The following is a 54204-nucleotide window of genomic DNA, read 5'->3' as shown; positions in this document are numbered from 1 at the left end:
GCCTGGCCGCGCGGGCCGGCCGGACCTGCCGGACCTGCCGGGCCACGGGGCCCGACCTTGCCGGGTGGCCCCTCCTCGCCGGGCGGGCCGGGGCGGCCCGCGGCGCCGGGCGGTCCCGGAGGACCGGGGGGGCCGATGGGTCCAGGCGGGCCGGCGGGACCGGTCTCGCCCCGTGGGCCGGGCTCGCCCTTGGCCGCCACGTCGCCCGAGGATCCGGGCTCGCCGCGCGGACCGGCTTCGCCCGCGGGACCGCGCTCACCCACAGGCCCCGCCACTCCGGCGGGGCCCGGCTCGCCGCGCTGGCCGGCCGGCCCCGGAGGACCGGGCGGTCCCGCGGGACCCTGCGGCCCGGCGGCACCGTCGCGACCGGCTGCAGCCGCCTCGCCGGGCTCCCCACGGGGACCGGGCGCGCCGGCAGGTCCGGCCGGCCCCGCCTCGCCGCGCGGACCCGCTTCTCCGCGCGGTCCCGGAGGCCCCGGCGGGCCGGGTACGGCCGCCATCGCCGCGGGCGCCGAGCCGGCCGGACCGGGGGGCCCCTGCGGCCCGGGAGGGCCGGGCGGTCCCTGCTGGCCACACTCGCCCACCACCGCCCGCCGCTCCTGGGAGGCGATGCGCAGCGTCACGATGCAGGAGGCCGGATGGTGGATCACGTTGAACTGGAAGCTGCCGCTCCGGTCGGTCTTTTGCCGGAACTGGTCGTCGAGGCTGATCTCGGCATCGATCTGGTCGGTGGAGCCGAGCACCCACAGCTCGCCGCCGGTGATCTTGGCAGCCAGGACCGTGATCTCGGCGCGGGCCGGGCTCGCGCACCCTAGGCAGGCGAGCGCCGCCAGGATCGATCGACGGACCGGCCGAGCCTCCACGCACATGCCACTCGCTCCTCCGACGTGGCACAGCTTGGCCCCTTTTCACGAGGCGGGGAAGGCGCCGGCCGCGCACGGGGACGCGTGGGCGGGGGACGGCCGCCCTTTTGCACAGGGTTAATCAATCATCACCACGCGGGCCACCATGGCCGCGACTTAGCAGCAGCGCCGGCAAACGAGTGCTAACAATTTGAAAAACAATAGTTTTTTCGGAGCCTCCCTTGATCGATTCGCCGCTTCGGGTCAAGCTTGGCCGTCGCGCTCACCGAACGAGGTTCGAGAATGCCCGTCTCGCCGGATTTCCGTCACCAGCTCGAAGGCTACAGCCTCACGACGGCCGAGATCCTCTACCGCCTGCCGGACCATCCGCACCTGCTCCAGACCTTCCTCTGGCAGCATCACGACCTGTTCCCGGACTTCCCCGAGCTGCGGCGCTTCCTGGCCTTCTGGGAGAGTTCGATCGAGGGGCCGCTGCACTCGGTGAAGGTCGCCCATTCCCGCCTGATCCGGCCGGCGGAGCTGCGCGCGGTGAACGGCGAGTTCCGGCTGCATTGACCGCTCAGCGCGCGAGCAGCCGCCCCACCACCAAGCCGAGCGCCAGGATCACGGCGGCGCAGGCGGCGAGCGCGCCGAACTGGCCGAGGAGCTGAAGTGCGGCGCCCAGCACCGCCACGCCGAGCGCCTGCCCGCAGAAGAACGAGAAGGCGTGCAGCGCCACCGCCGAGGCGCGGGCCTGCGGCGCCACCTCGGTCACCTGCGTCTGGAAGGTGTTGTGCAGCATGTAGAAGCCGAGGCCCATGGCGGTCAGCGCGGCGCAATCGGCCTGCCAGTTCCCTGCGAACCCGATCACCAGCATCGCGCCCGCGCAGATCGCCCCGCCCCAGGCCAGCATCCGCGACAGGCCGAGCAGGCGCACGAGATGGCCGACGAGGGCGGAGTAGATCAGCCCGCCCGCCGCGAAGCCCGCCAGCGCGAGCCCGGCCTCGCGGGCGCCTCCCTCGCCGCGCGCCTCGATCAGCGGCGCGAGGTGCGGGAAGATGCCGAATACCGCGATCGCCTCGATGAAGACGGCCGAGAACAGGATCCGCGCCCGCGGATTGGCGAGGATCGCGCGATAGCGGACCAGCGCCTCACCGAAGCGCGGGCGCCGGGCCGGGGCGCGGCCGCTGCGGTCGAAGCCGAAAACCGTCGCGAAGCAGGCGAGCGCCGCCATGCCCGCCGTGATGGCGAAGACGCCGCGCCAGCCGACCTCGGCCTCGATCAGCCCGGCGAAGGTCGAGCCGGTGAGCTGGCCGAGGATGACGGCGACGAGGAAGCGCCCGATCGCCACCTGCCGCCCCGCAAGCGCCACCCGGTCGCCGAGGACCGCGAGGGCGAGCGGGATGACGCCGCCCGCCGCCGCGCCCGCCAGCATCCGCAGGCCGAAGAGCTGGTCGATCCCGGAGGCCGCCGCGCAGAAGCACAGGGCCACGGCGAGCACCGCGAGGCAGGCGCCCATCACCCGCTCCTTGCCGAGCGCGTCGCCGACCGGCCCGAGCACCGGCTGGATCAACGCGTAGGGCAGCGCGAAGGCGGTGGAGAGCAGGGCGACGCGATGCGGGTCGCTCGCCAGCTCCCGGGCGAGCACGCCCACCAGCGGCTCGACCGAGCGCAGCGCGAAGGTGCTGGCGAAACCCGCCACCATCAGGACGCCGATCAGGCGCGCGGTCGAGCCGGTCTGGGTCGGGGCGGTCATCTGGGGTCGCTGCGGCTCGCGGGGGGCGCCGGATCGGGGTGGAGGCCCCGACGGCCCCGCTTACGCCGCGCGCCGCCCCCTGGCCAGGGCGGAGGGGTCCGACTTGCGCCGTATCGCGAAGGCATCCCGCCGCGCCTCGGCTAGCATCTGGAATACCAAATACTTCATTCTCCCAAGATCAGACCGCGGCCGTGAGGGAAATTGAACCCGGCCACAAATAAACTTCGATTGCGCCGAGGCTTGCGCGAACCTTAGTCTCTGGCGACCGGGCCGGCCTGGAACGCGCGCCCTGCGGCGTTCCGGCCACAGAAGACCCGGGCCACGACGAGGCCGGATGCCGGGGCGCCCTCCGGCGGCGCCAGGTTCGACCCGGAAAAGGTCGCCGCGGCCCCGGTCCCGGCCGGTCCCGACAGCCCCCGCCAGAGGGGTGCGGGCACGGCGCGCGCAGGGACGGAGAGGGACGGAACAAGCCCATGAAGAAGAACAAGGTCATCAGCGCCGCCGAAGCGATCGCCCTGATCCGGGACGGCGACGTCGTGACGACGACGGGCTTCGTGCAGAGCTGCATTCCCGAGGCGCTGCACGCGGCGCTGGAGGCGCGCTTCGTGGAGACGGGCGCCCCGCGCGACCTCACCCTGATCATGACCGCGGGCGCGGGCGACAGCAAAGGGCTCGGCACCGGGCGCCTGCACCATGACGGCCTGCTGCGCCGGGTGATCGCCGCCAATTTCGGGCGCATGCCGAAGGTGGCCCAGGCCGCCCAGGAGAACCGCATCCTCGGCTACAACCTGCCCCAGGGCGTGATCTCGCAGCTCTACCGGGCCTGCGCGGCGGGCCAGCCCGGCCTGTTCACCAAGGTCGGCCTCAAGACCTATGTCGATCCGCGCCACGGCGGCGGGCGCGTCAACACGGTGACGAAGGACGACATCGTCAAGCTCGTGGACGTCGATGGCGAGGAGTGGCTGTTCTACTCGGCGACCAAGATCGACGTGGCCTTCATCCGCGGCACCTCGGCCGACCCGTCGGGCAACATCTGCATGGCCAAGGAGGCGTTGACCCTCGACAACCTCGCTCAGGCCATGGCGGCGCGCAACAATGGCGGGCTCGTCGTCGCGCAGGTGGAGCGCATCGTCGAGCAGGGCTCGATCAAGCCGAAGGACGTGCGCGTACCCGGCATGCTGGTCGATTGCGTGGTGGTCGCCGAGCCCGAGATGCACCGCATGAACTACGGCGTCATGCACGACGCGGCGCTCGCGGGCGAGATCCGGATCCCGGTGGCCGGCATCCGCAAGATGGCGCTCACCGAGCGCAAGATCATCGCTCGCCGCGCCGCCTTCGAGCTGCCGCCGAACGGCGTGGTCAATCTCGGCGTCGGCGCGCCGGAGGGCATCTCGGCGGTGGCCGCCGAGGAGCAGGTCACCCCCTACATCACGCTGACCACGGAAGCCGGGGCGGTCGGCGGGGTGCTGGCCTCGGGGTCGAGCTTCGGCGCGGCGACGAATGCCGACTGCATCATCGACCAGAACCAGATGTTCGACTTCTACGACGGCGGCGGCCTCGACATGACCTGCCTCGGCATGGCCGAGTGCGACGGCGACGGCAGCGTCAACACCAGCCGCTTCGGCGGGCGCCTCAACGGCTGCGGCGGCTTCATCAACATCTCGCAGAACGCGCGCAAGGTGGTGTTCGCGGGCACCTTCACGAGCGGCGGCCTCGTCACCAAGGTCGAGGAGGGGCGCCTGCGCATCGTGCAGGAAGGCCGCTCGCGCAAGTTCGTGAAGCAGGTGGAGCAGAACACCTTCAGCGGCCCCTTCGCCAAGGAGCGGATGCAGCCGGTGCTCTACGTGACCGAGCGCTGCGTCTTCCACCTCACCCAGGCGGGGCTGGAGCTGATCGAGGTGGCGCCGGGCATCGATATCGGCCGCGACATCCTCGCCCATATGGACTTCATGCCGGTGATCGAGAACCCGATCCCGATGGACCCGCGCATCTTCCGCGACGAGCCGATGGAATTGCTCGCCGACCTCCTGAACCTCAACCTCGCCGAGCGGGTGAGCTACGACAAGGAGCGCAACCTGCTCTTCGTCAACCTGGAGGGCTGGCAGGTGCGCGCGAAGGGCGACATCGACGCCCTGCGCCAGGTGCTGGAGACCGCCTGTCTGAAGGCGGGCCAGCGGGTGAACTCGGTGGTGAACCACGACGGGTTCCGCATCCCCGAGAGCCTCTACGACGACTATGCGGAGATGATCGAGTATCTCTGCAAGTACCACTACCTGACGACCACCCGCTATGCGACGAGCGCCTTCCTGCGCCTGAAGATGCAGGAGGCCCTGCGCAAGCGCGGCCTCGCGCCTCACGTCTTCGAGCGCCGCGAGGAGGCCCACGCCTATCTCGAGCGCGAGGGCGTGGATGTGGGCTCGGGCGGCGTCACCGCGACGGCCGCGTAGGCCACTGTCCCACCGACCGTCCGGCCCCGGCACAGGGCCGGGCGCCCGCCCCCCTAAAACTCCGGATTCCGTCCCGGAACGGCACGGAATTCCCGGAACGCCGGTTGCTCGAACCGGGCTCACAATCCTCGTCGGACGTGAGCCCGCCCCATGCCGAGCCGCAAAGAGTTCATCAATCTCGGCTTCGACCCGCTGAGCCGGCCGGCCATCGTCGAGGCGATCCTGGGCGCCTGCACGCATCCGCGCTTCCGCTACGTGGTCACCCCGAACGTCGACCACATGATCCGCATCGATTCGGATCCGGAGGTGGCCGCGCTCTACCGGAACGCCTGGCTCTGCCTCAACGACAGCCGGATCCTCAGCGCGCTCGCCCGCCTCGCGCGGATCGACCTGCCCGCGACGCCGGGCGCCGACCTCGTGGTCGACCTCCTCAACGATCCGCGGCTTGCCCGCGACACCCCGATCCTGGTGGTGGGCGGCGATCCGGGCCTGCCCCGCCAGATGCGCATGCTGCTCGGGCTCACCGCGGTCGACCAGTACCGGCCGCCGATGAACCTGCTGCGCGACGCCGAGGCCATGCGCGCCACCGTGGAAGCCGTCGAGGCGAGCGGCGCGTCCCTCGTCTTCCTCGCCGTGGGCTCGCCGCAGCAGGAGCACGTGGCCGCGCGCCTCGCCGCCCGCGGCAAGACCGGCGGCGTCGGCCTGTGCATCGGCGCAGGCCTCGAATTCCTGGTGGGCGCACGCCAGCGCGCGCCGCGCTGGATGCAGCGGGCCGGCCTCGAATGGGCCTTCCGGCTGGCGACCGAGCCGCGCCGCCTCGGCCGCCGCTACCTCGTGGCGGGACCGCGGATCTTCGCGATCTTCCTGTCCTATCTCGCCGCCCGCCGGGCCGACCCGCAGCGGGGTTGAGAGACTCTCACCCCGCCATCTGGACGCGGCCGCGCCGCGTCGACCAGACCGCGTCGATCACCTCGAAACGCTCGGAGCGGTTGAAGGTGTGGCAGCCGACCGCGCCCCAGGCCGGGGCCAAGCGGGCCGCCACACTCTGCCCGAACCCCTCCCCGTCGAGCCGGTCGATCCGGCACAGGGCGAGGCCGGCGCCGTAGCGAGCCCGGCAATCCTGCGCGACGCGCCAGAGCCCGCCATCGTGCCTCAGGAGCGCGCCGGCCGGCCGTGCCGCCGAGGCGTCGATGAGGACGGGGTTGCCGGGATGCGGGCGCCAGGGCCCGCGCAGGTCCGGCGCCGAGAACAGGCTGAGCGCGTCCCAGCTCGATCCGTGCGGGCCCGTGGTCGTGCAGAACAGCCACCACGTGCCGTCGATCAGCTCCACCGTCGCGTCGCCCGCGCAGAGGTCCCGGATCAGCACCGCCTCCAACTCCCAGGAATCGGGGAAGCGCGCGGCGCGGTAGAGCTCCACCGTGCGGTTGGCCGAGCTCTCGGGGATCATCCAGATCTCGCCGCCGTGCCGGAACACGAACGGGTAGGACAGGTGATAGGGCCGCTCCAGCACCACGCGCGGCGGCCCCGGCCGGCCCTCCGCGTCGAGGGTGACCGCCGAGATGACGCCGCGGCCCGTGGCGAAGGGCAGTTCCTCGCAGAGGATCACGGTCCGCCCCTCGTGCTCCACGACGAAGGGGTCGGCGACGTAGCGACCGGGATCCCAGGGCAGCCAGGCGAAGGGGCTCTGCGTCCAGCCGGCCGGGTCGGCGGGGATCCCGGCGGTGCGCGGGCGCCAGCCGATGTTCCAGGTCTCGCCCCGGCGCAGCAGCCGGCCGAGGACCTTGTCCGCGAGCGACCCGACGAGGAAGCGCACCGCCGAAGCGGCGGCGAGCCGCGGCGGCAGCGCGGGGGCGAAGTTCCCGCCCGCCGGCGCCGCCACGGCGCCCGCCAGCAGGTCGACGGCCCGCTCCAGCACCTGATCCAGAGAGGGCGTGATCATAGCCCGGTTCTCCAGGGCCGGCTGGGCCTCTGCGAGGACGCGCCCATTCCGCACGGCGGCGAGATGGGGCCCGCGCCCGTCGAGGATGGCGCAGGCCATCGCCTCGGGCTCGGGCGAGCCGTCGGCGACGAGGCGGAGCGCGTCCGCCCCGGCCACATCGCCGGCGAGGTCGATGGTGAGGTCGGCCGGTCCGGCCGCGTCCGCTCCTGCCGCGTCCGCTCCTGGCGCGGGGTCGATCCGCTCCGCGAGGCAAGGGCCGCGGCGGCGGTAGAGCAGCGCTTCGAGTTGCAGCAGCAGGGCGAAGGCGGTCGGATCCGGCCGGGCCGGCGCAATCCGCGACCACGCCACGGCATGGCCGAGCCCCGCGAGCCGCTCGCCCAGCAGCACCTGCCAGCGCGGCACAGGCCCGCTTCTCGCGACGATCCTGATCTGCAAGGGGCGCCCCCGGCTCCCGGGGCTCGGGAGAACGGGCCGGATTCCACCGGCAAAGCCTTAAGGCGGCGTTGCCGTGGACCATCCCCGCGAACGGCGTTCATGGAACGGGTGCGGCCGGCCTCCGGTTAGGCCCCCCGAGCGATCCGGCATCGGATCGGATTTCAGATCGGGAGATACCGAATGACGGCGAAGACCCTGCGCGCACCGCTTCTCGCCCTCGCCCTGGTGGCGGGCGCCCTCTCCGCGGCCCAGGCCCAGCAAGGCAACAACGTGACCCCGGGCGCCCCGGCAGGCGACAGCGGCGGCAACGCCACCACCGGCAGCTCGGCCGCGCCCAGCGGCAAGTAAGGCGGTACGCAAGGCGTCTCCGAGGGGTCGACCCCCCCGGCGGCCTGCCGGGTCCGAGCCCCGGCGACCTCAGATGCGCGCGTCCGGCCGCGCCAGGATCGCGCGCTCCACGAGGCCGATCACCCCCGCCACGTAGCGCTCGATCGACAGGCCGCGCTTGGCGTATTTCGCGCGCTTCACGTACCAGTCCTGCAGCAGCGGCTTGATCAGGGCGGCGGTGAGGGTCACGTCCTCCACCGTGAAGACGCCCTCGGCCACGCCGTCTTCCAGCACCCGGGCGAAGATCTGCTCGACGGCGAGCTCGCTCTCGGTGGCGAGGCGCCGGGCCGGCGGCGGGAAGCCCTTCGCCTCCATGAAGGCGAAGACGAACCACGGCCCCATCGCCTCGGTCAGGCGGATATGGGTCTCGATGAGCCAGCGCAGATGCGCCCGCGGACGGGCCGCCACCTCCGGAGGCGCCGCGGCGAGCGCAGCCTGCACGCTCTCCACCACCTCCGTCAGGATCATCAGGAGCAGCGTCTCCTTGGTGTCGAAATAGGTGTAGAGGCCGCCCATGCTGAGGCCGGTCTCGCGGGCGAGGTCGCGCAGGCTGGTCTCGTGGAAGCCCTGCCGGCTCGACAGCGCCAGCACCGCCTCGATGATCCGGGCGAGGTTCTGCGTGGCGAGGCGCTCCTTGCGCACGCTCACCCGGTCGCGGTGCCGTTCCAGGATGCGGGCGCACAGCGCCTCCGTCGCGTAGGCGTCGCCCGACCCGTTCCTCGGCAGGGCCTTCATCTCGGTCGTCATGTCCTCGAACCTGCTCGCGAGAGCGATTGCCTCGCCGCGTCGACGGCGATAAAAAGCGAGCGCTCGCTCGTTTTCAAGGCAGAGGCGCATCGCTGCGATGGAATTCCGCATCCCCGCCCGGGTCGAGGATTATCGCCGCCGGATCGCCGCCTTCGTCGAGGCGGAGCTGATCCCGCGGGAGAGCGACCCCGCGTCCTACGATTCGCACGGCAACATCGCCCTGCCGCTGCTCGACGCCATGCGCGCGAAGGCGAAGGCGGAGGGTCTCTGGTGCCTCCAGCTGCAGCCGGAGACCGGCGGCGCCGGGCTCTCCAAGGTCGGCATGGCCGTCTGCTACGAGGCGATGAACCGCTCGATCTTCGGGCCCGTCGTGTTCAACTCGGCCGCGCCCGACGACGGCAACATGATGGTTCTGGAGCGCGTCGCCACGCCGGAGCAGAAGGCGCGCTGGCTCGCGCCGATCGTCTCGGGCGCGGTGCGCTCGGCCTTCGCCATGACGGAGCCGCATCCGGGCGGCGGCTCGGATCCCGGCATGATCGCCACCCGGGCCGAGCGGCGCGGGGACGGCTATATGGTCACCGGTCGGAAATGGTTCATCACCGGCGCCGGGGAGGCCGCTCATTTCATCCTGATGGCGCGCACCTCGGACGACGCGCGCAAGGGGCTGAGCGCCTTCCTGTTCCACAGGGACCAGCCCGGCTGGCGGATCCTGCGCCGCATCGGGATCATGGGGCCGGAGGAGCATGGCGGCCATTGCGAGCTCGCCTTCGAGGGCCTGGAGATCCCAGCCGAGAACGTCCTGATGAACGAGGGCGACGGGCTGAAGCTGACGCAGATCCGGCTCGGGCCGGCGCGGCTCACCCACTGCATGCGCTGGCTCGGCCTGTCGAAGCGCTGCGTCGAGATCGCCCGCGCCTACGCCGCCGAGCGCCAGGGCTTCGGCCAGCGCCTCGCCGACCGCGAGAGCATCCAGCTCATGCTCGGCGACCTCGCCATGCGGATCGAGATCGGCCGCCTCCTCGTGATGAAGGCGGCCGATGCCCTCGACCGCGGCGCGTTCGCCCGCAAGGAGATCTCGATGGCGAAGGTCCACGTCGCCAACCTCCTGCACGCGGCGGCCGACACGGCGATCCAGATCAACGGCGCCCGCGGCTACTCCACCGACACGGTGCTGGAGTGGATCTACCGCTACGCCCGCCAGGCCCGCCTCGTGGACGGGGCGGACGAGGTCCACAAGATGGTGCTGAACCGGTTCCTCGACGCGGAGGGCGACGCCTTCTGGTCCTGGGACGTGGCGGCCTGAACCGCAGCGGGCCCCGCGCCCCCCAGCCGCGCCCGCACGACACGAGATGGAGGACAGAGCCATGGCCGAGAGCGTCGTCATCGTCAGCGGCGTGCGCACCGCGGTGGGCACCTTCGGCGGCAGCCTCGCCGCGGAGCCGCCGAGCCGGCTCGGGGCGCTCTGCATCGCCGAGGCGCTCCGCCGGGCCGAGATCGCGGGCGACCGCGTCGGGCATGTGGTGGTCGGCAGCGTGATCCCGACCGAGCCGTGGGACGCCTACATCGCCCGCGTCGCAGCGATGGAGGGCGGCGTGCCGAAGGAGGTGCCGGCCTTCACGGTGAACCGCCTCTGCGGCAGCGGCGCCCAGGCCATCGTCTCGGCCGCACAGGCGATCATGCTGGGCGATGCCGAGGTCGCCGTGGCGGCGGGCGCCGAGAGCATGAGCCGCTCGCCGCACCTCCTCACCACCACCCGCTTCGGCCAGAAGATGGGGGACGTGAAGGCCCTCGACTACATGCTCGGCGCCCTCAACGACCCCTTCGGCAACGGCCATATGGGCGTGACCGCCGAGAACGTGGCGAGCCGCTATGGCATCTCGCGCGACGACCAGGACGCCTTCGCGGCGGAGAGCCAGGCGCGGGCGCAAGAAGCGATCCGGGAGGGCCGCTTCAGGGACCAGATCCTGCCCGTCGCGGCCACGCTGAACCGCAAGCCCGCGACCTTCGACACGGACGAGCACCCGAAGGCCACGAGCCCGGCCGACCTCGCCAAGCTCAAGCCCGCCTTCGCCCGGGAGGGCACGGTGACGGCGGGCAACGCCTCGGGCCTCAACGACGGCGCCGCCGCCCTGGTGCTGATGAGCGAGCGCGCGGCCGAACGGGCCGGCCTGCGGCCTCTGGCGCGGCTCGTCGGCTACGCCCATGCCGGCGTCGACCCCTCCGAGATGGGCATGGGCCCGGTGCCGGCGGTGCGCCGCCTCTGCGAGCGCACCGGCCTGAAGGCGGGCGATTTCGACGTCATCGAATCGAACGAGGCCTTCGCGGCCCAGGCTTGCGCGGTCTCGCGGGAACTCGACCTCGACCCGGCCAGGGTGAACCCGAACGGCGGCGCCATCGCGCTCGGCCACCCGATCGGCGCCACGGGCGCGATCATCACCGTGAAGCTCATCGCCGAGCTCGCCCGCATCCAGGGCCGGCACGGCCTCGTCACCATGTGCATCGGCGGCGGCCAGGGCATCGCGCTGGCGGTCGAGCGGCTGAACTGAGGCTCCACGATGACGGATCTGTTCAATCTCGATGGCCGGCACGCCCTCGTCACCGGGGCATCCAGCGGCCTCGGCCGGCACTTCGCCGTCCCCCTCGCCCGGGCCGGCGCGCGGGTGAGCCTCGCCGCCCGCCGCGCCGACGCGCTGGCCGACACCGTCACCGCGGTGGAGGCAGCGGGCGGGCAGGCGCAGGCCGTGGTGATGGACGTGACGGAGCGCGCGAGCGTCGCCGCGGCCATTGCGGCAGCCGAGGAGCGGTTCGGGCGCCTCGACATCCTCGTCAACAATGCCGGCATCGCGGCGCCCGCCACCGCCCTCGACCTCACCGAGGCCGATTGGGACGCCGTGATCGACACCAACCTCAAGGGCGTGTTCCTCACCGCCCAGGAGGCCGGCCGCCGCATGGCGGCGACCGGGGGCGGCAGCATCGTCAACGTCGCCTCGATCCTCGGCCTGCGCGTCACCGGCGGCGTCTCCGCCTATGCGGCCTCGAAGGCGGGGGTGGTGCAGCTCACCAAGAGCCTCGCCCTCGAATGGGCCCGCCACGGCATCCGCGTGAACGCCATCGCGCCGGGCTATGTCGAGACCGAGATGAACGCCGAGTTCTTCAGCTCCGATGCCGGCAAGGCGATGATCAGGCGCGTGCCGCAGCGCCGCCTCGGCCGGGCGCGCGAGCTCGACGGCGCCCTGCTGCTGCTCGCCTCCGACGCCGGCAGCTACATGACCGGCAGCATCGTCGCGGTCGATGGCGGCCATCTCGTCTCGGGGCTCTGACGCCATGCGCGACGCGGAGATGCTCGACGCGGATGCCCGCGCGGCCCTGCGCGACTGGATCGCCGCGCGGCTCGGCGCGCCCGATCTCGCCCTCACCGAGATCAGCCCGCTCAGCGGCGGCGCCATCCAGGAGAACTGGCGCCTGCGCTGCACGATCGCGGGCGCCGCCCGGGACTTCGTGCTGCGCAAGGACGCGGCGGCCACCATCGCATCGAGCCGCACGCGGGAGCAGGAATTCCGCCTGATCGAGGCGGCGCACCGCGCGGGCGTGCGCGTGCCGGAGCCCGTGGGCTTCTGCGCCGACGCCGCCGTGATCGGCGCGCCCTTCGCCCTGATGGGCCTCGTGCCGGGCATCGGGCTCGGGCCGCGCATCGTGAAGGAGGCGGGCCTCGGCGGCGACCGCGCCCGGCTCGCGGAGGAGCTCGGGCGCCAGCTCGCGCGGATCCATGCGATCCTCCCGGCGGGCGATACGCCGCCGCGGCTCGCCTTCCTCGGGGCGCCCGATCCCGATCCGGCCCTGGCCGAGATCCGGGCCCTGCGCGCGAGCCTCGACGGGATCGGCGCGAGGCGGCCCGCCATCGAATGGGGCCTGCGCTGGGCCGAGCGCCGCGCGCCGCCCTGCCCCGCCTCTACCCTGGTGCACCGCGATTTCCGCACCGGCAACTACATGGTGGACGAGGCCGGCCTCACCGCGATCCTCGACTGGGAATTCGCCGGCTGGGGCGACCCGGCCCAGGATCTCGGCTGGTTCTGCGCCGCCTGCTGGCGCTTCGGCCGGCCCGATCTCGAGGCCGGCGGCATCGCCCCGCGCGCCGATTTCTACCGCGGCTACGCCGACGAAGGCGGCCGGGTCGATCGGGAGCGTGTCGCCTATTGGGAGGTGATGGCCCATCTGCGCTGGGCGGTGATCGCGCTGGAGCAGGGATACCGCCACGTCTCCGGCCGCGAGACCTCCCTCGAACTCGCCCTCACCGGGCGGATGGCGGCGGAGCTGGAGCGCGCCGTCCTGCGCCTGACCCCGCCCGACGCCTGGAGCGCCTGACCATGCACGACGAGCCCCATGGCCGCGCCCTGCTCGACGTCGCGCGCAAGGCCCTCCTCGACGAGGTCGCGCCGGGTCTCGCCGGCCGGCAGCGCTTCGTCGCCCTGATGGTGGCCAACGCCATCGGCATTGCCATGCGCGAGATGGAAAACGAGGGCGCGCGGGACGCCGCCTGGGCGCGCGCCCTCGCGACGATCACGGATGGCGGGAGCGACCCCGTCGCGAGCCTCGCCCGGGCGATCCGCGCGGGCGCCCACGATGCGGACCCTGAGCTCTACGGAGCCCTGGTGGAGACGGCGGCGATCGCGGCCCGGACCTGGAAGCCGGATCCGGCCTGAGCGGAACCGCTCAGGCGGTGGCGGCCCTGCGGGCCTCGTCGAGGAGACGGGCGCGCGCGGCGGCGTCGAGCATCGGCCACAGGCTCATCAGTTCCAGGATCTCGCGCAGGTCGGGCCGGCCGCGCCCCTCGGTGAGCGCCTCCACCGAGCAGCCGACGAGGTCGGCGATCTGCCCGAGCGTCTCGGCCCGAACCGAACGCTGCGCTACGGCCTCCAGGTCAAGCAAGGTTGCCCTCCGGAACGATCGAACCCACCATCCGCATTCCAACGCCCCGAACAGGCCCCGCGCCGGCCGATCCGAGGAAGGATTGCGTATCCCGATTTCAGCATTCCACTTCATGCCGAACCGGAAAGTGGGTCGGCCTATAACACAACCGCAGCGATCATGCCCTAAAAATCTACGTCGAAGTCGGAGGTTGATCGGTAAATTTTGAATTCTCTGAGCGTTTTCTGCTCAATGCTGCCGAGAACCATGCACAAAATTGCTCATTCCTGCTCCGGAATCGCCGGCCGCCCGGCATTCGGCGACACCTTCCATCCGGGGCGGATGCTACAATATGACAGGGACCGGCCGCGTCCCCGCGGCCTCCCCGGGGTCCGCCCCGCCGATCGTGAAGAGCCGTCATGTCCGAAGCGATGTCAGAAGCCCAGTCCGCCGCGGCCGCGAAGATCCCCGTCACCGTGCTCACGGGCTATCTCGGCGCCGGCAAGACCACGCTCTTGAACCGCATCCTCACCGAGAATCACGGCAAGCGCTACGCCGTGATCGTCAACGAGTTCGGCGAGATCGGCATCGACAACGACCTCGTCGTCGGCGCGGACGAGGAAGTGTTCGAGATGAACAACGGCTGCGTCTGCTGCACGGTGCGCGGCGACCTGATCCGCATCATGGACGGCCTTGTGAAGCGGCGCGGCAAGTTCGACGCGATCATCGTCGAGACCACCGGCCTCGCCGACCCGGCCCCCGTCGCCCAGACCTTCTTCGTGGACCAGGACGTCGGCGAGGCCGCCCGCCTCGACGCGGTGGTGACGGTGGCCGACGCCAAATGGCTCTCGGACCGGCTGGAGGACGCACCCGAGGCCAGGAACCAGATCGCCTTCGCCGACGTGATCCTGCTCAACAAGTCGGACCTCGTCTCGGCGGAGGATCTCGACCGGGTCGAGGCCCAGATCCGCGGCATCAACCCCTTCGCGACGATCCACCGGACGCAGAACTGCGCCGTGCCCCTCGACGCGGTCCTGGAGCGCAATGCCTTCGATCTCGGCCGTATCCTCGACATCGAGCCGGAGTTCCTGGAGGAGGGCCACCACCATCACCACGCCGCCGACATCCAGTCGGTCTCGGCGAAGATCGAAGGCGCGGTGGATCCCGAGACGTTCATGCCCTGGATCTCGAACCTGACCCAGGTCCAGGGACCGGACATCCTGCGCTGCAAGGGCATCGTCGCCTTCCCGGACGAGCCGAAGCGCTTCGTCTTCCAGGGCGTGCACATGATCCTCGACGGGGACCTCCAGGCCGACTGGCGGGACGACGAGCCGCGCGTGTCGCGCGTGGTCTTCATCGGGCGCAACCTCGACGCGGAGGCGATCCGCTCGGGCTTCGAATCCTGCCGGGCCTGAACGCCGCTCGAAGTGATCGCCGCGCCCCTGCATGGATATGATGCGGGGGCGCTGCTCCTGCACCTGACCGGCCGGGACGCCGTCTCCTTCAGCGCGGGCGGCCGAAGGCCGAGCACCTGCTGGGTCAGGCCTCAAGATAATGGCAGGAGCTTGGGGTGCGGCGCGCCCTGCTGACGGTGCGATGCCTTTCGCCTCGATGAGGCAGACGTTTGACCGGGCACCGAACCGGCGTCCACTTCGGCTCAAGAGCGCTCCAGGCTTGCCACAATTCTTGTGGCTGATATCCTCAATTGCAATCTGCTCGAACATCTCTCACAGCAAGTTTCAGACCTCTATGATGCTGGATATTTCCAGACTTGGCAAAATCACCGTAGATGCTCAAGGTCTCGACGATGCACTCGCTGGCCATCCGGATAGGATCGTCAAATACATTCTTGAACCCAATAGAAAAATCCAGTTGCGCCAACCGTTCTCGACGAGTTCGGCATCGGGGGTCGATCCAGATTTTGCCAGAGCACTTTCTCGGAATGTTGCCTATCATGCCGCAGAGATAAATTGCTGCGTCTATCACGACGCGACCATCCTCCGATCGTCGCTCGGCGTCATGTTGCGCCCCAGAGCATGCTCCGCCGAATGGGATACCGGTTCAGAGGGAGAGCACACGTCAAAACAGGGGCTTGGAGCGGTAGATCTCGACACCCTATACAATCCGCCGGACGAGTCGTGCGGCTTCAAGGCCCTACAGGCTGGGCTCTTTGAGCGAGCGGACCCGAATGGTCTACGCGGTACGCCCGCGCAGACTGTCGCCGGCCTCAGCGTCCTCGCCGCGAACCGGTGGGCGGACAATTACCGGCATTGGCACAGCGAATGTATCCCAGCGATCCTGGCCGCCAAGGCTCTGCTGAATGGGCGCGATGCGACGTGGATCGTGCCCAGGCTGACGGAGTTTCAGAAATTCTCCTTCGACCAGATCGGGATTCCGCGTGAGAGAATTCTTGAACTGGGCGAACAGGATGCCTGCTGTGAGAGGCTTCTGATCGTCAGCTCGTTGTTCGAACGGACCTGGGTGTCGGGCTTCGTCGGCGCGAGGCTCAAGGAATACCGATCGTCGGTCATCGCATCGAACCGGCGGGCGGAGTCCGGAGACGGCACGGAGCCGGATCATGACCCGCAACGACAAGGCATCGCGGCCTATCGAATGCCGCCGCGACGGCTTTACGTCAGTCGGCGGGATTCTTCCATTCGCTCGATAACGAATGAGAGCGACGTGGAGGAACTCATGACGGAGTTCGGCTTTCAGATCATCAACAACTCGACCTTGTCACCGGATCAACAGGCGAAGAAATTCTCGGAAGCGGACGTTATTGTTGGACCGCATGGCGCCGGCCTCACGAATGCGATCTTCTTGCCCGAAGGATCTGTCGTCGTAGAGCTGAGGCCGAGCGACGTTTTAGGCCGATCACCATTCTGGGATCGCAGCGACTGGGCATTGTGCCATGCCCTCGGCCTACAGTACGGGATGATCTGCTTTCCCAATGGCGGCGATCGCGATGAATGGCAGATCGATGTCGGGCATCTCAGGTCGACCCTCCGAACGCTCGGGTGGTAGACGAAGCAGAACGGAGCGACCGCAACGTCGGAGCATCGACGCGGCTCGACAATAAGCAATCACGGGGGAATGAATGAGCTGGCTTCGGCATGTCATGAATGACAGCACCTGGAAAATGGTATCGAAGCTGAACGTCCGGGAAATGAGCGCACTGGAAATCTCTGGCAATCGCTGGAGAACAATGAATTTCCTGAATTACAAAACAATCGACTATCCAGATATCATCATCGATGAAACACCAATCGCAGAGACATTCGACATCATATTAGCCGAACAGGTCTGGGAGCATCTCAAATACCCCAGGAGAGGTGCTGTAAATTGCCTCAAGATGCTCAATCCAGGCGGATACCTTATGATCACGACCCCGTTCCTGGTTCGCCGGCATCCTCACCCAACCGATTGCACACGCTGGACCGATGAAGGGTTGAAGTATTTTCTTGAGGATGCCGGCTTTCCCTTGGAGAACATCTCGGTTGGAAGCTGGGGCAATCTCGGAGCGGTCATCAGCAATTTGACCCAGTGGGTCGAGTATGACAGGTCGCACAACGCAGTTCATCCTCTGACCAATGACCCGTTGTTCCCGATCGCCGTCTGGGCCCTGGCGAAGAAAGCTTAGCGGCTCGGAGCAACTAAATCCTTGCAGGATTGGGACAATGATTCGCTCTCAACGCCAATCATCTCCGCATCTTGAAAACTTATGCCAACAAGTCCGGCTGTGATAGGCGCGTTTGCAACATTATAATTGCGCCGCACTGCCAATCGTGCGGCGTTTTAATACAAAAATTTAGCACATTACAATGATAAGATACCCGCGCTGGGAGTTCATATGAGACCTAAAACATTCAACATCAGTCTGCATCGATGCGGAACTCAGAGCATTCATTATCTTATGAATGCACTCGGTCTCAATACGAAGCATTGGCCTCAGATGCACGGCGACGTTGATTTCCAAAACCTCGTGGTCGGCAGGGAGGACGATCCGGACTTCGTCGCAGACTGTCTTCGACCCCTGATCGACGATTTTGACACCGTCAGCGACGTGCCGATCTGTTCGATCTATGAACCTCTGGCCAAAATCTATCCCGATGCGAAGTTCATTGCCCTGAACCGGCCCACCAACGCTTGGATATCATCGGTCCGGCGCCATATCGGCAGCCGCCCCCTCGACCCCTTCGAGCGCGCACAGTATTGGAAATATCTCGACCAAAGGCCAACCACTCTGCTCGAGGTTGGCGACGATGAACTCGCCTATATGAAAGTGAAACACTACAAGGATATAGAAAAATTCTTTTCAAATACAAATCGGATTTACATTGGGAATTTGGGTGACGAATCCGTCGGGACCGAAATATGTCGATTCCTCGGCTTCGATCCCCGCATATTGCCCAATCAGGATTACTTGAGGGATCTGGTCCGTTAGGACGCCTTCTGCCAAACCATCAACCAGCACAGGGACAGGAACGAACGCTTGGGCAATCGAGCGCGCTGCCGCCCGCTTCGCCGCGCGAGAACGGCGAAGCGGGCGGCAGCGCGCCGGGATCAGCCCGGCTGACGCTCGAAGCGCTTGGCGACCTGGGCCATGCCCTCCGCCACGGCGGAGAGGGCGGCGTCGCTGCCGGCGGATACGGCCGCGTGCATACCGAGAACCGGCACGAAGACCAGGGCCATCATGAAGGCGATCACGATCACGCTGTGATCGCGGCGGGCGCCGCGCGCGGCACGCCGGGAAGCTCCGTTGAGGACAAACATGGCTCACCTCGTTTGCGACCAGCCGCCGAGGCCGGTCGCGGGCGAGCCGATCCGATGATCAGGCGCGGCCCGCTAGCGCGGCCATAGGCGGCATGGTCGATCGACTACTGTCGTCGGGCATCGGGATCGTGGTTCCAGTGAGACCGTAGGGCTCGGCGCGCGGACGCGGCGCCCCGACGGACAACTAGCGCATGATGCGACATGCATCGTTCGTCAAGTGTTAATGTCCCAGCGGGCGATCCGGTTTCCGGATTTTCCTCCGGATCCCTCAGGCGGCCGCGACGGAGGGCGCCGCGGCGTCGCGGCTGCGCCACAGGTAGCGGGCGAGCAGCGAGCGGTAGGGAGCGAAGGACGCCGCCACCGGCACGGTATCCGTGCAGCCGGCCAGACGGCGCAGCGTGCCCACCGCGGCGACGTCGCCGAGGGGCCAGATGTCGGGATCGAGGAAGTGGAAGATGCCGATCATGTCGGCGGTCCACGGCCCGACCCCGCGGATGCGGCAGAGATGGCGCGCGCGCTCGGGATGGGGCAGCATGGCGAGCTCCGGCCCGAGCAGCCCCGCCGCATCGGCGGCATGGATCGCCTGGAGCGCCCGGACCTTGTTGCCCGAGACGCCGCAGGCGCGCAGCGAGGTGGCGGCCTCACCCGTCGAATCCTCGGCGAACAGGGCGCGGACCGGCTCGCTTCGCGCCGCGGCCGCGGCCTCGATCCGCCCCCAGATCGCCAGGGCGGCGCGGGTCGAGAGCTGCTGGTTCACCACCTCCACGAACAGCCGGTCGGCGACGCTCGCATGGCTCGGCGGCGGCACCGCGATCGGCCCGATCTGCTGGAAGACCTCGTGGAGAGGGACGGAGACCGACGCCGCCATGCGGCACAGGCTCTCGTAGACGTCAGGATCGAGACGCATGCCGGCGGGCCACGGGCTCACCCGCGCGCCGGCCGCGTCGGTGGCGCCTTGAGCGCAGCCTCGATCTCCTCGCGCGACTTGCCGCGCAGATCGTAGCCGAGGGCCTCCAGCCGCTCGATCAGCGGACCGCTCTCCTCGATGGAACTGGCCGCCCAGGCGGCGAGCAGCGCATTGGTGCTCTCCAGCCGCTCGGCCGGCGTCTCGTCGGCATCATCCGCCGGGGTCCGCTCACGATCCGTCGCCATGCCAGCCTCTCAGCTCGTGGGGTCGGGGCGCCTCGCCCGGCCGGGCATGTGCCTCAACGCCCGTCAGGCGCGAAGGTGGCGCCCGCAGCGCCCGATCCGCGCGCCGCCTGCCGTCCTCGGCAGCAAAATGCCTGAGCCAGGAGCACCCTGGGAACGAGTGACAACCGGGCTGCAATTTCGTGCCGGATTGATTGACACCCCCCGGCGAATCTGCGCAAGGTTGCATCTGGTATACCGTCGACCAAGAAGTCGAGCAGGCCTCAGGATAGCAGCTTTCGGTTCCGCGCGCAGTCCAGTGCCGGGCGAAGCTGGTTTCCCGCCGAAGCTCGACAGTGCGGACCGAGAGGATCCGCCCGCCGGGAGGAGTGGGATGCTGGATTACAGCCGAGCAACAGGCGCCCGATGGTCGCCAAAGCCCGGATCTGCAGCACCTCGCCTTCCCGCAACTGCGGCCGAGCATTTCATTCGGCGGGCGATGTCAGCCCTCGGGCCGTCACCGGCCTTCATCGTGCCCGCCCGGGCGCGGATGGAGTCCGCCCGCGCCGCCTGACGGACGCCACGCTTTCGCGGAGCCCTCGCGGCACCGCCGAGACCCGAGACACCGCCCGGTACGGGCGGCCGAACGACAAGATCGAGAGACAAGACTGGAAGGACGCGCCATGGACCGCACCGCCAACGACCGCACCACCGCCGATCTCGCGGCGAGCACCGTCGAGACGATGACGGAGGAGCTGCGCCAGTCGAATGCCGAGGGGCCGGTCGCGGCCGAGCCGGAGCTGACCGACGGCTTCAACCTCGTCATCGACGCGCTGAAGCTCAACGACATCGAGACGATCTACGGCGTGCCCGGCATCCCGATCACCGATCTCGGCCGCCTCGCCCAGGCGCGCGGCATGCGCGTCGTGTCCTTCCGCCACGAGCAGAACGCCGGCAACGCCGCCGCGATCGCCGGCTTCCTCACCAAGAAGCCCGGCGTCTGCCTCACGGTCTCGGCCCCCGGCTTCCTCAACGGCCTGACCGCGCTCGCCAACGCCACGACGAACTGCTTCCCGATGATCCTGATCTCCGGCTCCTCCGAGCGCGAGATCGTCGACCTGCAGCAGGGCGACTACGAGGAGATGGACCAGCTCGCCATCGCCAAGCCGCTCTGCAAGGCCGCCTTCCGCGTCCTGCACGCCTGCGACATCGGCATCGGCGTGGCCCGCGCCATCCGCGCGGCGGTCTCGGGCCGTCCGGGCGGCGTCTATCTCGACCTGCCGGCCAAGCTCTTCGCGCAGGTGATGGAGGCCGATGCCGGCCAGAAGTCCCTCGTGAAGGTGATCGATCCGGCCCCGGCCCAGCGCCCGGGCGAGGACGCGATCCGGCGCGCCCTCGACGTGCTGAAGGGCGCCCAGCGTCCGCTGATCGTGCTCGGCAAGGGCGCCGCCTACGCCCAGGCCGACGAGGCGGTGCGCGCCCTCGTCGAGCATAGCGGCATCCCCTACGTGCCGATGAGCATGGCCAAGGGCCTCCTGCCCGACACCCACCCGCTCTCGGCCGGCGCGGCGCGCTCCACCGCGCTCAAGGACTCGGACGTCGTCCTGCTCGTCGGCGCGCGGCTGAACTGGCTCCTGTCGCACGGCAAGGGCAAGACCTGGGGCGCGCCCGGCTCGAAGAAGTTCATCCAGATCGACATCGAGCCGAAGGAGATGGACTCCAACGTCGAGATCGTCGCCCCCGTCGTCGGCGATATCGGCTCCTGCGTGAGCGCGCTCCTCGAGGGCATGGGCAAGGATTGGCAGGCCACGCCGGCCGCCTGGCTCGATACGCTCAAGTCCAAGAAGGAAGCCAACGTCGCCAAGATGGAGCAGAAGCTCCGCCGCAACGTGTCGCCGATGGACTTCCACGGCGCGCTCGGCGCCCTGAAGACGGTCATCAAGGAGCGGCCCGACGCCATCCTCGTCAACGAGGGCGCCAACACCCTCGATCTCGCCCGCGGCGTCATCGACATGTACCAGCCGCGCAAGCGCCTGGACGTCGGCACCTGGGGCGTGATGGGCATCGGCATGGGCTTCGCCATTGCCGCCGCCATCGAGACCGGCAAGCCGGTTCTCGCGGTCGAGGGCGACTCGGCCTTCGGCTTCTCGGGCATGGAGGTCGAGACGATCTGCCGGTACGAGCTGCCCGTCTGCATCGTGGTCTTCAACAACAACGGCATCTACCGCGGCACCGACACCGACCCGACCGGGCGCGACCCCGGCACCACGGTCTTCGTGAAGGACTCGCGCTACGACCGGATGATGGAGGCCTTCGGCGGCGTCGGCGTGAACGCCACCACGCCGGACGAGCTCAAGCGCGCCGTCGACGCGGCGATGGATTCGGGCCGTCCCACCCTGATCAACGCGGTGATCGACCCCGAGGCCGGCAGCGAGAGCGGCAATATCGGCAGCCTCAACCCGCAGAGCGGCCTCAAGAAGAAGGCCTGATGCGCCTTAACCTCCTGACGTGATCGCGCGCCGCGGCCCTCACAGGCCGCGGCGCGTCTCGTTTCGGCTTCGGAGTTCTCGATGCTCGACGGTCTCATGCTCGATCCCGCCCTCGCCGGCCGGCTGAGCTTCCGCCCCCGCCTGCCCGACCGGGAGCCGCTGCCGCCCGGCCGGCAGCCCCTCGGCCTCTTCGCCGAGCGCGACGCCGTGCTCGTGGTGCCGGAGGGGATCGATGCGGAGCGGCCCACGCCCCTCGTCGTGCTCTTCCACGGCGGCGGCGGCAGCGCCGAGCGCATCCTGCCGATGCTGGAGGGCCACGCCCAGGCCCGCGGCTTCCTGCTGCTGGCGCCGCAATCCCTGTTCCCGACCTGGGACCTCGTGATCGCGGGCAACGGCCCGGACCGGGAGCGGCTCGACCAGGCGCTCGCCGCCGTGTCGGCGCGCTTCCTGATCGATCCGCGCCGGCTCGCCTTCGCGGGCCATTCGGACGGCGGCAGCTACGCGATGTCGATGGGGCTGACCAACGGCGACATCGCGAGCCACGTGGTCATCTCGTCGGCGGGCTTCCTCACGGTGCAGATGCAGACCGGCACGCCGCGGCTCTTCCTGTCCCACGGGACGCGCGACGAGCAGATCCCCATCGACCGCAGCGCCCGCGTGCATGCGCGCAAGCTCCGGGACGCGGGCTACGACCTCACCTATGTCGAGTATGACGGGCCCCATGCCTGGAACCCGGACGTGGTCGCCCGCGCCGTCGACTTCTTCCTGGACGAGGCCGCCCCGGCCGCCGTCGAGACCGAGTGAGCCTGTTCGACCGAAAGGTCTGCTCACGGGCAGTCTGATTGGCCCTGAGCTCTTGTTTTGACGCGCTCTCTTGCGCCGAACCGGTGTCCACTTCGGCTTAAGAGCGCCCTAGTCGTCGGCAGAAATCTTGGCCGTCCGGCTGATCGACGCGGTGCGCGAAGGCGTAGCGAGGCCGGTGACCACCGCAATCGGCGCGTCCCGCCGGAGCGACGGGAAGCTTCCCCCCGGCCGCCCTCAGGCTGGCCGGAGCGACCGCAGGTGCGAGAACCCAACCAGCTTGCGAGTTTCCTCGTCCCACAAAGCCAGCCCAAGGCAAGCCAGGCTGTCGCGCAGCGTCAAGCGGCCCACCTGCCCGAGCGTTGCGTGCGCGTCCAGGCACTCCTGCAGCCGGTAGTTCGGGATGCGGCTGTTCAGGTGATGGACGTGGTGCAGGCCGACATTGCCGGTGAACCATTGCAGCACCGGGGGCAGAACGTAATAGGAACTGCTCCCGATCGCGGCGCGGTGGAAGTCCCAAGTCTCCGCGCTCTCCCAGACTGTCTCCTCGTACTGGTGCTGGACGTAGAACAGCCAGCCGCCAATCCAGGCGGCGACGCAGACGACCGGCAGCAGCACCCAGAGGACCGGCCCGATCCCGCCGGCCAGGACGGCCAACCCCGCCACGAGGGCGGCAAGGCCGAGATCGAGCGCCAGCACGTCCCGCCACGCGGTGCGCCACGGCAGGCCCATCCCGGAAGGAAACCGCTGGAGGACGAGAAAGTTGAGCGGCGAACCCAGCACGATCAGGACGAGCGGGTTGCGGTACAGACGATAGCGCAGCCGGCCATAGCGCGACCGATCGAGGTACTCGCGCACGGTCAGGGTGAGGATGTCGCCTGTGCCCCGGCGACTGAGATCGCCCGTAGACGCATGATGCAGGGCATGCGCTCGTTTCCAGCTGTCGTAGGGCGTGATTGTCAGGAGGCTCAGGACGCGTCCGAGCCAGTCGTTGCCGATGCGGGAGGACAGAAACGAGCCGTGCCCGCAATCGTGCTGGAGGATGAAGAGCCTGACCAGGAGGCCCCCGGCCGGCACGGCGAGCGCCAGCGCGAATGGCCCGTAGCCACGCGCGGCCACCCAGAGCATGAGCGCGCAGAGGGCGAGGTAGGGCAACACGGTATTGGCCAATTGCCGGCAAGCGAGCCGCGGGATGGGCCCGCGATAGGCCGCACAGTGGCGGATCATGTCGCGCGCGACGGCGGCGTTCACCCCGTCGGGCTCGTTACGGCGCACGCGATGAACCCGACTCGGTATCCTGGCGCGGCTGTCGCGCGACGCGCATCTCTGGCCTCAGCTTCGCTCTCCTGATCATCGAGATGCACGTAATGGGATCGGCCAAGTCCCGATCGACCCACACCGCCCTGGCCTGCCCTACTCAAACTGAGCCGCAACCGCCAGACAGCACATCGCCCGCCCAAAGCATCGAACGCCCGGGACGGGGCTGCCGACCGTTGACCCATCCGAGAACAGCATCAGACGGAACATCAGACGGAAGCGGCGGCTTTGACCGCCGTAGCCCAATGCGAGCTCTTAGCGCAAATCGGATCTGTGACCCTGCCTTTGCCAATTCCCTGCGGAAATGCCGGCGGACGCTGCCGAGCGGCCGAGATGGATGCATTGCTGAGCGGCCGCTTGCGGGCGGCGCATCAACTTCCGCAGTCCAACCTAGAGCGCTCTCCGCCGAAGTGGACACCGGTTCGGCGCAAGAGCGCGCGTCGAAACAAGAGCTTAGAGCTATTCGTCCAGTCAGGCTGTTTGCGTTTCGACCCTGAGATGCGAGGCGAAAGCGTCAGCACCTCGGGATGAGGTCGAGGGTGGGAACGACCGATCAGGATCCGTCATACAACTCTGAGCGATCGGACCGGGCTCGGCGCCGTCCGGGTCGTATCGGCCAAACGCGTGGTCGGGTGCCGGGACGGCGCGGCTGAGCGGAAGGCGGCGCGCCCCGCGAGGGACGCGCCGCCTTCTCGTTTTGACGCTGGCTGCTCAGCGGGTGCGGATCAGACCGCGCGGGCCGCGTGCAGCTCCTTGATCTGCTCGGCGGTGTAGCCGAGGTCCTGCAGGACCTGATCGGTGTGCTCGCCGAGCAGCGGCGACGCCTTCACCTCGACCTCCATGTCCGAGAACTTGATCGGGCTGCCGACCGTCAGGTACGAGCCGAGCTTCGGGTGGGGGACCTCGACGATCGTGCCGCTGGCGCGCAGCGACGGATCGGCGGCGATCTCCTTCATCGACAGCACCGGCGCGCAGGGGATGTCGAACTTGCGCAGGATGTCGACGGCCTCGATCTTGGTCTTGTCGGCCAGCCAATCCTCGATGAAGGCGAAGATCTCGAAGATCTTGTCCTGGCGGGCGCGGGGGGTGTTGTAGGCCGGGTCCTCGATCCACTCGGGCTTGCCGAGCGCCTTGCAGATCGGGGCCCAGGCATGGCCCTGGATCGTGAAGTAGATGTAGGCGTTCGGGTCCGACTGCCAGCCCTTGCACTTCAGCACCCAGCCCGGCTGGCCGCCGCCGCCCGCGTTGCCGCCACGCGGCACCACGTCCGAGAAGGTCCCGTGCGGGTACTGCGGGTACTCCTCGAGATAGCCCAGCGCGTCCAGGCGCTGCTGGTCGCGCAGCTTCACGCGGCAGAGGTTGATCACCGAATCCTGCATCGAGACGGCGACCTTCTGGCCCTTGCCGGTCTTGGACTTCTGATGCAGCGCCGTGAGGATGCCGATGGCGAGGTGCATGCCGGTGTTCGAATCGCCGAGCGCGGCGGCCGACACGGTGGGCGGGCCGTCCCAGAAGCCGGTGGTCGAGGCGGCGCCGCCGGCACACTGCGCGACGTTCTCGTAGACCTTCAGGTCCTCGTAGTGGTGGCCGTCCGAGAAGCCCTTCACCGAGGCGAGGATCATGCCGGAGTTGAGCTCCTGGATGCGGGCCCACGAGAAGCCCATGCGGTCGAGCGCGCCGGGGCCGAAATTCTCGACCATCACGTCGGATTCGCGGATCAGCTTCTCCAGGACTTCCTTGCCGGCCGGCGTCTTGGTGTCGAGCGTGAGCGAGCGCTTGTTGGAGTTCAGCATCGTGAAGTAGAGCGCGTCGGCATCGTCCACGTGGCGGAGCTGGGTGCGGGTGACGTCACCGGCGCCGGGACGCTCGACCTTGATCACGTCGGCGCCGAACCAGGCCAGCAGCTGCGTGCAGGCGGGGCCCGCCTGGACGTGGGTGAAGTCGATGATCTTGATCCCCTCGAGCGGCTTGCTCATCTTGCGTGTTCTCCCTAATCGGCAGCGTGTTCGACTGATGTGTCGTCGAGCTTGGGTCTTCTGATCCGGCCTTACCGGCCTGTTGAGCGGGCCTGACCGAGGCCGGGTCCGCAGCGTCTTCGCGTCTCGGGTGTCCGGTTGCTGCCCGGCTCTCGCGAATCCGTCTCGTGTGCCGCGTCGGCGCTCAGGCCGGCGCGGTAATCTCGGCTTCGAGTTCCGCCAGCCGTCGGCGCAGCCGGCGATCCTCTTCCCAGCGGGCGGTGTCGTCGCGGATCACCGCCACGATCCCGCTGATCGCGCCGGCCTCGTCGCGGACGAGGCCGACCGTGAAGGCGATGGAGAGGGGCCGCCCCTCCTTGTGCAGAGCCGGCACCCGCAGCACCTCCGCGCCGTAGCGGGTGACGCCCGTGCGCATGGTCTCGGCATAGCCCTGCCAGTGCCGGCGGCGGTGACGCTCCGGCGTGATCAGGTCGAGGGTCTGGCCAAGCGCCTCGGCCTCGGAGAAGCCGAAGATGCGCTCCGCGGCCGGGCTCCAGACCGTGATCGCGCCGTCCGGATCGGAAACCACCACGGCATCGCCCGAGGCGGCGACGATCGCGGCGAAATCGGTGTTCCGGCTCATCGCGTCCACACCCATGGCGGTCGCTCCTCCACTCGACACTGGCGGCTGCTCGGCGGGCTCAAGGCCGGCCTCCTCGCCGCCGTCCTCGGAGCGCCCGCGGGCCCTCCGGATCGTCTTCGTCGCGTTGTCAGCGCGGGCGGTCTCGCCCGGCCTTGGGAACGGCACCCGTCACGGCATGCGACGCCTCCCCTCGCGCGACCGGTGCGAAACCGGTCCTTCTGAAGGTCCGCGGCGGAATCGCCTGACCTTTCATAATGGTATGTGGTATGCCAAATGCGGTAGATAGGTCAAGTCCCGAGCCCGGAGCCGAGTTACAGATCACGCCGTCTGATTGACTCGGGCCCCGGAACGGCCACGCGGGGACCGGTCGCCGGATCGGATCGCGCCCTGCGGACTTGTCTGTCGACGGCCCCTGCCGGACCGATCCGGTCCGGCAGGGGTCGGCCATCGAACCGGGCCGGATGGAGTCGCGACGAGCATGAGCCAGGAACCGAGCGTCACGCTCAGGCACATCGCCGATTACCGATTCGAGGTGGATTTCGGCGATTTCCTCCCCCGCCTTTCCGTGGACGAAGCCGAGCCGATCGGCACCGGAGAGGGCCCCTTCCCCGAGCAGCTCCTCACGGCCTCGGTCGCGAACTGCCTCTGCGCCAGCCTCGTCTTCGCCCTGGCGAAGTATCGGCAGCGGGCACAGGGCATCGAGGCGCAGGCCCGCGCCCAGGTCGAGCGCAACGCGGAAGGGCGCCTGCGGGTGACGGGAATCGCGGTCGAGATCACGCTCGGTGCCGAGGCGGCGAGCCTCGACCGGATCGACCGGGCGCTCGAGCAGTTCCAGCGCTTCTGCACCGTCTCGGAGAGCGTGAAGGCCGGGATCCCGGTCGCCGTGACCGTCTCGGACAGTGCCGGGCGCCTGTTGAGCGAGAGCCACGCAACCGCAACACCGACGGAGGAAGCGCCATGACCGACCGGAACGAGACGGCGCGGGAGCCGGGCGACCTCGCACGCCTGTTCAATGCGCGCGCCAATGCCGGCGACGCGGAGGGTCTGGTGGCCCTCTACGAGCCCGGAGCGGTGCTCGCGGTGGGCAAGGTGGTCGCCACGGGCCACGAGGAGATCCGCCGCTTCTACACCGACCTGCTCGCGCGAAAGTCCGACTTCCCCCTCCCCGACACGCCGGAGCCGATCCTCAACGGCGACGTGGCGCTGACCTCGGCACGCCTGCCGAACGGCGTCATCTCGGTCGAGCTCGCCCGGCGGCAGCCGGACGGGCGCTGGCTCTGGGCGATCGACCAGCTCAAGATCCGCGCGCTCACGGAAGGCGGCGGCAATTCAAGGTAGACGACCGCGGCTTCAGCGTTGACTTTTGGAATGCCGTATACCAGTTTCCCTCGCGCACCCGGCGGGAGGCGGACGAGCGATGGCGGAGGACGAAGACTTCTCCCTGGCGCCCCTGCCTGCGGGGGCCTCGCTCAGCACGCTCGCCTACCGCGCCATCAAGGACGCGCTGGCCGGGCTCGACATCTATGCCAGCCCCGAGGCGGTCCGCCTCGATGCCCGCCGCCTCTCCCGCGATCTCGGCGTCAGCCGCACCCCGGTGCGCGAGGCGCTGATGGTGCTGGAGCAGGAGGGCTTCGTCCGCTGCGAGGCCCGGCGCGGCGTCTACGTGGTGCGGCGCACGCGGGACGAGATCGTCGACATCGTCCATGCCTGGACCGCCCTGGAGAGCATGGCCGCGCGCCTCGCCTGCACGCGGGCGAGCGACGCGCAGCTCGCCGGCCTCCGCAGCGCCTTTCCGGATTTCTATGGCGAGGCGCCGCCGCCGGGCGCGGCGGCCTATGCCGACGCCAATATCCGCTTCCACCAGACGATCATCGCCCTCGGGCAATGCCCGGTGATCTCGGGCCTCGCCGAGAACCTGCTCATGCATGTGCGCGGCATCCGCAACCTGGCCCTGCGCCAGGACGGGCGCGGCGAGCGCTCCACCCGCGAGCATGCCGCGATCATCGACGCCCTCTGCACCCGCGACGGCGAGCGGGCGGAGCAGCTGGTCCTCACCCACGGGCTCGGCCTCGCCACGCTGATCGAGCAATCCGAGGAGGAGCCCGCCTGGAGCTTCGAGCCTGAGGACGCGGATGCGGGACACGATCTCGGCATCCCCCACAGGTCCGGCGCGATCGGATAGGCCTGCGGCAGGCCGGGGCATCGTGCGGCGTGCCGGATGCGTCTACAATCCCGGATAGGTGATGGCCCCGGGGGGCGCGGCACGATGAGCGAGAGCGCCGATCGGCAAGAGGCGGTCGCCGCCCCCCTCCCCTTCGCGGCCTTCGCCGGGCCCGCTTCCACGCCCAGCCACCTGCGCGACAGGATCCGCGCCGCGACGCGCCGGCCCGAGCCCGAATGCCTGACGCTCCTCCTCGCGGAGGCCGCGCCGACGTCCCGGGAGGAGGCGGTCGCCGCCCCCCTCGCCCGCCGCCTCGTCGGCGCCTTGCGCGCCAAGGGCACGCGCGGCCCCGTGGCGCAGGTGATGCAGGAATTCGCTCTGTCGAGCGCCGAGGGGGTCGCGCTGATGTGCCTCGCCGAGGCGCTGCTGCGCATCCCGGACGAGGCCACCCGCGACGCGCTGATCCGCGATAAGATCGGCGCGGGCGACTGGGACGCCCATCTCGGCCACGCCCAAGGCCTGTTCGCGGGGGCGGCGACCTGGGGCCTCGCCGTCACCGGGCATCTCGTCGCTCCGCACGGCGAGGCCGGCCTGTCGGCGGCGCTCTCCGGGCTCGTCCGCCGGCTCGGCGAGCCGGTGATCCGCCGCGGCGTCGACCTCGCCATGCGGATGCTGGGCGGCCAGTTCGTCACCGGCCGCGACATCGGCGAGGCGCTGGACCGGGCTCGCGCCCTGGAGGCGCGCGGCTTCTCCTACTCCTACGACATGCTCGGCGAGGCCGCGATGAACGCCGCCGACGCCGCACGCTACGAGCGCGACTATGCGGGCGCCATCGCGGCGATCGGCCGGGCGGCGGCCGGGCGCGGGCCCTATGCCGGCCCCGGCATCTCGATCAAGCTCTCGGCGCTCCACCCGCGCTATGCCCGGGCCCAGCGCGGCCGGGTGATGGCGGAGTTGCTGCCGCGGGTGCGCGGCCTCGCCCGCGCTGCCCGCAGCCACGGCATCGGCCTCAACATCGATGCCGAGGAGGCCGACCGGCTCGATCTCTCCCTCGACATCCTCGAAAGCCTCGCCCTCGATCCCGACCTCGCCGGCTGGGACGGGCTCGGCTTCGTGGTCCAGGCCTATGGCAAGCGCGCGCCGGCGACCCTCGATTTCCTGATCGACCTCGCGGAGCGCGGAAGGCGGCGGATCATGGTCCGCCTCGTCAAGGGCGCCTATTGGGACGCCGAGATCAAGCGCGCGCAGATCGACGGGCTTTCTGATTTCCCGGTCTTCACGCGCAAGCTCCACACGGACGTGTCCTACCTCGCCTGCGCCCGCAGGATGCTGGCCGCGCGCGACCGGATCTTCCCGCAATTCGCCACCCACAACGCGCGCACGCTCGCCTCGATCGTCGCGATGGCCGGCCCGGATTTCCGCTTCGGCGACTACGAGTTCCAGTGCCTGCACGGCATGGGCGAGGCGCTCTACGAGGAGGTGGTGGACGGCGACCTCGGCCTGCCCTGCCGCATCTACGCGCCGGTGGGCAGCCACGAGACCCTGCTCGCCTATCTCGTGCGGCGGCTCCTGGAGAACGGCGCCAACGCCTCCTTCGTCCACCGGATCGGCGATTCCAGCGTGCCGGTCCCCGACCTCGTCGCCGAGCCGGTGGCGCAGGCGCGCGCCGTCGCGCCCGTCGGCAGCCCGCATCCGGGCATCGCACTGCCCGGCGACCTCTACCGCCCGGAGCGGCCCAATTCCCGCGGCCTCGACCTTGCCGACGAAGGCGTGCTCGCTAGCCTGCAGGCGAATCTCGGCGCGGCGTCACGTGAGGTGAGGATCGCGCGGCCTCTGCTCGGGCATGGCGCGGGCGGCGGACCGAAGCGTCCGGTGACGAACCCGGCCGACCGCGTCGACATCGTCGGCCACGTGGTCGAAGCCGATGCGGAGACGGTCGAGGCGGCCCTCGCCCAGGTCGAATCGGCCGCGCCCGGCTGGGCCGCCATCCCCGCGGCCGAGCGCGCCGCGCGCCTCGCCCGCGCCGCCGACCTGTTCGAGGCGCGCCGCGACGCCCTCCTCGCCCTGCTGGTGCGCGAGGCCGGCAAGTCGGTGGGCAACGCGATCTCCGAACTGCGCGAGGCGGTCGATTTCCTGCGCTATTACGGCGCGCAGGCGCAGAGCCTCGACTGGGGCGCCTGCCACCCGCTCGGGCCCACCGTCTGCATCAGCCCGTGGAACTTCCCGCTCGCCATCTTCACCGGTCAGGTCGCGGCGGCGCTCGCCGCCGGCAACCCGGTCCTCGCCAAACCCGCAGAGGAGACGCCCCTCGTCGCGGGCCTCGCCGTCGCGCTGCTGCGCGAGGCCGGCATCCCCGCGGAGGCGCTGCAGATCCTGCCCGGCGACGGCACGGTCGGCGCCCGGCTGGTGGCCGATCCGCGCTGCCGCGGGGTGGTGTTCACCGGCTCGACCGCGGTCGCGCGCGCGATCCAGCGCAGCCTCGCGGACCGCCTCGATCCGGAGGGGCGACCGGTGCCGCTCGTGGCCGAGACCGGCGGCCAGAACGCGATGGTGGTCGATTCCTCGGCACTGCCCGAGCAGGTGGTGGCCGACGTACTCGCCTCGGCCTTCGATTCGGCCGGCCAGCGCTGCTCGGCCCTGCGGGTGCTCTGCCTCCAGGCGGAGATCGCGCCGCGCGTCCTCGCCATGCTGAAGGGGGCGATGGCCGAGCTCAGCGTGGGCAATCCCGACCGGCTCGCCACCGATATCGGCCCGGTGATCAGTGACGAGGCCCGCGACGGCATCCTGGCGCATGTGGCGCGGATGCGGGCGCTCGGCCGGCCCATCCACGCCCTCGACCTGCCGGCGGACTGCGCGGCCGGCAGCTTCGTCGCGCCGACGCTCATCGAGATCGCCGGGCTCGACGATCTCGACCGCGAGGTGTTCGGCCCGGTCCTGCACGTGCTGCGCTACCCCCGCGACGGGCTCGACGCGCTGGTGTCGGCCATCAACGCCACCGGCTATGGCCTGACCTTCGGCCTGCACAGCCGGATCGACGCCACGGTCGCGCGCGTCACCGGCGCGGCGCGGGCCGGCAACCTCTACGTCAACCGCAACATGATCGGGGCGGTGGTGGGCGTGCAGCCCTTCGGCGGCGAGGGCCTGTCGGGGACGGGGCCGAAGGCAGGCGGCCCGCTCTACCTGCGCCGCCTCGTGGCCGGCGCCGCGTCCGAACCGCAGCCCGGCCGCGCCCTGCCGGCAGCCTTGCGGGCGCTCCGCGACGCCCTGCGCGCCGCCGGCCGAATCGAGGAGGCCGAGACCTGCGCGCGGGATGCGGCCCGCTCGCTCCTCGGGACGGAGCTGGCGCTGCCCGGCCCGGTCGGCGAGAGCAACCGCTACGGCCTGCACCCGCGCGGACCCGTCCTGTGCCGGCCGCTGAGCGAGGGCGGCCTCGTCGCCCAGCTCTCGGCCGCGCTCGCCACCGGCAATCCGGTCCGGCTGCATGCGTCTCCGGCCTTGTGGGAACGGGTCGCCGCCCTGCCGGAAGCGGTCCGTGCCGCGATCACCCGCGCGGAGGCCTCGACCGACTGCGCCGCGTTCCTCGTCGAGGGCGAGGCAGAGACGCTGGCCGCCTTGCACGAGGCGGCGGCGCTGCCCGGCCCGATCCTACCGGTGCTGCGCGTGCCTTCGGCCGACGACCCGCTGCCCTGGCTCCTGCGCGAGCGCAGCCTCAGCGTGAACACCGCCGCGGCCGGCGGCAACGCCTCGCTCATGGCGCTCGGCTGAAGACCCGGGATCCCAAAGGGATCATCCCTTTGGTGGGGTATCGGGGCGAAGCCCTGATGAACATACCAGGGCTCCGCCCTGGACCCGCCAAAGGCCTGAGGCCCTTGGAAACCCGGACCCTATTTCAGGTCGCGCACATAGGTGTCGCCCGCGGCGGCCTTGAGCGCGGCGCCGGCCTCGCGGCCGATCGCCTCCGCGTCTACGGCGGCGCCGCTGCGGCGGACCGCCCAATGGCGGCTGCCGTCGGGCAGGAAGAGCAGCCCGTCGAGATGCAGACTCTCGCCCTCGATCCGGGCGAGCGCCGCGATCGGCGTGCGGCAGGAGCCGTCGAGCTCGGCGAGAAGCCCCCGCTCGGCCGTGATGGCGGTGGTGGTGCGGGCGCAGGCGATGGGCGCGAGCAGGGCGCGGATCTCGGCATCGCCGGCGCGGCACTCGATGCCGAGCGCACCCTGCGCCACCGCCGGCAGCATCTCGTCGGTGGGGAGGACGCTGCGCGCCATGTCCTCCAGGCCGAGGCGCTCCAGGCCGGCGAGCGCCAGCAGCGTCGCGTCGCACTCGCCCGCCTCCAGCTTGCGCATGCGGGTGTTGGCGTTGCCGCGGAGAGGCACGATCTTGAGGTCGGGACGGCGCATCAGCACCTGCGCCCCGCGCCGGAGCGAGGAGGTGCCGACCCGCGAGCCGGGCTTCAGCCCGGCGAGGTTCTCCGCGTGCGGCGAGAGGAAGGCGTCGCGCGGGTCGTCGCGCTCCAGGATGCAGGCGATGACGAGCCCGTCCGGCAGCCAGGTCTCGACATCCTTCATCGAGTGGACGGCGACATCCACCTCCTCGGCGAAGAGCGCCTGCTCCAATTCCTTCGTGAACAGGCCCTTGCCGCCGATCTCGGAGAGCGGCCGGTCGAGCACCTTGTCGGCCACCGTGGTGATGACGACGATCTCGGTCTCGAGCCCGGGATTGGCCGCGACGATGCGGTCGCGGACCATGCCCGTCTGGGCGAGGGCCATCGGGCTGCCGCGGGTGCCGATGCGCAGGGGCCTGTTCAGCATGGGAAGCCTCAGAAGGCGCTCAGGACCAGCTCGGTATGCTCGACGCTCGGCGGCCCGTCGAAGGTCGGCGAGACGATGGCGCGGTAGTCCTTCCAGGCCTGCGAGCCGGTGAAGTCCTTGGTATGCGCCTCCAGCGTCTCCCACTCGATGAGCAGGCGGTAGCGCTGCGGCTTCTCCACCGAGCGGCGCACGTTGAAGCTGACGCAGCCCTTCGCGGCGCGGAAGATCTCGGAGGCTCGGCCGATGCCGGCCTCGAACGCGGCTTCCGAGCCGGGCTTCACGTCGATCTGGGCGATCTCGAGGATCATCGGGGTCTCCTACTGAAGGGGGCGGCCGAGCTTGCGCGCCAGGATGCGCTGCGGGCTCTTCTCGGGATCGGCCTGGGCGGCGACGGGCAGGTAGGCGGTCTGCTCCAGCATGTAGCGGCCGCCCATGGCGCCGTGCATCACGAGGTCGGAGAAGGTCACCCAGGTCTGGCCGGGCAGGAACTCCACGTCGGCCTGCGGGGCGCTGGCCTGGTAGCCCTCGTCCTGCTTCAGGGCATCGTGCAGGTGCAGCATCAGGTGGTCGTATTCGGAGCGGCGCGCCTTGGTGATGCGCAGCGCCGAGAGCAGCCGGGCCGAGAGCGGCGAGTAGCCGGGCAGGCGTGGCAGGAACTTGTCGGCCATCGAGCCGAAATCCTCGCCGACCCGCCAGCGCCGCGGCTGGCCGCTCGGGTTGATGTTGCGGAAGACGCGCAGGATGCGCTTCTCGCCGATCGGGTTCGAGGGGAAGGCGTCGACATGGAGCCGCGTGTCGTCGCGGCGCCAGCTCAGCTTGCGCTGGTCCACCTCGAAGGGCCGGTAGGAGGTGCCGGCGAGGCTGATCCGGCCGGCATATTCGGGCAGGTGGCGCGCGATCAGCCCCTCGGCGAAGGCACGGTAGCGGACGAGGAGCTGGCGCAGGGCCTCCTGCTCCTCGGGCGTGCCGGCTGCGCCGCGCAGCTCGGCCTGATCGCCGCGGATGTTGACGTTCTTGGCCTTGCCGTCTGCGAAGGGGCGCTCGACGAAGCGGCTCTCGAAGTCGCTGAAGGGGAAGTCGAGATCGGGGAAGAGGAGCACCGCGCCGTCCTCCAGGGCCGCAGCCAGCGAGCCGCCGCGCGCCTCGGCCTGCGTGACCGTGTGGATGGGGCTGATCATCTCGGCCGAACTCCCGGAATTCCTGCAGCGAAGACGGTTCCGCCGTGTAGCCGAGCCGCCGCCGCAGCGCCAGGGAGGCGATTTTGCGGTGGATGACATCCGGCTGGGCCCATGCCCGCGGCCCGGCGAGTCCTCGCGCGGCTTGCGCAACCGGGCGCCGATCCGGCACGTTCAGGCTACGTTCCGGGCCCGCGCGCCCGCCTGCACGCCCTGTCGCGAGAGACCGTCCATGGCGACGCTGAAGGAATTCGAGGACGCCCTGCGCGAGCACGGCATGAACATGGCGCTCGCCCTGCTGGAGCGCCTGCGCGAGCGCGACCGCGCCACCCGCACGGTCAAGCCCGCCCGTCGGCTCACCGGCCAGAAGATGACGCCGGAACTCGCCCGCGCCATCCTGGACCTGCACGCCACCACGGGCATGACCCAGCAGGAGATCGCCTTCAAGGTCGGCGTGAACCAGGGCCGGGTGAACGAGGTGATCAAGCGCGGCAAGTGGCTCACCGACGACCCGCAGGCGCCGGAGGCGGTGGCCCGCGACAAGGCCAAGGCGCGCATGCGCGGCGAGCCGAAGCCGAAGAAGGCCGCGCCGAAGGAGCGGAAAGCCCCGCCGCGGCGCACCAACCAGGGCCAGCTCGCCCTGGGGGACCTCTGAGCGCGGGACGGAAACGCGAGGGCCGCGCGGCGTTCTCTCCGCACCCCACCGGGAGCGGATCCGATGCGACGCCTGTTCACGCTGACCCTGATCCTCGCGGCCCTGCCGGCCGCGGCCCAGACGCGGCCCGATACGACCACCATGACCTGCGGCCAGGCCCGGGGCACGGTGGCGCGGGCCGGCGGCATCGTGCTCGGCACGGGCGGGCCCACCTACGACCGCTTCGTGCGCGACCGCCGGTTCTGCGAGCCGACCGAATTCACCAAGGCCGCCTTCGCGCCGACGCGCGACAACCCGCGCTGCTTCGTCGGCTATACCTGCTTCGAGCCCGGCGCCTCGGACTGGCCGGGCGATTACTGACCGGACACGAAAACGCCCCGGCCGATGGCCGGGGCGCCCCCTCTCGGGTCGGCCGCGGGTTACGCGGCCGCGCGGACCTCGCCCTCGATCGCCTGGGCCGGGCGGCCGGTGGCGATCTGGATCTGACGCGGCTTCTTCGCCTCCGGAATCTCGCGGACGAGATCGATGTGGAGGAGACCGTTCTCCAGCGCCGCGCCCGTCACCTGGACGTAGTCGGCGAGCTGGAACCGGCGCTCGAAGCCGCGCGCGGCGATGCCCTGGTGCAGGAACTCCACGCGCTGGGCCGGATCGGCCTTGCGCTCGCCCTTCAGGGTCAGCGCGTTCTCCTTGACCTCGATCGCGAGATCGGCCTCGGTGAAGCCGGCGACCGCGACGGTGATCCGGTACGCGTTCTCGCCGGTGCGCTCGATGTTGTAGGGCGGGTAGCTCGGCACGGCATCCGCGCTCACGAACTGGTCGAGGGCGGAGAAGAGCCGGTCGAAGCCGACGGTGGAGCGGTAGAGGGGAGCAAGATCGAACTGACGCATAACATATCCTCCGTGGAGCAACATGCTTCTGATGCATTCACGCAGGTCCGCCCGCGGGCCGGACCTTGTCGTGCCGCCATCTGGCCGGCACGAGAGCGATATCGGGGCGCCTCCAGCCCTGTTCAAGAGCCGTGAAGCCTTCCGCAATGCTGGTGCGGTAATTTTTTTTCGCCGATCCCTCGCGCCCCCGAGACCCGGATGCTGACGCTGCGCTCAACCCCCGACAATCCGGTGCCGCCGGGCGGCATCCTCGTCCCCGTGCGCACCGCGGATGGCTGCGACCTGCGCGTCGCCTATTGGCGGCCGACGGGAAGGGCGACCAAGGGCACGGTCTGCCTGCTCCAGGGCCGGGCCGAGTTCATCGAGAAGTACTACGAGACGGTCCGCGAGCTTCTGGCGCGCGGCTTCTGCGTGGTGGCCTTCGACTGGCGCGGACAGGGCGAGTCGGGGCGGCGGGTCAATGATCCGCGCAAGGGCCATGTCGGCCATTTCGACGAGTACCGGCTCGACCTCAAGGCGGTGGCGGAGACGGTGCTGGTGCCGCTCCTGCCCGAGCCCCATGCCTGCCTCGCCCATTCCATGGGCGGCTGCGTGGCGCTCACCGGCGCCCATGACGGCTGGCTGCCCTTCGCGCGCCTCGTCACGGTCGCGCCGATGCTGTCGATCCGCATGGTGACCTGGCCGGCCGGCGCCTCGGGGCTGGCCCGCTCGCTGAAGGCCCTCGGGCTCGGCCGCTGCTTCGTGCCGCGGCTGTCGCGGGTGATGCCCTTCCCGCTGCTGCTCGGCCTCGTCGGGCGGGTCACCGGGCGGCAATACATCCCGCACGATCCCGGCGCCTCGATCGCCACCATGCCCTATCCGGGCAACCGGCTCTCGCGCGATCCCGTGCGCTACGCCCGCAACGCCGCAGCGGCGCGGGCGGTCGGCGCGAGCGCGGTCGGCGATCCGACGGTGGGCTGGCTCGCCGCCGCCTTCCGGGCGATGGCGCGCCTGCGCGACCCGCGCGTGCCGGCCCGCATCGGGATCCCGACCCTCATCGTCGGGGCCGGCGCCGACCCGGTCTGCGGCACGCCCGCCGCCGAGCGGTTCGGCGCGCGGATGAAGGCCGGCGACATCCTGGTCCTGCCGGACGCCCGGCACGAGATCCTGAGCGAGCGCGACGCGATCCGGCAGGATTTCTGGGCCGCCTTCGACGCCTTCGTGCCGGGCAGCCCCGTGCCGAAGGCGGCGGAGGCGGAGCCCCGCCTGCGCGAGGCGGTGGCGGGCTGAGCCGCGGCGCGCCCGTCAATCCGCGTCGGCGTCGGGATCGATATCCTTCGGCTTGACGAAGCGCTCCAGGGTGCCGGCACCCCAGTCGATCGCGGACCAGGATTCGGCCTCGAAATCGATCACCGCCAGGGCGGCGGTGGGGAATTGCGTGGCGAGGCGCTTCCGGTCGGCCTTCTTGCCGTGGCCGACGACCGCGAGCGCGAAATCCTGCAGGCCCGGATTGTGGCCGACGACGAGGAGCGTGCCGGCATTGTCGGGCGCGCCCTGGACCACCTCGAGGATCCGCGGCGCGGGCGCCTCGTAGAGGGCGTCGACGGATTCGCCCGGATTGCCCTCGAGCGGCGCGCGGGCGCCCTCCCAGGTCTCCAGGGTGCGCCGGGCGGAGGAGACCAGCACGTAGTCGGGCCGCAAGCCGGCCTCGGCGATATAGGCGCCCATCCGCGGCGCGGCCTCCTGCCCGCGCGGGTTCAGGGGACGGTCGTGGTCGGCCATGCCGACCGGATGCTCGGACTTGGCGTGGCGGAGGAGAAGCAGGCGGCGCATCGGTGGTTCCTGTGACCGGGTCAGGGTCGGTGCGGCGCCGCGGGGGCGCCGGTCGTTCTGGCATGTCGGGTGGGGCGGGAGCCCGCGGCCTCGGCCGTCAGTCCTCCTCGGCGATCGGCGCGCAGGAGTAAAGTCCGCGCCCGGCGATCCCGCTCCGATACGGCCTCGCTACGGCCTCGCTACGGCCTCGTTGGACCGTCAGGCGGAGCCGCCGCGCCCCTCGCGCCGCATCATGAAGGCGAGCTTCTCGAACAGGCTGACATCCTGCTCGTTCTTGAGCAGCGCCCCGTGCAGCGGCGGGATCAGCTTGCGGCCGTCGCGCTCGCGCAGCGTCTCCGGCGACACGTCCTCCGAGACGAGGAGCTTCAACCAGTCGAGCAGCTCCGAGGTCGAGGGCTTCTTGCGCAGGCCCGGCACCTCGCGGGTCTCCAGAAAGACGCGCAGGGCCTCCTCGACGAGGCGGTGCTTGATGCCGGGATAATGCACCTCGACGATGCGTTGCAGCGTCTCGGCATCGGGGAAGCGGATGTAGTGGAAGAAGCAGCGCCGCAGGAAGGCGTCCGGCAGCTCCTTCTCGTTGTTCGAGGTGATGATGACCACGGGCCGCCGACGCGCCTTCACGGTCTCGCCGGTCTCGTAGACGTGGAACTCCATCCGGTCGAGTTCGGTCAGCAGGTCGTTCGGGAACTCGATGTCGGCCTTGTCGATCTCGTCGATCAGCAGCACCGGCCGCTCCTCGGCCGCGAAGGCCTCCCAGAGCTTGCCGCGGCGGATGTAGTTCGCGATCTCCGAGACGCGGGGGTCGCCGAGCTGCGAGTCGCGCAGGCGCGAGACCGCGTCGTATTCGTAGAGGCCCTGCTGCGCCTTCGTGGTCGACTTGATGTTCCAGGTGAGCAGCTGCGCGCCGAGGCCCTTGGCGATCTCCTCCGCCAGGACCGTCTTGCCCGTGCCCGGCTCGCCCTTCACCAGGAGCGGGCGCTCCAGCACGATGGCGGCGTTCACCGCCGCGGTGAGGTCCGGCGTCGCGACATAGGTCTCGGTCCCGGTGAAGCGCATCCGCCGCCCCCTCTCAATCCTGCCGAACGCGCAACCAAATTCGCACGCGTCGCGATCGCTGCGGCTCTAAGGGGCGTGGCGCGCAGGGGCAAGCGGCGCGCGGTCAGGGGCGCTGGTCGGCGAAGCTGACGGAGGACACCTTCGGGAGCTGCCAGATGTCGTCCTTGCGCGGATACCGCTTCAGCACGCCGTCGACCGCCAGCGTCACGGCCATCAGGATGATCGGCATGCCCACGATTGCTGCGATCACGACCACGTAGCTCCCCGGCGGCTCGTTTCGGCCGCGATGGGGATTATACCGCCTCGAACAGGGTTAACAATCGATTAAAGCGCAGTCGATAGCCGACGCTCGATCATGGATGATGAGCGATCGACTTCATACAACTGCGAGTGAGATACCCGTCCGCGCTCAACTCAAACTTTCTTCGGGTCGAACCAGACGCAGCTCTTGGACAGGCGCTTGAGGTCGAGCTCGGAGCTCGTCTGCGGCGCGACCTGGCCGTTGATGGCGATGTTGACCTGGGTCAGCACGTCGCTGCCGAATTTCTGCGGGTGGGAGAAGTAGCAGTACTGCGATTCGGGCTGCCTCTCGTCGCCCTTGAACTGCCATCCGGTGACGATGTTGCCGTCGAGATGGGGCACTGACTTGAACACGGTGAAGGTGGTGCGCACCGCCGCGTTGCCGTCGTCCTTCTGGCTGGCCACCACCGAGGCGAAGTCGGGCTTGGCCTGGGCCACCGGCTGGTCGAGGCGCAGCACGTTGTCGGTCAGCGTCACCTCGCCCTTGGTCTTCAGCGTCACCTCGGAGAGCGCGCTCTGCATCGCCTGGGCGATGCGCTCGGCCGCCGTCTCGTACTGGTTGAGATAGGCCCAGCCGAAGGCCGCCGCGCCGATGCCGGCGCCGAGCAGCGCCGCGAACAGGCCGGCCCCCGCCGCCCGCATCAGGAAGGCCCGCGCGGCGATCAGGCTCGCATCGGCCCGCAGCCGCCCGTTGACGCTCTGGGCGAGCACGACGTTCTCGGGGATGCCCGGCATATGGATGGTCATGCACCGGCTCCGGCGCTGGCGTTGACGGGCGCCTGCGCCGCCGAAGGCGGACGCCGGTCGAGGGGGATGACGGCGCCCGAGGTCGTGGCCTCACGGGGCGCGCCGGGCCGGTTCAGGCCGAGTTCCTGGCGCAGGCCATCGGTGAGCTGGTCGATCAGGTAGGGCGTTGCGGCCGGGTCGATGGTGGCGCCGAGGTCGTCCTCGTCCATGAAGGTCTTGCGCACCGAGACGGCGCAGAGCGCGAGGATCGTGGAGGCGAAGGCGGCGCAGAGCGCGGGCACGAAGACGAAGATGCGCAGGAAGGCGTGGACCTGGGCGTCCGTCACCTCGATCGGGTCGACGCCGTAGACCATGGCCGTGAAGGAGTGGAGCTGCGAGCGGTTGACCGCGTTGCGGTAGGCCTGCTCGGCATCGGCGACGCGCCGGTCGGCCTGGCCGCGGTCGAGGACCGCGCGGGCCTTGCGCGCCTCCTCCAGGTCCTTGGTCACGGCCGTGCGGTCGGTGCCCGCCTTGGCGACGCTCGCGGAGAGCGTCTGCGTGCGCGGGTCGGTGACGCATTTCAGGTTCTGGTAGCGCACGCCGCGGCTGTTGGTGCCGAACACCTTCTCGCAGCGCTGGGCCGGCAGGCCCGCGAGCTGGGCGGCGTTCTCGGCGGCGCGCTTCTCGATCTGCTCAAGCTCGGTCGTGTATTGCTGCACCCGGGCATCCGCCGCCGCGATGCGGGTGTCGAGGCTCGACCGGTCGGCCTGCGCGTCCTTCAGCGCCGTCTTGGTGCGGGCGGCCTCCATCAGGCGGGGATGGAACATCATCTCGCCGAGCTGCGAGACCGACTTCGTGGTGACGCCCGCCGCGAACAGGATGCCGAGGATCGCGAGGCAGCGCACGAGGTAGGAGCGCTGGGTGCGCGCCAGGATGCCGAGCGGCACGCGGCACAGCTCCACCGCGGCGTAGACCAGCGGCGCCAGCAGCATGAAGTAGAAGGCATGGTTGTCGCCGTCGCTGTAGACGCCCGCGAACAGCCACGCGCCCCAGAGCGAGGCGCCGATCACCATGAACTCGACGAGATAGGCTATCCCCACATAGCCCCACTTGATCCGGTAGCCCTTCTCGACATGCCGCTCGTGCGTCCACCTTTGGGACTCGAGGGCCCAGGCGCGGCGCTCGCGCTGGACCTCCCGGCTCGGAGGGGATTTCGGCATGAGGCTCTCTTCGGACGCGTACGGCAGGGCAAGCTTAACCCTGCGTTAAACTTCTCCGGTATGCGCGCATTGTGCCGATTTTGCGCCGCGGGGGCGCAATCCACTGGATCTCCGGCGGGGTGGCACAAATGCCTCACCGCCGGTTGCCTCCGTCCGCGCGCCGTGAAATGGCCTCATCCGAGAGGGCCGCGCCGGTTTTACGATTGCCGCCCTTCCCCGCAGGACCCATGATCGCCCGCGGGGCCGCCGGCCAGAGGGAGGCCGCCCGGCCCCAAAATTCATCGTTCTCTCGCGCTCCCCGGTGCCGGGACGGCATCCGTGCCGGCGGGGAGCGCCCCCAGCGCGAGGTGAACCCGACCGACATGCCCGAGGTCCACGCCGGCTCCTACAAGGAAGCGATCCTGTTCCTCGTGACCGCGGGGATCGTGGTGCCGCTGTTCCACCGCCTGCGGATCAGCCCGGTCCTGGGCTTCATCGGGGCCGGCGCGCTGCTCGGGCCGTTCGGCCTCGGCCGGCTCGCGGACGAGTACCGCTGGGTCTCGCTCTTCACGATCGGCAACCGCACCGAGATCGCGCATCTCGCCGAGTTCGGCGTGATCTTCCTGATGTTCATGATCGGCGTGGAGCTGTCCTGGGAGCGTCTGCGGACGCTGCGCCGCCTCGTCTTCGGCCTCGGCTCGATCCAGGTCCTGTGCTCGGCCCTGGTGATCGGGGCGATCCTGTTCGGGCTCAAGGTGCCGCTCGCGGGGGCCGTGATCGTCGGCATCGCGCTCGCCCTCTCCTCCACCGCCGTGGTGCTGCCGGTGCTGGCCGAGCAGAAGCGGCTGAACGCGCCGGCGGGCCGGGCGAGCTTCGCGGTGCTGCTGTTCCAGGATCTCGCGGTGGCACCCGTCCTGTTCGCCATCGCGGTGCTCGGCCGCTCGGACGGGGCGAATATGGGCACCGCGCTGGCCCTCGCCCTCGCTCAGGCGGCGGTCGCCCTCGTGCTCATCGTGGTGGCGGGCCGCCTCGCGCTGCGCCCGCTCTTCCACCTCGTGGCGCGGACGAAATCCACCGAGCTGTTCATGGCGGCCTGCCTGCTCGTCATCGTGGCCACCGCGCTGACGGCGGCCGCGAGCGGGCTCTCGATGACGCTCGGCGCCTTCGTGGCCGGCCTGCTCCTCGCCGAGACCGAGTACCGCCGCGCCATCGAGGCGACGATCGACCCGTTCAAGGGCCTCCTGCTCGGCGTGTTCTTCGTCTCGGTCGGCATGAACCTCGACCCGGCCCAGCTCCTCGCCGCGCCGGGCGCCATCCTCGGCCTGTCGCTCGCGCTCATCGCGATCAAGGCCGTGGTGGTGATGATGGCCGCGCCCGTCCTGAAGATCCCGCGCCCGGTGGCCGCGGAGGCCGCGCTGCTGCTCGGCCCCGGCGGCGAGTTCGCCTTCGTGCTGATCGGGGGCGCCCTCGCCTCGGGCCTCGTGCCCGAGGAGGTGGGCGGCGCCGCCCTCATCGTCACCACCGTCACGATGATCCTGATCCCGGGCCTCGCCGCCCTCGCCCGGCTCGTCGGCCGGCGCAGCGCCGGCCAGCAGCACGCGCGGGTGCGGGCCGAGCCGCCGCCGGACAAGCAGCAGAACCGCGTCATCATCGCCGGCTACGGCCGCGTCGGCCGCCAGGTCGGCGAGATGCTCACCCGCCACAAGATCCCCTACCTCGCCCTCGATTCGGATGCGGGGCGGGTGGCCGAGCAGCGCCGCCTCGGCAACCCGGTCTATTTCGGCGATTCCGGCAACGTGGAGCTGCTGCGCCGCTGCGACATCGCCTCGGCGCGCGCCTTCGTCGTCACCCTCGACAACCCGCAGGCCGTCGAGGCGGCGGTGGCCGCCGCCCGCTCCGAGCGGCCGGACCTCACCATCGTGGCCCGCGCCCGCGACGCGCGCCACGCCACCGCCCTCTACGACATGGGCGTGGACGACGCGGTGCCCGAGACGATCGAGGCCTCGCTGCAGCTCTCGGAGGCGGTGCTCGTCGATGTCGGGGTGCCGATGGGCCTCGTCATCGCCTCGATCCACGAGCGGCGGGACGAGTACCGCGCCATGCTCAAGCGCAAAGAGACGGATACGCGCCCGGTCTTCCGCGCCCGCCGCACGGTCGGCAAGCAGGCGGAGGCGGCGCGCGAGGCGGGCGCGCCCAAGGAGGAGCCGGCCCAGGTCGGCCGGCGGGCCTGATACCGCGTCCGGTTGATCAGCCCGGACGCGGTCTCAGCAAGCCCGCGCGGCGCCTGAGCGAAGGCGACATCCGCCCTCCCGAAGGCATCACCCGGATGTCGTATGAGCGGTCAGGCCGGCAGCGCGTCGAACAGGTCGGTGCGGATCGCCTTCCGCACCGGCTTGGCCCGCGGCCGCGGCTCCTCTCCGGCGAGGCTGCAGCGATAGGTGATCTCGTCCGGGGGACCGAGGCCCGTGACGAGGGGCACCGTCACCGTGTCCGCGTGGAATTTCCAGCCGCGGGCACCCTTGTCCCAGTAGAGCCAGACCGTTCCGGGATGGCCGGCGATCGCGAAGATCGCCGCCTTCCGCGTCACTGCCTGGACGTGGCGCGGTGCGAACAGGCCCTTGGACCTGTAGGCCTCCAGCGTCTCGGTGGGCTGCCGCTCGACGAAGGTGTTGCGCACGATCTGAATCGTCGCGCCCGGCTTCGCGAGAAACCCCTTGAAATCGCGCATGCTGCGGAGGACAACCGCCATCGCAGACCTCCCGTGCGGCTCAGCTTCGACTCGAACGCGCCGCCACGACTCGATGCCGCAGGATTGTGCGCCGCACCGACCAGGTTTCGTGACTGAAATCGTCGGAATCGCGAGTCTATCAACAGACTTCAGGAGTCATGCACAGGATTCCTAAACCCGGATCGACTCTGGCGGCGGATCGGGCGACTCGGCCGCGCGCTTGACCCGGCGCCTCCGACTGCGCGTTATCCCGCCATGCTGCTACAGTTCTTCACCGCGCTCCGCGACGCCAAGGTGCCCGTCTCCCTGCGCGAGTACCTCGTCCTGCTCGACGCCCTCGACCGCGACCTCGCGGAGAAGCGCGTCGAGGAGTTCTACTTCCTGGCACGCACCGCGCTCGTGAAGGACGAGAGCCATCTCGACCGATTCGACCGCGTCTTCGGCCAGGTCTTCCGGGGCCTGGAGGGCATGGGCGAGGCGGTCGCGCCCACAGCCATCCCGGAGGAATGGCTGCGCAAGCTCGTCGAGAAGCACCTCACCGAGGCGGAGAAGGCCGAGATCCGGGCGCTCGGCTGGGACAAGCTGTTCGAGACCCTGAAGCAGCGCCTCGCCGAGCAGAAGGGGCGCCACCAGGGCGGCTCGAAATGGATCGGCACGGGGGGCACCTCCCCCTTCGGCGCCTACGGCTACAATCCGGAAGGCATCCGCATCGGCCAGGACGGCAACCGCAACTTCCGCGCCGTGAAGGTCTGGGACAAGCGCGAGTTCCGCGACCTCGACGACACGGTGGAGCTCGGCGCCCGCACCGTCCGCGTGGCGCTGCGGCGCCTGCGCCGCTTCGCCCGCAGCGGCGCGGCGGAGGAACTCGATCTCGACGGCACCATCCGCTCGACCGCGAAGGCCGGCTATCTCGACGTGCGGATGCGGCCGGAGCGCCGCAACGCGGTGAAGGTGCTGCTCTTCCTCGATGTCGGCGGCTCGATGGACTGGCACGTGGAACTCGCCGAGACCCTGTTCTCGGCGGCGCGCTCGGAGTTCAAGCACCTCGTGCACTACTACTTCCACAACTGCCCCTACGAGGCGGTCTGGACCGAGAACGCCCGCCGCCACGACGCGCGGACGCCGCTCCTCGACGTGATCCGCACCTACGGCTCGGACTATCGCCTCGTCTTCGTGGGCGACGCCTCGATGAGTCCCTACGAGATCGCCATGGCGGGCGGCTCCGTGGAACATTGGAACGAGGAGCCCGGCGCCGCCTGGATGCAGCGCCTCGTCGATCATTTCCCTAAGGTCGCGTGGCTCAACCCGGTGCCTGAGGCGCACTGGCCCTACACGCAATCCATCGACATGCTGCGCCGCCTCCTCGGCGACCGCATGTATCCGCTGACGCTCGACGGGATCGACCGGGCGACGCGCGGGCTGCTGCGATGAAGGAGGACACAGGGCCCGAGGGCGGCTTCGCCATCCTGATCCCGGAACTCGACGTCTCGGACCTGGATGAGAGCCTGCGCTTCTGGTGCGGGATCCTGGGCTTCCGGATCAGCTACGCCCTCCCCGAGAACGCCTTCGCCTTCATCGAGCGCGCGGGCGCCCAGGTGATGCTGAACCGCCGCAACGGGAACTGGGAGACCGCGCCCCTGGAGCCGCCGTTCGGGCGCGGCCTGAACCTGCAGTTCACGGTCGCGGCCCTCGACCCGATCCTTGCCGCCCTCGAAGGCGCGCGCTGGCCGCTGTTCCGGCAGGCCCACGACGTGCGCTATCGCGTCGGCGCGCGCCACGTCGCCCTGCGGCAATGCCTCGTCCAAGACCCGGACGGCTACCTGCTCCGCTTCGCCGAAGTTCTGCCCTCGCCTCAGCCCTGACGGGGGGGCGTGTGCACGGTCAGCCCATCGAGATCGGGCGCGATCTTGATCTGGCAGGAGAGGCGCGAGGTCGCCCGCACGTCGGAGGCGAAGTCGAGCATGTCCTGCTCCATGTCCTCGGCCGGCCCGACCCGCTCGGCCCAATCGTCGGCGACGTAGACATGGCAGGTGGCGCAGGCGCAGGCGCCGCCGCACTCGGCATCGATGCCGGGCACGTTGTTGCGCAGAGCCGTCTCCATCACGGTCGCCCCGACGCTGCCCTCGACGGTCCGGGCCGTACCGGCGGCGTCGACATAGGTGATCTTGGGCATTACGGGCTCCGGTATCGTGTCGGGCGGCTCTTCGCGCGGGCGAGCGGCGCGCTTGCTTGACGGGACAGGCCCCGGATTGCAAGGGCGCCGGCGATGTGCCTCTCAAATAGCGTGCCGCGCCGCCTCTTCGCAGGCGCCCTTGCACGCCGGCACCTGCGCTCTCACGCCGCGTCGGCGATCTCGGCGAGCGCCGCCGCAGCCTGCTCCTCCAGGGCGGCGATCTCCGCCCCCGGCTCCGCCGCATCCCGCAAGGCCGCCTCGACCCGGCCCGCGAGGTCCTGAACACGGCCCGCGCCGATCCCGGCGGCCGAGCCCTTCAGGGTATGGGCGAGGTCCGCCCGGTCCGGGAAGGCGAGCGAGCGGTCGGCGATGCCGGGCAGGAGCCGGCGGCACTGGGCGGCGAACAGGCCGAGGATCTCGGCGGCCAGCGCCTCGTCTCCGCCGGTCTGCGCGGCGAGATGGGCTCGGTCGATCGCGGTCATCGCGGATTCCCCTGCATGCATTCGGCGTCCACCTCGGAGGAAAGCGCTGTAACCGGGGCCGCGCCCGCTATCCACAGCGCCGCCTGCCCCGAGTCGCGCGGCGCGAAGCCTTGCGGCATCATGGGTTCGACGGGAGTGCGGGCCCGCGGGCAGCCGTGGTAACCATTCCGTTAAGGTTTTCTGTGCGTCCGCCGGGCTCGGGTATCCGGTCCGCCGGGCGAGGTCTAAACTTCCTTGGTAAACGGGTAATCGTGCCCGCAGGTCGGATGGCGTCCGACGGCGGGTGCGCGCGTAATGCGGGGCGTTGAATGGCCACGGACAAGAAGCTGAAGGACCCGGCCGAGGCCGCACTGTCTGCGATCGAGCAGGCGCTGAACCTCGACGCCCTGACGCAGACCGAGACCGAGCGCCGGGCCGAGCCGCGCCTGCCGGACGTGGGCGACGCCGATCCGCTCTCCGAGCCCGCCGGCCGCACCATGCCGCCGCGCCTCGACCTCGACACGCAGCTGACCTCGGACCTGCCGCCGCCGGGCCGCGAGCGCGTGCGCCGCGAGGGCGGCCTCCTGCCTCCCGACCGCTCGCTCGTGGCCAACGACGACCGGCGCAACATCGGCATCCTGCAGCAGACCCTGCGGGTGCGGCCCTCGCGCAAGCCCTATGTCTTCGCGGCCGCCGCCGCCTTCCTCTGGCTGAACGGCCTCCTGCTGATCGCCTGGAACCATTCGGGCGGCGACCTCAAGGGCTTCATCGGCGGCCTGGACGCGCTCCAGGCGACGGTCGGCGCCGCGGCCTTGGCGGGGCCGATCTTCCTCTTCCTCATCGCGGCGATGCTGGCGGTGCGCGCGCAGGAGATGCGCCTCGTGGCCCGCGCGGTCGGCGAGGTCGCGATCCGGCTGGCCGAGCCCGAGAGCTTCTCGACGGACGCCGTACTGACCATGTCGCAGACGGTGCGCCGCGAGGTGGCTGCGGTGGGCGACGGCGTCGAGCGGGCGCTGGCCCGCGCGGGCGAGCTGGAAACTTTGGTGCGCGGCGAGATCGCGACCCTCGAGCGCGCCTATTCCGACAACGAGATCCGCATCCGCGCCCTGGTCGACGAGCTCGTCGCCCAGCGCGAGGCGATCGTGGCCAATGCCGACCGGGTGCGCGGCGCGATCACCGGCTCGCACCAGAGCCTGAGCCAGGAGCTGGAGGGCGCCTCCGAGCGCATCGTCGCCGCGATGACGGGGGCGGGCGACCGCGTCACCCAGGCTCTCGACGCCCGCGGCGAGGCGATCACGGTCTCCCTCGGCGAAGCCGGCGAGCGCGTGGTCGGCGCCATGACCGGCCGCGGCGACGCCCTGATCGAGCGGCTGGTGGCCACCAGCGATGGCGTGCGCGGCAGCCTCGGCGAGATCGGCGAGACCCTGACCCGCAGCTTCGAGACCCGCGCCACCGAGGTCACCCGCGCCTTCGAGGCGGCGGGCAGCGGCCTGACCGAGCAGCTGGCCCAGACGACCGGCCAGGTGGCGCGCACGCTGGCCGAGACCGGTGCCGGGGTGATCGAGGCGCTCGACCGCCAGGGCAGCGCCGTGCGCGAGAATTTCGAGCGCTCCGCCGGCGCCCTGGAGAGCGCCTTCCTCGCCCGCGGCGGCGAGCTGACGGACCGCTTCGCGGCCACCGGGGGCGAGCTCACCGAGCGGTTCGCCGCGACGGGGGGCGAGATCACCGCCCGCTTCGCCGAAACCGGCTCGGCCTTCACCCAGGACCTCGCGAGCCGCGGCGCTGCGTTGCGCAGCGAGATCGAGAGCGCCGGCACCGGCGTGGCCGAGACCATCGAGGCCCGCGGGCGCGAGGCGCAGGCGGCGCTGGCGCTGACGGCCGGCGGCATCGTCGAGACCTTCACGGCCCGCACGAATGCGCTGCGCGACGACCTCCTCGGCACGGCCGAGCGCGTCGGCGAGACGGTGGCCGGGCGCGGCGCCGCGGTGGCCGAGCGCATCGAGGGCGTCGCCGTGCGCCTGCACGAGACCGTCACCGTGCACGGTGCGGATCTGGAGGCGCGCCTCGACGCCGCGGGCGAGCGGGCCGGCAGCCTCGTGGCGCTCCGTTCGGCCGAGGCCGCCTCGAGCCTGGAGACCGCCTTCGCCGATCTCGGCCGCACCTTCGAGACGGGCGCGGCGGATACCGTCGCCTCCCTGCGCGGCTCGGTCGACACCCTCACCGCGGCGCTCGGCAGCGGCAGCACGGAGGCGGCCGAGGCCCTGCGCCGCTCGGCGGCCTCGGCCACCGGCGAGATCGAGATGCGCACCGTCGAGGCCGTCGAGGTCTTCGAGCGCCGGCTCGGCACCTTCACCGAGACGCTCGCCGCCCGCACCGACGCGGCGGCGGAGAGCCTGAGCAGCGCCGCCCGCGACGCGCACGAGACGACGGAGGCGCGCACCGCCGCGATGACCGCCGCCGTCGCCGAGAGCATCGAGGCCCTGCGCCGCACCGCCTCCGGCACCACCGGCGAGCTGGAGACCCGCACCGTCGAGGTCGTGCAGATCTTCGAGCGCCGCCTCACCGAGTTCGCCGAGGCGCTGGCCGCCCGCACGGGCGGCGCGGCCGAGACCCTCACCCTCGCCGCCCGCGACGCGCAGGAGCACACCGCCACGCGCAGCGCCGAGATGAGCGCGGCGATCACCGCGAGCATCGCGGTGCTGCGCACCATCGCCACCGAGGTCCACGACACCGTGGAGGCCCGCGCCGCCACGAGCCTGCAGCAGCTGCGCACCGGCACCGCGCAGGCCGGCAGTGAGATCGGCGAGCGAACGGAGGCCGCGGTCGCGGCCGTGCATGCCGCGATCGCGCGGATCGGCGGCGAGATGGAGGCCCGCACCGGCGAGGCCACCGGCACGCTCGCCCGCACGGCGGCCGAGGTCCGCGAGGAGCTCACCGCCCGCCTCGGCGAGATCGAGGGCGCGCTCGGCACCCATGGCCGCGGCGTCGCCGACCTCCTCAGCACCCATGCCGAGGAGACCCATGCCCGCATCGCCGGCACCGGCCGCGACATCGTGCTCGCCGTCGCCACGCAGGGGGCGCGCATCGCCGACACGCTGAGCCAGACCGGCGCCACCATCGCCGAGACCGCGGACGGCCGCGTGAAGGCCCTGGACGAGACCATCGGCAACCGCCTCGCCACCCTCCAGGAGACCATCGCCCGCGGCGACATCCTGGCCGACCGGATCGCGCAGGGCACCTCGGCCTTCGGCGAGACCGTGGACGCGCGGCTCGGCGAGATGGACCGCTTCATCACCCTGGAAGGGCCGGCCGTGATCGACCGGATCGCCGAGCGCGCCCGCGACGCGCAGGCCGCGGTGGACACCCATCTCGGTGCCCTGGAGGAGCGCGCCGCCAAGCGCTCGGCCGAGATCGGCGAGACCTTCGCCAACCTCGTCACCCATATCGACGGCCATCTCGGCGCCCGCGCCACCGCCCTCAACGAGGCGCTGATCGTGCGCACCGGCGAGATCGCCCGCGTGATGACCGAGGGCGGGCGCGACCTCGTGCAATCCCTCGACGGCCGCACCGAGGCCCTGGCGCAGGACATCGCCGCCCGCGCCACGGAGATCGCCGGCCGCCTGGAGAGCCAGACCACGGAACTCGCCCGGCAGCTCGATGCCGGCGCCGGCCGCCTCGACAGCGGCGTCCTCGCCCGCATGGAGGCGATCGGCACGGCGCTGGAGGAGCGCTCGCGCCTCCTCGACGAGCGCTTCGGCGCCCAGGCCTTCGAGGCGGTCCGCCTGCTGGAGAGCCGCGCCCACGCGGTGGACGAGGAACTCGCCACCCGCACCCGCGAGCTTGTGGAGATGGTCGAATCCCGCACCGGCGGCATCGGCGGCGCCCTCGCCGAGCGCGTGGCGGCCTTCGAGCAGAGCTTCGAGGCGCGCGCCAACGGGCTCGACCGCAGCCTCGGCGAGCGCGTGCAGGAGATCGTCGGCCTGATCGAGACCCGTGCCCGCGAGGCCGACGAGGCGCTGGCCGCTCGGACCGAGGCGGTGCGCGCCGCCTTCGCCGAGCGCTCCGACCTGCTCGGCCGCCTGATCGACGAGCGCACCGCCGCCATGTCGGGCGAGCTCGACGAGAAGGGCCGCAGCGTGTTCGGTGCCATCGGCGGGCGCATCACCGAGCTTGCCCGCTTGTTCGATCGCGGCGGCTCCTCGCTCGCCGAGCTGATCGACCAGCGCGGCGAGAGCGTGCTGGCCAAGCTCCAGCAGACCATCGCCGATGCCGAGCACATGCTGGAGGACGGCGAGGGCCGCCTCGGGCGCACCCTGTCGGCCCGCACCGCCGACATCAGCACCCTGCTCGACGAGGGCGTGCGCACGGTCCACGGCCTGCTGGACGACCGCACCACCCAGATCCGCGGCCTGCTCGACAACCACGCCACCACCCTGTCGAGCAGCCTCGACGGCCGCATCGGCCCGCTGCACGACACCCTCGACGACCGCGGCCGCGAGATGGTCGCCTCCATCGAAGGTGCGATCGGCTCCGCCTCCGAGGCCCTCGAGGCGCGCACCCGCCTGCTCGGTGAGCTGTTCGAGCAGCGCCTCGGCGCCCTCGAATCCCTGGTCGACGGGCGCGGCGACCGCATCGCCCAGAGCCTCGACGCGCGGGCCGAGGCCCTGCGCAGCCTGTTCGACGAGGCCGGCGCGGCTCTCGACGCCGCGGCGGGCAACCACAGCCGCCAGCTCGCCGGCAGCGTCGACCAGCGCGTCCGCTCGCTGCGCGCGCTCCTCGACGAGGCGCCCGCCGTCATCGGCGGCCTGCTGGAATCGCGCGAGCGCCAGATGGCCGACAGCCTCGACACCCGCACCGAGCGCCTGCGCGGCGTGCTCGACGCGGCGCAGGGTGCCCTCACCGGCGCGATCGACGGCCAGGGCGACCGCCTGACCGGCGCCGTGGAGACGCGGATCCAGGCACTGCGCACGCTGCTCGACGAGGCGCCCACCGCGCTCTCCGACCTCATCGCGGCCCGCGAGCACGCCCTCGCCGAAAGCCTCGACAGCCGCACCGAGCGCCTGCGTTCCCTGTTCGAGGAGGCGCGCAGCGCCGTGGATTCCGTGGTCCAGGGCCAGGGCAGCCGCGCCGCGGCGGCCGTCGAGGCCCAGGTCCAGGCCCTGCGTACCCTGCTCGACGAGGCGCCCGCCGCCCTCGCCGGGCTGGTGGAGGCCCGCGAGCGCTCCCTCGCCCAGACCCTCGACGCCCGCACCGGGCGGCTCGACGGCCTGTTCTCCGAGGCCCGCACCGCCATCGACACCCTGGCCGAGGAGCACGCGACCCGCTTCGCTGGCGAGATCGAGAGCCGCATCCAGGCCCTGCGCAGCCTGATGGACGAGGCGCCGGCCGCGATGACCGGCCTGCTGGAGGCGCGCGAGCGCCAGATGGCGGACAGCCTCGACAGCCGCACGCGCCGCCTGCGCGCCCTGTTCGAGGAAGCCCAGGACGGCCTCGGCAACCTCGTGGAGGAGCGCGGCCGCGCGCTTACCGAGACCGTGGAGACGCGCATCGGCGCCCTGCGCGGCCTGTTCGAGGAGACCCGCACCACGATCCGCGACCTGCTCGACGGCCGCGCCCTCAACCTCACCGACGCGGTCGAGGCCCGGGCGCAGGCGCTGGCCGCGACCTTCGACGCGCGCCTCGCCGATCTCGACGCCGTGGTCTCCGAGCGCACCGCGACGCTCGCCCGCCAGGTCGAGGAGCGCGGCACGGCGCTGACCCAGGCCGTGGATGAGCGCAGCGAGGCCTTCACCCAGCGCATCGATAGCCGGATGAAGCTGTTCGCGACCCTGGTCGCGGCCCGCGGCGACGCGCTGGCCACGGCCTTCGACGACCGCCACGACGCCTTCGGGAGCCTCGTGGACGAGCGCATGGCCGGCATGGTCGCCGCCCTGGACGAGCGCGCCCGCAACCACGCGGCCCTCGCCGAGGCCCACACAGCGGCGCTCGCCGCCGCCCTCGACGAGCGCAACGGCGCCATCGCCAAGCTCCTCGACGAGCGGGCCAGCCAGATGTCCGACACCTTCGAGCGGCGCGCGACGGCGCTCGGCACCCTGGTCGATTCCCGCGGTGAGGCCCTCTCCCGCCGGCTCGCCGAGAGCGCCGAGACCCTGGTGCGCACCATCGAGGACAAGGGCGGCGCCCTGGTCGCCAGCGTCGACGAGCGCGGGGACGCGGCGAGCGGCGCCATGGAGCGGCAGGTCGAGCGCCTGCGCGCGGCGATCGACGGCCCAGTCCACGATCTCGCCGGAGCGCTGGAGGAGCGCGGCCAGGCCATCGAGCGCGCGCTCGCCGAGACCGGCGCGCCGCTGCTGGAGGCCCTGCGCGAGCGCACCGAGGCCTTGGCCGTGCAGTCGCAGGACTCCGCCCGGATCCTGCGCACCGCCGTCGAGGAGGGTGCGGCCCAGGCCATCGCGGGCCTTGGCGAGACCAACGAGCGCCTGCGGCGCGACCTCGGCAGCGTGCTCGTGCGCATCGACAGCGCCAACGAGGTGCTGCGCGAGTTGCTGACCGAGGCCGGCGGCAGCCTCGGCGCCGTCGAGCAGGGCCTTGCCGGCCGCGTCGAGCAGATCCAGGCGGCGCTCGCCGAGATCGCCCGGGAGACCGGGCGGGCGAGCGAGGGCGTCGCCGCCCAGGTCAGCGCCCTGCAGGCGGTGGCCGAGAGCGCGGCCCGCGAGACCGCCGGCCTCGCCGCAGCGCTCGACGGGCGCGGGCGCTCCCTCGCCGAGCAGACCCACACCCATGTGGCGGCCCTCGATCAGGCGGCGGGCGCGCTCGCCGCGATCGAGGAGCGGCTCGCCGCGACCGTCGCGGGCCGGGAGGGCGCCGTCGTGGCGGCGCTCGCCGGCCTGGAGGAGCGCTCCGACAGTCTGGAGAGCCGTACCCGCGCCTTCGCGGAGGGCATCGAGCAGAGCCTGCGCGCGGCCGAGGAGCGCGCCCGCACCGTGGGCGAGACCCTGACCCGCTCGGCCGAGGCCGCGAGCGCGGCGGTGACCGGCGCCTTCCGGGACCTCAGCACCGGGGCCGGTGCCGAGGGCGAGAAGACGACACAGGCCGTGCGCGGCGCCATCGAGACCGCCGCGCAGGAGATCCGCACCGGCTTCGAGGCGGCCGAGGCCCGCTTCGGCGAGTCAGTGTCGGCGCTGCGCGGGATGGCGGCCTCGATCCGCGGCGAGCTGGAGACGACGCGGGCCGACCTCGCCCGCGGCGTGCTGGACATCCCGCGCGAGACGCAGGATGCGGCGGGCGAGATGCGCCGGGTGGTCTCCGACCAGATCAAGGCGCTGAACGAGCTCTCCGCCCTCGTCGCCCGCTCGAACCGCGCGGTCGACGTGGCCCAGCCGGTCGAGCAGAAGCGCACGGCCGAGGCCGGCGCGCGCGCGGTCGCCGCCCCGCCGGCCGCCCAGGCGCCTGCCGCCCGCGCGGCTGCGGCTCCCGCAGGTCTGGCCCTTATACACATC

49 protein-coding genes are annotated in these 54204 nt (G+C 70.9%); 26 read left to right on the top strand and 23 right to left on the bottom strand.

Features of this window, described 5'->3' with window-relative positions:
- Nucleotides 1-869 (bottom strand): collagen-like protein (locus MTDSW087_RS22195; RefSeq protein WP_144767053.1); only part of this gene is annotated, 869 nt, incomplete at its 3' end.
- Nucleotides 870-1145: 276 nt separating this feature from the next.
- Between MTDSW087_RS22195 and MTDSW087_RS22190 the strand changes: the two genes are divergently transcribed.
- A complete protein-coding gene (locus MTDSW087_RS22190; protein WP_144767052.1) occupies nucleotides 1146-1418 on the top strand; it encodes an usg protein in 273 nt (90 codons plus the stop codon).
- 4 nt (nucleotides 1419-1422) lie between these two features.
- On the opposite strand, the gene MTDSW087_RS22185 is transcribed toward MTDSW087_RS22190, so the two are convergent.
- Nucleotides 1423-2598, bottom strand: coding sequence for an MFS transporter (locus tag MTDSW087_RS22185; RefSeq protein ID WP_144767051.1), 1176 nt, complete (start codon nucleotides 2596-2598; stop codon nucleotides 1423-1425).
- 473 nt (nucleotides 2599-3071) lie between these two features.
- Between MTDSW087_RS22185 and MTDSW087_RS22180 the strand changes: the two genes are divergently transcribed.
- Nucleotides 3072-5045, top strand: a complete 1974-nt coding sequence (locus MTDSW087_RS22180; RefSeq protein WP_144767050.1) for an acyl CoA:acetate/3-ketoacid CoA transferase — start codon at nucleotides 3072-3074, stop codon at nucleotides 5043-5045.
- A gap of 150 nt (nucleotides 5046-5195) precedes the next feature.
- Nucleotides 5196-5954, top strand: coding sequence for a WecB/TagA/CpsF family glycosyltransferase (locus MTDSW087_RS22175; RefSeq protein WP_144767049.1), 759 nt, complete (start codon nucleotides 5196-5198; stop codon nucleotides 5952-5954).
- A 7-nt stretch (nucleotides 5955-5961) separates the two neighbouring features.
- On the opposite strand, the gene MTDSW087_RS22170 is transcribed toward MTDSW087_RS22175, so the two are convergent.
- A complete protein-coding gene (locus MTDSW087_RS22170) occupies nucleotides 5962-7386 on the bottom strand; it encodes a glucosamine inositolphosphorylceramide transferase family protein (protein ID WP_144767048.1) in 1425 nt (474 codons plus the stop codon).
- A gap of 213 nt (nucleotides 7387-7599) precedes the next feature.
- Between MTDSW087_RS22170 and MTDSW087_RS30360 the strand changes: the two genes are divergently transcribed.
- Nucleotides 7600-7767, top strand: a complete 168-nt coding sequence (locus MTDSW087_RS30360) for a hypothetical protein (RefSeq protein ID WP_186383959.1) — start codon at nucleotides 7600-7602, stop codon at nucleotides 7765-7767.
- A gap of 69 nt (nucleotides 7768-7836) precedes the next feature.
- Here the strand turns inward: MTDSW087_RS30360 and MTDSW087_RS22165 are convergent, their stop codons facing one another.
- Nucleotides 7837-8553 (bottom strand): TetR/AcrR family transcriptional regulator, encoded by a 717-nt coding sequence (locus MTDSW087_RS22165; protein WP_238179597.1) that lies wholly within the window; start codon nucleotides 8551-8553, stop codon nucleotides 7837-7839.
- Between the two features lie 97 nt (nucleotides 8554-8650).
- Here MTDSW087_RS22165 and MTDSW087_RS22160 point away from each other — a divergent pair, with 97 nt between their 5' ends.
- The 5 genes from MTDSW087_RS22160 (at nucleotide 8651) to MTDSW087_RS22140 (ending at nucleotide 13253) form a co-directional block, all read left to right on the top strand.
- Complete coding sequence (locus MTDSW087_RS22160; RefSeq protein WP_144767047.1) at nucleotides 8651-9856, top strand: acyl-CoA dehydrogenase family protein; 1206 nt, start codon at nucleotides 8651-8653, stop codon at nucleotides 9854-9856.
- A gap of 61 nt (nucleotides 9857-9917) precedes the next feature.
- Nucleotides 9918-11099: a beta-ketothiolase BktB gene (gene bktB, locus MTDSW087_RS22155; RefSeq protein ID WP_144767046.1), complete on the top strand. Its 1182-nt coding sequence runs from the start codon at nucleotides 9918-9920 to the stop codon at nucleotides 11097-11099.
- Nucleotides 11100-11108: 9 nt separating this feature from the next.
- Nucleotides 11109-11873 carry an SDR family NAD(P)-dependent oxidoreductase gene (locus MTDSW087_RS22150; RefSeq protein WP_144767045.1) on the top strand — a complete coding sequence of 255 codons (765 nt, stop codon included), beginning with the start codon at nucleotides 11109-11111 and terminating at the stop codon, nucleotides 11871-11873.
- Nucleotides 11874-11877: 4 nt separating this feature from the next.
- Complete coding sequence (locus MTDSW087_RS22145) at nucleotides 11878-12915, top strand: phosphotransferase family protein (protein ID WP_238179600.1); 1038 nt, start codon at nucleotides 11878-11880, stop codon at nucleotides 12913-12915.
- Nucleotides 12916-12917: 2 nt separating this feature from the next.
- Complete coding sequence (locus tag MTDSW087_RS22140; RefSeq protein ID WP_144767044.1) at nucleotides 12918-13253, top strand: DUF6285 domain-containing protein; 336 nt, start codon at nucleotides 12918-12920, stop codon at nucleotides 13251-13253.
- A gap of 10 nt (nucleotides 13254-13263) precedes the next feature.
- Here the strand turns inward: MTDSW087_RS22140 and MTDSW087_RS22135 are convergent, their stop codons facing one another.
- Nucleotides 13264-13479, bottom strand: a complete 216-nt coding sequence (locus MTDSW087_RS22135) for a hypothetical protein (protein ID WP_144767043.1) — start codon at nucleotides 13477-13479, stop codon at nucleotides 13264-13266.
- A gap of 410 nt (nucleotides 13480-13889) precedes the next feature.
- Between MTDSW087_RS22135 and MTDSW087_RS22130 the strand changes: the two genes are divergently transcribed.
- The 4 genes from MTDSW087_RS22130 (at nucleotide 13890) to MTDSW087_RS22115 (ending at nucleotide 17902) form a co-directional block, all read left to right on the top strand.
- Nucleotides 13890-14873, top strand: coding sequence for a CobW family GTP-binding protein (locus tag MTDSW087_RS22130; RefSeq protein ID WP_144767058.1), 984 nt, complete (start codon nucleotides 13890-13892; stop codon nucleotides 14871-14873).
- Between the two features lie 259 nt (nucleotides 14874-15132).
- Nucleotides 15133-16482 carry a glycosyltransferase family 61 protein gene (locus tag MTDSW087_RS22125; protein WP_186383958.1) on the top strand — a complete coding sequence of 450 codons (1350 nt, stop codon included), beginning with the start codon at nucleotides 15133-15135 and terminating at the stop codon, nucleotides 16480-16482.
- 94 nt (nucleotides 16483-16576) lie between these two features.
- Nucleotides 16577-17098, top strand: coding sequence for a methyltransferase domain-containing protein (locus tag MTDSW087_RS22120; RefSeq protein WP_186383957.1), 522 nt, complete (start codon nucleotides 16577-16579; stop codon nucleotides 17096-17098).
- Between the two features lie 210 nt (nucleotides 17099-17308).
- Complete coding sequence (locus tag MTDSW087_RS22115) at nucleotides 17309-17902, top strand: sulfotransferase (RefSeq protein ID WP_186383956.1); 594 nt, start codon at nucleotides 17309-17311, stop codon at nucleotides 17900-17902.
- Nucleotides 17903-18021: 119 nt separating this feature from the next.
- Here the strand turns inward: MTDSW087_RS22115 and MTDSW087_RS22110 are convergent, their stop codons facing one another.
- The 3 genes from MTDSW087_RS22110 to MTDSW087_RS22100 all read right to left on the bottom strand — a co-directional run bounded on the left by MTDSW087_RS22110 (nucleotide 18022) and on the right by MTDSW087_RS22100 (nucleotide 19383).
- Nucleotides 18022-18231 carry a hypothetical protein gene (locus tag MTDSW087_RS22110; protein ID WP_144767039.1) on the bottom strand — a complete coding sequence of 70 codons (210 nt, stop codon included), beginning with the start codon at nucleotides 18229-18231 and terminating at the stop codon, nucleotides 18022-18024.
- Between the two features lie 268 nt (nucleotides 18232-18499).
- Nucleotides 18500-19138: a DNA-3-methyladenine glycosylase family protein gene (locus MTDSW087_RS22105; protein WP_144767038.1), complete on the bottom strand. Its 639-nt coding sequence runs from the start codon at nucleotides 19136-19138 to the stop codon at nucleotides 18500-18502.
- 17 nt (nucleotides 19139-19155) lie between these two features.
- A complete protein-coding gene (locus MTDSW087_RS22100) occupies nucleotides 19156-19383 on the bottom strand; it encodes a hypothetical protein (protein ID WP_144767037.1) in 228 nt (75 codons plus the stop codon).
- Nucleotides 19384-20102: 719 nt separating this feature from the next.
- Between MTDSW087_RS22100 and oxc the strand changes: the two genes are divergently transcribed.
- Both oxc and MTDSW087_RS22090 read left to right on the top strand, forming a co-directional pair.
- A complete protein-coding gene (gene oxc, locus MTDSW087_RS22095; protein ID WP_238179745.1) occupies nucleotides 20103-21848 on the top strand; it encodes an oxalyl-CoA decarboxylase in 1746 nt (581 codons plus the stop codon).
- A gap of 96 nt (nucleotides 21849-21944) precedes the next feature.
- Entirely contained in the window at nucleotides 21945-22652 is a 708-nt protein-coding gene (locus MTDSW087_RS22090) for an alpha/beta hydrolase (protein WP_144767057.1), read from the top strand.
- Between the two features lie 234 nt (nucleotides 22653-22886).
- Here the strand turns inward: MTDSW087_RS22090 and MTDSW087_RS22085 are convergent, their stop codons facing one another.
- The 3 genes from MTDSW087_RS22085 to MTDSW087_RS22075 form a co-directional block, all read right to left on the bottom strand.
- Entirely contained in the window at nucleotides 22887-23876 is a 990-nt protein-coding gene (locus MTDSW087_RS22085; RefSeq protein WP_144767056.1) for a fatty acid desaturase, read from the bottom strand.
- 815 nt (nucleotides 23877-24691) lie between these two features.
- Nucleotides 24692-25942, bottom strand: a complete 1251-nt coding sequence (frc, locus tag MTDSW087_RS22080) for a formyl-CoA transferase (protein ID WP_144767035.1) — start codon at nucleotides 25940-25942, stop codon at nucleotides 24692-24694.
- Nucleotides 25943-26126: 184 nt separating this feature from the next.
- A complete protein-coding gene (locus MTDSW087_RS22075; RefSeq protein WP_238179791.1) occupies nucleotides 26127-26579 on the bottom strand; it encodes a PAS domain-containing protein in 453 nt (150 codons plus the stop codon).
- 463 nt (nucleotides 26580-27042) lie between these two features.
- On the opposite strand from MTDSW087_RS22075, the gene MTDSW087_RS22070 reads away from it, so the two are divergent.
- The 4 genes from MTDSW087_RS22070 to putA all read left to right on the top strand — a co-directional run bounded on the left by MTDSW087_RS22070 (nucleotide 27043) and on the right by putA (nucleotide 32490).
- A complete protein-coding gene (locus MTDSW087_RS22070; protein ID WP_144767034.1) occupies nucleotides 27043-27525 on the top strand; it encodes an OsmC family protein in 483 nt (160 codons plus the stop codon).
- Entirely contained in the window at nucleotides 27522-27902 is a 381-nt protein-coding gene (locus MTDSW087_RS22065; RefSeq protein ID WP_144767033.1) for a YybH family protein, read from the top strand. Before MTDSW087_RS22070 ends, MTDSW087_RS22065 begins: the two co-directional genes overlap by 4 nt.
- Before the next feature lie 79 nt (nucleotides 27903-27981).
- Entirely contained in the window at nucleotides 27982-28746 is a 765-nt protein-coding gene (locus tag MTDSW087_RS22060; RefSeq protein WP_144767032.1) for a GntR family transcriptional regulator, read from the top strand.
- 84 nt (nucleotides 28747-28830) lie between these two features.
- Complete coding sequence (gene putA / locus MTDSW087_RS22055; RefSeq protein WP_144767031.1) at nucleotides 28831-32490, top strand: bifunctional proline dehydrogenase/L-glutamate gamma-semialdehyde dehydrogenase PutA; 3660 nt, start codon at nucleotides 28831-28833, stop codon at nucleotides 32488-32490.
- Nucleotides 32491-32609: 119 nt separating this feature from the next.
- Here putA and hemC read toward each other — a convergent pair whose 3' ends face one another.
- The 3 genes from hemC to kdoO are packed head-to-tail and all read right to left on the bottom strand — an operon-like array spanning nucleotide 32610 to nucleotide 34711.
- Complete coding sequence (gene hemC / locus MTDSW087_RS22050) at nucleotides 32610-33533, bottom strand: hydroxymethylbilane synthase (protein WP_144767030.1); 924 nt, start codon at nucleotides 33531-33533, stop codon at nucleotides 32610-32612.
- An 8-nt stretch (nucleotides 33534-33541) separates the two neighbouring features.
- Entirely contained in the window at nucleotides 33542-33841 is a 300-nt protein-coding gene (locus tag MTDSW087_RS22045) for an antibiotic biosynthesis monooxygenase family protein (RefSeq protein ID WP_144767029.1), read from the bottom strand.
- 9 nt (nucleotides 33842-33850) lie between these two features.
- Nucleotides 33851-34711, bottom strand: a complete 861-nt coding sequence (gene kdoO / locus MTDSW087_RS22040; RefSeq protein ID WP_144767028.1) for a Kdo hydroxylase KdoO — start codon at nucleotides 34709-34711, stop codon at nucleotides 33851-33853.
- Between the two features lie 229 nt (nucleotides 34712-34940).
- Here kdoO and MTDSW087_RS22035 point away from each other — a divergent pair, with 229 nt between their 5' ends.
- Together MTDSW087_RS22035 and MTDSW087_RS22030 are read left to right on the top strand one after the other, a co-directional pair.
- On the top strand, nucleotides 34941-35363 hold the full coding sequence (locus tag MTDSW087_RS22035) for an RNA polymerase subunit sigma-70 (protein ID WP_144767027.1): 423 nt from the start codon (nucleotides 34941-34943) through the stop codon (nucleotides 35361-35363).
- Nucleotides 35364-35426: 63 nt separating this feature from the next.
- Nucleotides 35427-35723 (top strand): hypothetical protein, encoded by a 297-nt coding sequence (locus MTDSW087_RS22030; protein WP_144767026.1) that lies wholly within the window; start codon nucleotides 35427-35429, stop codon nucleotides 35721-35723.
- A gap of 59 nt (nucleotides 35724-35782) precedes the next feature.
- Here the strand turns inward: MTDSW087_RS22030 and MTDSW087_RS22025 are convergent, their stop codons facing one another.
- Nucleotides 35783-36250, bottom strand: a complete 468-nt coding sequence (locus MTDSW087_RS22025; RefSeq protein WP_144767025.1) for an Hsp20 family protein — start codon at nucleotides 36248-36250, stop codon at nucleotides 35783-35785.
- Between the two features lie 198 nt (nucleotides 36251-36448).
- Here MTDSW087_RS22025 and MTDSW087_RS22020 point away from each other — a divergent pair, with 198 nt between their 5' ends.
- A complete protein-coding gene (locus tag MTDSW087_RS22020; protein WP_144767024.1) occupies nucleotides 36449-37519 on the top strand; it encodes an alpha/beta fold hydrolase in 1071 nt (356 codons plus the stop codon).
- A 15-nt stretch (nucleotides 37520-37534) separates the two neighbouring features.
- Here MTDSW087_RS22020 and MTDSW087_RS22015 read toward each other — a convergent pair whose 3' ends face one another.
- The 5 genes from MTDSW087_RS22015 to MTDSW087_RS22000 form a co-directional block, all read right to left on the bottom strand.
- Nucleotides 37535-38062: a SixA phosphatase family protein gene (locus MTDSW087_RS22015; RefSeq protein WP_144767023.1), complete on the bottom strand. Its 528-nt coding sequence runs from the start codon at nucleotides 38060-38062 to the stop codon at nucleotides 37535-37537.
- Between the two features lie 198 nt (nucleotides 38063-38260).
- Complete coding sequence (locus MTDSW087_RS22010; protein ID WP_144767022.1) at nucleotides 38261-39118, bottom strand: AAA family ATPase; 858 nt, start codon at nucleotides 39116-39118, stop codon at nucleotides 38261-38263.
- Between the two features lie 103 nt (nucleotides 39119-39221).
- Complete coding sequence (locus MTDSW087_RS30355; protein WP_186383955.1) at nucleotides 39222-39368, bottom strand: hypothetical protein; 147 nt, start codon at nucleotides 39366-39368, stop codon at nucleotides 39222-39224.
- Nucleotides 39369-39532: 164 nt separating this feature from the next.
- The gene (locus MTDSW087_RS22005; protein ID WP_144767021.1) at nucleotides 39533-40165 is read right to left on the bottom strand and encodes a hypothetical protein; all 633 of its coding nucleotides are present in this window, start codon (nucleotides 40163-40165) and stop codon (nucleotides 39533-39535) included.
- Nucleotides 40162-41364 carry an ATPase gene (locus MTDSW087_RS22000; RefSeq protein WP_144767020.1) on the bottom strand — a complete coding sequence of 401 codons (1203 nt, stop codon included), beginning with the start codon at nucleotides 41362-41364 and terminating at the stop codon, nucleotides 40162-40164. The genes MTDSW087_RS22005 and MTDSW087_RS22000 overlap by 4 nt, the downstream gene beginning before the upstream one ends.
- Nucleotides 41365-41726: 362 nt before the next feature.
- Here MTDSW087_RS22000 and MTDSW087_RS21995 point away from each other — a divergent pair, with 362 nt between their 5' ends.
- Nucleotides 41727-43574: a cation:proton antiporter domain-containing protein gene (locus MTDSW087_RS21995; RefSeq protein WP_144767054.1), complete on the top strand. Its 1848-nt coding sequence runs from the start codon at nucleotides 41727-41729 to the stop codon at nucleotides 43572-43574.
- Between the two features lie 110 nt (nucleotides 43575-43684).
- On the opposite strand, the gene MTDSW087_RS21990 is transcribed toward MTDSW087_RS21995, so the two are convergent.
- On the bottom strand, nucleotides 43685-44092 hold the full coding sequence (locus MTDSW087_RS21990; RefSeq protein WP_144767019.1) for a hypothetical protein: 408 nt from the start codon (nucleotides 44090-44092) through the stop codon (nucleotides 43685-43687).
- A gap of 234 nt (nucleotides 44093-44326) precedes the next feature.
- On the opposite strand from MTDSW087_RS21990, the gene MTDSW087_RS21985 reads away from it, so the two are divergent.
- Nucleotides 44327-45502 carry a vWA domain-containing protein gene (locus MTDSW087_RS21985; protein WP_144767018.1) on the top strand — a complete coding sequence of 392 codons (1176 nt, stop codon included), beginning with the start codon at nucleotides 44327-44329 and terminating at the stop codon, nucleotides 45500-45502.
- Complete coding sequence (locus tag MTDSW087_RS21980; RefSeq protein WP_144767017.1) at nucleotides 45499-45933, top strand: bleomycin resistance protein; 435 nt, start codon at nucleotides 45499-45501, stop codon at nucleotides 45931-45933. Before MTDSW087_RS21985 ends, MTDSW087_RS21980 begins: the two co-directional genes overlap by 4 nt.
- Here MTDSW087_RS21980 and MTDSW087_RS21975 read toward each other — a convergent pair.
- Together MTDSW087_RS21975 and MTDSW087_RS21970 are read right to left on the bottom strand one after the other, a co-directional pair.
- Entirely contained in the window at nucleotides 45924-46244 is a 321-nt protein-coding gene (locus tag MTDSW087_RS21975) for a 2Fe-2S iron-sulfur cluster-binding protein (protein ID WP_144767016.1), read from the bottom strand. The genes MTDSW087_RS21980 and MTDSW087_RS21975 overlap by 10 nt on opposite strands.
- Nucleotides 46245-46405: 161 nt before the next feature.
- Nucleotides 46406-46726, bottom strand: coding sequence for an Hpt domain-containing protein (locus MTDSW087_RS21970; RefSeq protein WP_144767015.1), 321 nt, complete (start codon nucleotides 46724-46726; stop codon nucleotides 46406-46408).
- Nucleotides 46727-47034: 308 nt separating this feature from the next.
- Between MTDSW087_RS21970 and MTDSW087_RS21965 the strand changes: the two genes are divergently transcribed.
- A partial coding sequence (locus MTDSW087_RS21965) for an apolipoprotein A-IV repeat region-like domain-containing protein (RefSeq protein ID WP_144767014.1) occupies nucleotides 47035-54204 on the top strand: 7170 nt, incomplete at its 3' end.

This window comes from Methylobacterium dankookense (genome assembly GCF_902141855.1).
Taxonomy (GTDB): Bacteria; Pseudomonadota; Alphaproteobacteria; order Rhizobiales; family Beijerinckiaceae; genus Methylobacterium; species Methylobacterium dankookense.
This window is presented reverse-complemented; position numbering and strand designations above follow the sequence as displayed.

Bases quoted from the DNA above. Each gene is read 5' to 3' on its own strand.
- MTDSW087_RS22140 (WP_144767044.1), top strand. From the start codon at position 12,918: ATGCACGACGAGCCCCATGGCCGCGCCCTGCTCGACGTCGCGCGCAAG.
- MTDSW087_RS22060 (WP_144767032.1), top strand. From the start codon at position 27,982: ATGGCGGAGGACGAAGACTTCTCCCTGGCGCCCCTGCCTGCGGGGGCC.
- MTDSW087_RS22175 (WP_144767049.1), top strand. From the start codon at position 5,196: ATGCCGAGCCGCAAAGAGTTCATCAATCTCGGCTTCGACCCGCTGAGC.
- MTDSW087_RS30360 (WP_186383959.1), top strand. From the start codon at position 7,600: ATGACGGCGAAGACCCTGCGCGCACCGCTTCTCGCCCTCGCCCTGGTG.
- MTDSW087_RS22030 (WP_144767026.1), top strand. From the start codon at position 35,427: ATGCGACGCCTGTTCACGCTGACCCTGATCCTCGCGGCCCTGCCGGCC.
- MTDSW087_RS21995 (WP_144767054.1), top strand. From the start codon at position 41,727: ATGCCCGAGGTCCACGCCGGCTCCTACAAGGAAGCGATCCTGTTCCTC.
- MTDSW087_RS22070 (WP_144767034.1), top strand. From the start codon at position 27,043: ATGAGCCAGGAACCGAGCGTCACGCTCAGGCACATCGCCGATTACCGA.
- MTDSW087_RS22100 (WP_144767037.1), bottom strand. From the start codon at position 19,383: ATGGCGACGGATCGTGAGCGGACCCCGGCGGATGATGCCGACGAGACG.
- bktB (WP_144767046.1), top strand. From the start codon at position 9,918: ATGGCCGAGAGCGTCGTCATCGTCAGCGGCGTGCGCACCGCGGTGGGC.
- MTDSW087_RS22045 (WP_144767029.1), bottom strand. From the start codon at position 33,841: ATGATCCTCGAGATCGCCCAGATCGACGTGAAGCCCGGCTCGGAAGCC.
- MTDSW087_RS22105 (WP_144767038.1), bottom strand. From the start codon at position 19,138: ATGCGTCTCGATCCTGACGTCTACGAGAGCCTGTGCCGCATGGCGGCG.
- MTDSW087_RS22015 (WP_144767023.1), bottom strand. From the start codon at position 38,062: ATGCGCCGCCTGCTTCTCCTCCGCCACGCCAAGTCCGAGCATCCGGTC.
- MTDSW087_RS22130 (WP_144767058.1), top strand. From the start codon at position 13,890: ATGTCAGAAGCCCAGTCCGCCGCGGCCGCGAAGATCCCCGTCACCGTG.
- kdoO (WP_144767028.1), bottom strand. From the start codon at position 34,711: ATGATCAGCCCCATCCACACGGTCACGCAGGCCGAGGCGCGCGGCGGC.
- hemC (WP_144767030.1), bottom strand. From the start codon at position 33,533: ATGCTGAACAGGCCCCTGCGCATCGGCACCCGCGGCAGCCCGATGGCC.
- MTDSW087_RS22090 (WP_144767057.1), top strand. From the start codon at position 21,945: ATGCTCGATCCCGCCCTCGCCGGCCGGCTGAGCTTCCGCCCCCGCCTG.
- MTDSW087_RS22065 (WP_144767033.1), top strand. From the start codon at position 27,522: ATGACCGACCGGAACGAGACGGCGCGGGAGCCGGGCGACCTCGCACGC.
- MTDSW087_RS22190 (WP_144767052.1), top strand. From the start codon at position 1,146: ATGCCCGTCTCGCCGGATTTCCGTCACCAGCTCGAAGGCTACAGCCTC.
- frc (WP_144767035.1), bottom strand. From the start codon at position 25,942: ATGAGCAAGCCGCTCGAGGGGATCAAGATCATCGACTTCACCCACGTC.
- MTDSW087_RS21975 (WP_144767016.1), bottom strand. From the start codon at position 46,244: ATGCCCAAGATCACCTATGTCGACGCCGCCGGTACGGCCCGGACCGTC.
- putA (WP_144767031.1), top strand. From the start codon at position 28,831: ATGAGCGAGAGCGCCGATCGGCAAGAGGCGGTCGCCGCCCCCCTCCCC.
- MTDSW087_RS22110 (WP_144767039.1), bottom strand. From the start codon at position 18,231: ATGTTTGTCCTCAACGGAGCTTCCCGGCGTGCCGCGCGCGGCGCCCGC.
- MTDSW087_RS22160 (WP_144767047.1), top strand. From the start codon at position 8,651: ATGGAATTCCGCATCCCCGCCCGGGTCGAGGATTATCGCCGCCGGATC.
- MTDSW087_RS21990 (WP_144767019.1), bottom strand. From the start codon at position 44,092: ATGGCGGTTGTCCTCCGCAGCATGCGCGATTTCAAGGGGTTTCTCGCG.
- MTDSW087_RS22035 (WP_144767027.1), top strand. From the start codon at position 34,941: ATGGCGACGCTGAAGGAATTCGAGGACGCCCTGCGCGAGCACGGCATG.
- MTDSW087_RS22145 (WP_238179600.1), top strand. From the start codon at position 11,878: ATGCGCGACGCGGAGATGCTCGACGCGGATGCCCGCGCGGCCCTGCGC.
- MTDSW087_RS22000 (WP_144767020.1), bottom strand. From the start codon at position 41,364: ATGCCGAAATCCCCTCCGAGCCGGGAGGTCCAGCGCGAGCGCCGCGCC.
- MTDSW087_RS22115 (WP_186383956.1), top strand. From the start codon at position 17,309: ATGAGACCTAAAACATTCAACATCAGTCTGCATCGATGCGGAACTCAG.
- MTDSW087_RS22165 (WP_238179597.1), bottom strand. From the start codon at position 8,553: ATGACGACCGAGATGAAGGCCCTGCCGAGGAACGGGTCGGGCGACGCC.
- MTDSW087_RS22085 (WP_144767056.1), bottom strand. From the start codon at position 23,876: ATGATCCGCCACTGTGCGGCCTATCGCGGGCCCATCCCGCGGCTCGCT.
- MTDSW087_RS22150 (WP_144767045.1), top strand. From the start codon at position 11,109: ATGACGGATCTGTTCAATCTCGATGGCCGGCACGCCCTCGTCACCGGG.
- MTDSW087_RS22185 (WP_144767051.1), bottom strand. From the start codon at position 2,598: ATGACCGCCCCGACCCAGACCGGCTCGACCGCGCGCCTGATCGGCGTC.
- MTDSW087_RS22120 (WP_186383957.1), top strand. From the start codon at position 16,577: ATGAATGACAGCACCTGGAAAATGGTATCGAAGCTGAACGTCCGGGAA.
- MTDSW087_RS22025 (WP_144767025.1), bottom strand. From the start codon at position 36,250: ATGCGTCAGTTCGATCTTGCTCCCCTCTACCGCTCCACCGTCGGCTTC.
- MTDSW087_RS22075 (WP_238179791.1), bottom strand. From the start codon at position 26,579: ATGGGTGTGGACGCGATGAGCCGGAACACCGATTTCGCCGCGATCGTC.
- MTDSW087_RS22020 (WP_144767024.1), top strand. From the start codon at position 36,449: ATGCTGACGCTGCGCTCAACCCCCGACAATCCGGTGCCGCCGGGCGGC.
- oxc (WP_238179745.1), top strand. From the start codon at position 20,103: ATGACGGAGGAGCTGCGCCAGTCGAATGCCGAGGGGCCGGTCGCGGCC.
- MTDSW087_RS22005 (WP_144767021.1), bottom strand. From the start codon at position 40,165: ATGACCATCCATATGCCGGGCATCCCCGAGAACGTCGTGCTCGCCCAG.
- MTDSW087_RS22180 (WP_144767050.1), top strand. From the start codon at position 3,072: ATGAAGAAGAACAAGGTCATCAGCGCCGCCGAAGCGATCGCCCTGATC.
- MTDSW087_RS21985 (WP_144767018.1), top strand. From the start codon at position 44,327: ATGCTGCTACAGTTCTTCACCGCGCTCCGCGACGCCAAGGTGCCCGTC.
- MTDSW087_RS22010 (WP_144767022.1), bottom strand. From the start codon at position 39,118: ATGCGCTTCACCGGGACCGAGACCTATGTCGCGACGCCGGACCTCACC.
- MTDSW087_RS21970 (WP_144767015.1), bottom strand. From the start codon at position 46,726: ATGACCGCGATCGACCGAGCCCATCTCGCCGCGCAGACCGGCGGAGAC.
- MTDSW087_RS21980 (WP_144767017.1), top strand. From the start codon at position 45,499: ATGAAGGAGGACACAGGGCCCGAGGGCGGCTTCGCCATCCTGATCCCG.